This window comes from Microbulbifer maximicatervae (SeqCode), assembly GCF_056232625.1.
On the sequence record NZ_CP174324.1, the window covers coordinates 2481825 to 2539495 of the forward strand.

A 57671-nucleotide genomic window follows, 5' to 3' on the forward strand; every position below is an offset into this window, starting at 1 on the left:
CTGGTTTTTTGCCGGTGTCTTCTGCTTTTAAGGCATCCAGTTCTGATTGGTAGGTAATTTCAGCGGGTTGACGAAGTACGTCACTCATGGGGAATCCTTTTATTTTACCTGCCCGGAAATTCACTGCTTATTTTATGAATTTTGCCGGGCAACGATTGGTCTTAAAATTAAATCTGTGTTGGGTGTATGGACTAAAGCCCACCCACGCCGGCAAGCTCGCTATTAAAGCGAAGACAGTCAGTTGCGGGGTCTGCCCGTAGCACACCCTGCTCAAAAAGCGCTTCCAGTAACTGCCGAGCGGTCTCTCTGGGTAACATCAAGCCCAGTGCAGTCAACTCCCGTTGGAGATAAATAGACTGCAAATAACCACTCTCACTTAACTCCTCGACAACGAGTTTTAACAGCGCCTTCCAAGGCGACGTTTTTTTCAAGTCATCCCAGGAAAGCTCCGTTAACGGTTCGGGCAAAAACTTGAGTAAATCCTGAAAATCTACTTTGGCCTTCTTATTGCGCAAAAGTCCAAACATCAATTCGGCACGGCGGGACTGTTCCAGGCGCGGCAATAAACTGTGTAAGAGAGACATACCGGCCTCACCGGTATCCAGGTAGCTCTCAATATTGGTGACCAGCAGGGCAATAGCCTTATCTGGCAAAGTATTTACCGCATTGGTAACAAAACTGTGGTTGTCATAATCGCGACTTTTATCGAGCTGCCAAGCCCCAGCTAAGTCAGTCACGCTGATATCCAGTGCTTCCGCAAGGCTTTGCAGAGATACCTTCTGCAAAAATTCCGAGCGAATGGCTTGCTGTTTTTTGCTCTTGAGCTTACGGGGCAATAGTTGCAACTGCTTCTTTACCAAGCCCACTTTTTTTAATTCGTAAAACTCAGCCAATTCCTGCGCAGAAGACTCTTCCTGAGTATTAGATTCAAGTTCCGATGACAATCCCAATCGGGATAAAAATTGGCTGGCAAGACGCGCCACCTTTTGTGAACGATCTTTAAGCAGGGACTGTAAATATTCCCCATCGGACTCACTCAGCCGGATAGCAAGAACTCGTACGATCCTTAAACGCTTATCAGCGGATTCGCGCCCGGCGCAGGTCTGGATCAAATTTAAAGCGGCGGCGGGGTTACTGAAACGCAACTCCCTGAGCTTTGCCAGGCGACTGGCGGGATACCAATCATCCCAGTTTTCCTCAGTTAACGCTTCAGTATTATCAATACTACCCCGCTCATTCGCGGCCCATTGTGACCAGGGTAAATAGACTTCCGGCAAGCCTTCATCATTACTTGAGGGAAGCCAGTCCGCAGGATGGGCAATAAATCCCCGCTGTAACAGCAACTTCAGGAACAATCCGGTTTGCTCCATAGAGCGGGACTGAACGCTTTCAGTGACCCGTCGAAAATGGGCCCGCATTGGATAGGGAAGCACGGGCTTATTCAACTCGGGCAACAAGGGAAATTCGCGTAACTCTGCCGGAGCTTGGGGCTGGTAGAGTGCGCTTTGATGCTGGCTGAGAAGCGCTACCGCCGCTGATGCCAAGCGCTCCTCTTCCAGGCCTTCAAACAATGGACGCCAGGACTCAGGTAGGGCGTCGAGCATTAAGGGCAAATCACTACCCACCATCCAACGCTGTTGTAGGCGCTCTACCAACAACTGCTCTTCCTGGATTTTCTCAGGCGTTAGCATGCGATTGTCCCCCACTCATCTGTCCGCGCGCTGTGCAGTTCAGCACTGCTTCCATCCCACAAAATAAACGCCGCCTGTAATTTTGAACCCAGTAATAGAGAGGGAATCTGTTCATTGTTGAGCGGTAGCGTTTGCTGCCCAGTCGAGCAGCGCCACCAGTAATTGCCGTTGGCACAGCGCAGTAGACGCCCCCCTTCAAGAAGGTGCGGTACCTGCTCTATCCAGGGTTGCTGAGACAACTGCTTTTGGTAGTGGGAGAACACACTCTCTTGCTGGGTTGGCCACCTCTGATTCACACCATCCTGCACCACTTTAAACTCCACAGGGAAAGCTCTCAGTGGCATGCGACCGGGATAAAAAACCAACTCCCCTTCTACGCTGGCGCCGATACCAATACCCACCTCCCGGCGCCCCGCAGAAGCCGGATAGTGATCCAACAACAGGGCAAATACTGGGGTATTACTATCAAGCTTGAGCAACCAGGAAGCGTGGCTCACCAAACCATCGCGGCGGGTGCTCACTTTCTCTCCTACATTCTGCCAAATGCCCCTTTGTCGGGGGCTGGCTGGGTTTTCCAAGACCTGGTCACGGTTCTCGGCAACGGCAATAGCTCTACGAGCATCCACATCTTCCTCATCAGTGAGCCAAGCACTGCTGAGTAACATTAATTGCCCCAGCTCCTTGAATACCACTTCCGCCTGTTTCTGTGGTGCAAGCCCCAGGGCCTTGGCTGGAAGCTCATCAACCCTGGATGCCAGGCCGGCGGCTTTGGCGTCTACCAAGCGCGCAGAGATATAGCGGCAGCGCTGGCGAAGTTCCTTGAGAAATCCCACCATGCCAGTACGTAATTGATCCTCAACCCACTGCTGGAATTCACCTAGCCCGGTGGCGATACTCTTGTTGGTTTTAGCGCGTGTCTGCGCTGCCCGCTTAGCCCTGGCCGCTTCCTTTTTTTCCTGCGCCTCTTTACTTTCCGAGGTTTCCTCAGAAATACCGTGAATGTTTTTATTGGTAGAAGCTTTTGTCTCAGCTTGAGCTTCAGGCTTACTCTTGCGCCGCCGCCCCAACCACTCTACTACCCACTCCGGTGTTTCAGCCTCAATAAAGTCATCCGGCCCATCGGCGAATTGCCACAAAAGGGCTAGAACATGCTTGCAGGGAAACTTACGTGAGGGGCAGGTACACTTGTAACCGTGATCTACTGTATCTGCCAAGGTGTAATAGGGATTGGCCCCCGACCCTTGGCATTGCCCCCATATACAATTTACAGAAGCCGCTTTACCGCGCAAAGGCCATTTAGCCGGCTTCAACAGTTTTTTGGCTGCGTTTAAAGAAGCCTGGTCTGGGGCCAGTTCTTGCACAACCTCTAGGGAAATATTCATCTCTTGCCTTATACAGCTCAATACTGTACATAAATACAGCAATCGCATCTATGTAGCTATAGTGGCGCATAAAGTATCACGCAGCCCACAGAGATTAAAATCTAATTTCTCAAATTTTGATTTTGCCGTCACTCTTATTGATTTAAGACAAAAAGTACACTCGGCGAGCATTTATTTGGCACGATCGAACAAGCTCTAAAGAAACAAGGTGTTCTCTCCTGCCAGCATTAGAGGGATTTCGCCTAGCCTCTCTAAATAAGTTACCATTTTCAGGAACTGGCTATATTGGCACCAATTCCAGCCAAACCTAATCGCAACAAGATATCCTTCTCTATACGATTAGGTCCATTGGATATCAACGGCCAGTGAAAAATGCAATTAAACTAAATACGATATTTACTGTCATTAGCACATGCTTAAGCATGTCCAGCTTCTCTCAGAGAATTGCCAAACTTATTGAAAAATCTGAAAGCTTTCCTTTCAATGAGACAATAACCCCAGAACAAATTAAAGACTTAGGGTTTAAAAAAGGCAGCTATGATATAGAAAAAAGCAAAGAATACATCAGGTATTATCACGCTCCTGCTTCATCTAAAGACGGCATTCATTACTCAGTCAAATATGACACCGACGGCAAAGAAAGCACCGTTAAACTTGATTTACCAAAAGATGCACTGAAAGAAAAATATTCTGGAACAGTGATTTTATTACATGGGTTCCGATCATCAAAAGAGTTCATGTTATTTTCTGCTCAATACTTTCGCTTTCTTGGATTTCAAGTTGTAGCTCCGGACCTCCTTGGTCACGGGGAATCGAATAGCACCAAAAAATATGGTGTAGGAGATAGTGAAATCATCAATAAACTTATTGATGCACTAATCAGTAAAGGGGACATCAAGGACAAGCCCTTATATATCGTAGGAAACTCTATGGGAGCCTTAACGGCTCTCTATATCTCAGCCATGAGATCTGACTTAAATGGAATTATTTTACTTGCCCCAATGGTCCCTTTTGATCAAGCCGTGTATAACTACGGTAGGCTCAATCATCCCATACTTAGCCGGGTTATACCCGAAAATAAAATTCGAAAAGGAGCAAATCTGGCTCTGGAGCAGTCTGGTATTGAACCGAGTGATACCAATATACTTCCCCTTCTCTATTCTTCCAAGCTCCCCATACTGCTAATATCCTCCCCCTCGGATCTAATTGCACCCTATGGTAATTATATAGCTTTAGATCAATCAAATATTAATTTGGTGAAAATTCCCAATAGAAGCCACCCAAGCATATCGACCATTGGAAATATTGAACACGAAGCAATTATCAGCTGGCTTAATAAACTGTAAGATATTTACGCGATCCAAGAATTTATTAGCCTTAAGGATTAATCACAAAGTCACCCTTAAATAAGGGCGTAGATTTATCAAATCTAATTGATCATCTGCCTCGGTGAAAACATAATAATAGCCATACCCAGCATTGCTACAGCGGCACCGCTCACATCCCAAATGGTGGGCTTAACGCCATTAACCAGCCACAACCACATTATTGAAGTAAAAATATAAATTCCCCCATACGCCGCATACACCCGACCCGCAGGGGCCGGATGTAATGTCAAAAGCCAAGCAAATATTGCCAAACTAATACCACCTGGCACTAGCAACCAAATACTTTCACCCTGCTTTAACCACAAGTAAGCCGTGTAGCAGCCTATTATCTCTGCAAGCGCCGTAGCCAGGAACAAAGCTATAGTTTTTATTTCAAACAGCAGCATGAACGTCTAAATATTTAGCTATTTACCGGACAAACATTTTCAAGACGCATTGTGAAGGCTCTTTTCATATATGAAAATTGTTCGATGGTCTCCATATGTTTACTCAGGGAGTTTCTTGCACGTGTGAATTTTCTCTTTTCCGCTGCATTCATTCCCTCGTTAAACATATATAAGCTTTGCAGTGGTGCCATGGCAGTTTTCTCTGTGCGATAAAAAACATCATCAGACATCGCCAAATCAACTTTATCCCGTATGGAGCCATCCGGCATAATTTGTACCGATACGCTGGGAACGTAATTCGCAATAGGGCCGTCAAAGTTAAGAACGGTGGATTCCTTCTCACTCAACTTCTTCGCCACATAAACCTTAAGCTTGTTATTGCGCACTTCCAATTTTACAAACGGTTTAATAATTTTAAACTTCTCCTTATCCTCCTCAAATAGTTTCACGGATGCTTCAAGCATTACCAGGCTTTGAGTATTGATAAAGCGTTCATATTCTTCCAAGTGGCACGATGCCTGTACCCCACTACTCAACAAGAAACATAGACTAAAGGCTAATCTTTTCATTGATCTAAATATTACCCTTAATATTTGATAAATTGATCGCCTCAAACATCAACTGGCGCACTGGTTAACCCAGCACAGTTTAGACCTCATTGGCATCACTATTAGCCAGTGATTGCGCTTGAAACTTTCTTACGATAAAAAATACGTACCCTGCTTCTTTTTCCGATTAATTTACGCCACTAATAGTAAAAAAGGTGAAGCTGGTTCAGCTTCACCTAACGGGTTTAGTCACTAAAGAAATCCTGATCTCTACGGAAGTTAGTCCCTACCGATAATCCGATAGTACTACCGGTGGCAGTTCAGCAGCCTCTGACATCCACTCTTTTACGCTGTCACGCCCCAGCAACCGGTCTATCCACTGTTTAGTAAGCGGCCAGGGCTGCAAATTTGGGGCGTGGGAGAAAATTCTTATCACTGTTGGCACAAAGGCTAAATCTGCCAGGGACAAAGCACCCATCAAGTAAGGGCCACCATTTTGCTCAAGCTCTCCTTCCCAGGCGGCAAATAGGCGCTCCGCATCCATCTCTTCTTCGGGGGTCATTGGGCGTTTGTCGGGGTAAAATGCACTTTCAAAGGATAGGCGTGGACACAACCCGGACAATCCAGAATGTTGCCAGCTAAGCATGGCCCGGGCTCGGGCCCGCATCAATGGATCTTGAGGTAGCAGTTCACCAGAGCCAATGTCATTGGCGTATTCCATAATGGCCAAGGAGTCAAAAATAATCATCTCCCCCTCTTCCAGTACGGGTACTGATCTCGCAGGGGATAACTCTCCTATACGCTGTAAGTTCTCGAATCGCTGTGGCCGACGAATATCTACAACCACTTCCTCAAACTGAACTTCCTGTTCACGCAGTGCCAGCCAAGCCCTAAAGGCCCAAGTGGATGCATTTTTAGTACCCGAGTACAGAACACGAGACATAATTAATCCATTGTTATAGTTGAATTATATTGATCAATTTATAGCTTCAATTATACCGTTCAACAGCTAAACAATTAGAATATAGCACCAAGTTTATTGCGTATTAACTGTACTGCAATTCATGGTCATCAATGATTCAGCACAAACAGCTATTTTTTTGAATCCCTTCACAATCTTGGAGGAAATTAAATGGCGACTCAAGTTAAAGCTAACTCTCACCAATCAATTGAATCGCCAAAGAAGTACAACTTAAGCTTCTCAAATCGCTTAAAAATTCAATCTAGGCAGCTCGGGTTTTTAGTAATGGCATCATTAGCGTACCAGGTGTTGGTGCCACTACAAGTAGGGTCAACCGTATCATTCAAATCAAAGGGATCATTACCTGAAGAGATATTCCCAGTTATGATGTTATTAGTTGAATTGGTGGATTCCAGTACGATACCACCATCAGCAGTATCTCCATCTCCATTATCTGTTGTTATATTTTGGGAGATTACATTACTGGATGAGCCTTCGATTAAAATTCCTGCCCCACCATTATTGGTGGATATATTATTAAATACACTTGAAAAGCTATCATCTATCTGAATCCCATCAGAGAAACTGCCGGTGACGATGCAAGAAGAGAAAGTATTGAAATCATCATCCATATCAACACCCACCCGACCACTGTTGGTAATTATGCATCCATTAATAATGTTAAAGATACTGTCAATATCAATACCATCGTCAACACTATTAATAAGTTCAGTTCCTATGACCGTGTGATAACCCACACCCTCTATAAAGATATTGTCAAAACATCCATCAATGGTACCGCCAATCAGCACCGCGCCTTGCCCCTGGATACGTATTCCAGCACCACCAAATCCCGCGCCTGTAGCACAGGTCACAGAGAAGCCTTCCATACTCAAGCTACCTTCAGGGCCAACTATAGTCAGGGCATCTGGATCAGCAGCAGTAAGGTCACAGGATAAATCCTGTGTAAGCACTTCGGCGGTTGTAATAACATCACCACAGGATACCTGAGCTGATGCTACAAAAGAGTATGACGCTGTAAATAGCCCCATTACGCTTAATATTAATAACTTAATAACTGACTGTTTAATATCCATGTAGAACCTCTGTCAATTTTAAATATGAATTGGATTTCCTGGCCTGGGATACAGACTGCCTCCTTAGTTTGGACCTGACTATTAATTCCGCCATAAGAAAAAGTACCTAAAGTACTAAGCTGCAATCAGCGGGGAAACAGCAAATCGAAGGGGGGGGTAAAAATTAGGGGCACAAAAAAACCCGGCCGGTGCCGGGTTTTTTTAACAAAAGATAAGGATATTACTTCAAGCCAAGTACTTCTTTACCCTGGATAAAGGTAACGTCAACCGGAATACTGGCCTCAGCCAAGCGATCCAAATCAGCCTGCAGTTCAGGGCCAATTACGCCTTTGGTCTCCAGCAATGATTTGGCTTTCTCGTAATCGCCATCACCCTGAATAGTAATGATTAAACGAGACAAGTTGGTCATCGCCTGTTGCATCTTTTCAAAATCAACACTGTATTGACCAGTCTTGGGATCGCGAGTGAAGGCACCCTGCTCCTTAAAGTAGTTAAAGCGCATCATGTTGGCTTTACCGTGGGCACTGGCCGCACCAAAACGTACGCTGCGGAAGATACCCGCCAAGAAGGTGACATAGTTATCCATCAACTGGCCTTCTTCCAACTCACCTTTTTCATGCAAGCGGGTAACCATGTACAGACCGAGGATATCAGCCTTACCTTCTTCCAGGGCGGAAGAGGTTTCCTTCAAAGCCTGGCGAACATTATTTCCGCCTTCTACGGTCTTTTTAATTCCCAAACCGTGGGCCACTTCGTGGAACATGGTGTTGGCAAAGAATGCCGGGAAGGTAATGTTCTTGCGCTGATCTTCTGCGATCAATACATCGCTGATCGGCACCAGGATCTTGTCAAACTTGGCCTGCATTGCATTCTTCAGCTGCAAACGACGAGTGCCTTTGGCCAGCTGTACTTCCTCATCATTGGGAAGGTTAATGGCGATAGTCTTGGAGCCAGCGTTACTGTGGCCAGCGTAGAAGAGTACATCGTAGGCATTCAAGTCTGAATCTGTTCCCGGCTCTTCAGATTTGTATTTTTCCTCAACCGGCAAACCCTTCTGTAGCTCGGGCAGCAGAGCGGCAAACTTGGCCAGTTTTTTACTCCACTCTTTGTCTTTCAGCAGGACGTAGGACTCATAAGCGGTACGATAGGCAAACAACTGGTCTTCATAGTTTTCAATAGGACCAATAACCACATCGATATCATTCTCCTTCATATCCATCCAGGCCATATCACTGGGGCGGAAATTATCGGAGAGAAGTGCATCGGCACGCATGGTGAGGTAGTTAGCAAATTCCTTGCTCTCAGCCAATTCAGCTGCCTGGCGCAGAATACTAGCCGCCTTATTCAGGTCCGCATTGTAGGCTTCGTTGTAAGGCACCAGTTCGAGACTGCCAGACTCATTGCGGCGTACCAGGGAGTACAAGCCGTCTTTTCCTGCCTGGTCCCATTTCTCGAACTCTTCGCGGGTCATATCCGCTGGGTAGAAGTTAGCACCCAGGGGCTTATCTCCATAACCAACAATAAACGGCTTATTGTCGTTAAGGCGATCCCAGGGGCCATAGTTGATATCGGCAAACTTACGAGCGCGGTTGTCTTCAATATCCGGCAGCAATTCCTCAGCTGGGCCGTAGGATTGCAACCAGAACAGGCGATCCATAATCTGGCTGGCATCAATCAGCAGGCCAATCATTTTGCGCTGGTTGTCGGAGAGACCGCTTAGATTTGCAGTGAGCTCAACCGGTACATAGATATCAAAACGCTTATCCGCATCTTCTACCTTTTGGCCTGAGGGCACAGGTACAGTCTTGGACTCTACAATCTGAGCCTCAGCTTCCGCTTTGGCAACTTCTTCGGGCTGCTGCTCTTTTTTGGAACAAGCGCCAACAAGGGCCAGTGCCAACACTGCTGCCGCTATCTTGGTAGCCTGAAAAGGAATGGTCATATCGCTCTGCCTATCATTTTTTTGTATCGGCGCCACATTAGTCTGGCTGTAGGGATTTATCAACCGTCATGGCGTAGGCACCTCGGCCGCCTGGGTCTCAGTTCCACGCTCCTGTTGCTGCATACGCCAGAGGGCCGCGTAGTGTCCGTCAGCCTGCATCAATTCCCGGTGGGCTCCCTGCTCGACTATTCCGCCCTGATCCATTACCAGAATGCAGTCAGCATCCACAATTGTGGAGAGGCGGTGAGCGATCACTAACGATGTCTGCTCGCGGGCAATATCCTGCAGGGATGCCACTATGCCCTGCTCTGAGTGGCTGTCGAGAGATGAGGTCGCTTCGTCAAAGATCATAATTGGAGGCTTTTTCAGCAGGGCCCGAGCGATAGCAACCCGCTGCTTTTCCCCTCCGGACAATTTGAGACCCCGCTCCCCCACAAGGGTATCGGCTCCCTCTGGCAGCTGCTGAACAAAGCCTTCCAGCTGGGCGTGGCGGATCGCCTCATCCACCTCAGTATCTGAGGCATCTACACGTCCGTAACGCACGTTGTCCCGGATCGACTGGTTGAACAACGCTGCATCCTGAGGCACAACACCAATAGCCCTGCGCAGCGACTCCTGGGAAACACTGCGAATATCCTGGCCATCAATGGAAATTGAACCGCTGTTAGCGTCATAAAAACGAAACAGGAGCTTAAAGAGGGTGGATTTACCTGCACCGCTAGCGCCAACAATTGCCACTTTTTGCCGTGGCTCCACAGCAAAGCTGATACCTTTGAGGATCTGGCGATTATCTTTGTAGCCAAACTGGACGTTATCAAACTCAATTCGGCCTTCCATCACGGTGAGGGGGGCCGCCTGGGGAAGATCTTCCACAGCAGGTTTTACCGCAAGTAAAGAGAACATCTTCTCAATATTTGCCAGCGCCCCCTTCATCTCCCGGTACACAAAGCCGAGGAAATTTAGCGGTATAAAGATCTGCATCATAAAGGCATTCACCAATACGAAGTCACCGATGGTCATAGTGCCTTTGGTGACTCCTACCGCGGCAAGAACCATTGCTGCACACATTGCGCTGGCAATAATCAGCGCCTGGCCACTATTTAGGCCAAACAGGGACAGCCTGTTCTTACGCCGGGCCTTCTCCCAACTGGCCAGCTCCCGGTCATAGTGACCGAATTCATGTCGCTCATTGGCAAAGTACTTAACGGTCTCATAGTTGAGCAGACTATCAACTGCACGGCTGCTGGCCTGTGACTCCGCCTCATTCAACTCCCTGACAAAGCGCGTACGCCATTCAGTGGCTACCACTGAAAAGCCGATATAAATAATCACTGCGGCCAGCACTAATAGCGCAAATAAGCCGCTGTAATTCCACCAGAGCAACCCCGCCACCATAGCTATCTCTACCAGCGTGGGTACGATATTGAAAACCATAAACCGCATCAGGAACCCGATGCCGCTATTGCCCCGCTCAATATCCCGAGAGAGCCCTCCGGTACGGCGGTTCAGGTGAAAATCCAGGTCCAGCTTGTGCAAATGCTGGAACACTTCAAGCCCGATCCGGCGCTGGGCCCGCTCAGTGACACGGCCAAAAATCGTGTCTCGCAGTTCGCCAAACAGAGTGCTGGAAAGGCGCACAGCCCCATAGGCCAACAGCAGCCCCAAAGGTAATGCCACTGCCTGGGCCATGCCCCCAGCACTATCTAGGTCATCGACAATATGTTTGAGCAAAAATGGCAGGGTAACACCCGCAACCTTGGCGCCAATCAAGCAGAGGATCGCCAAGACTACGGCGCGACGGAACTCCAATAGGTAGGGGAAGAGGGTTTTGAGCGCACCCCAGTGCACCTCATCCAAAGAGACAGTGGATTTGGGTCTCGGCATAATCTATCCAGGAGGAGAAAACAGGCGCCCATTATAATTCGTAGATTAGATTTATATAGACGCTTACTCTCAAATGGGGAAGAGATGTATTTCCTTATAGGATCTACCTTCTAAACTCATAAAGACACAGTAAGCCGCCAGACTTAATTATATTGCTTCAGAAAAACCCCAATTGGCGAAACCTTATAAACCCTGAAGTTTGCCCAATAAAATTACGGCCCGGTTATAGCTAAACCTTACAATAAAACTCGTGTGCAATTCCCTTGCAAGGTAGCTATTTATTATTTTTTCCTGCTCGCCCAGAACTGTTTATCTATTAGGGTAGTTTAACGGTGACATTCTCATACACTGGGAATTAACAATACTGAATTATCAACCTCTAAACATATAGAATGAGATTCTTCGTCTATTTCTTTAACAAGAAGAATTATTTAAGCCCGCCTTTCTTAACTTGTAAAAAACAGCATATCTGAACCAATCTTTAAGCAACGTCAGTTAAGTCGGCGGGCCACTATATAAGTAACTTTTTATTCATCTTATCAAGTTAACATAAGGGGAATATGCGAATATTGTGCATTATTCCCCCTAACCCAACGAGTTCCGGGAAAGATAGCTCTGCCTGGTCCAAGACCAACCTCAGCATAAGTTAGAAATCGGTTACCTTTTTTAACCCTTAGCGTCCACTCTTGCGCAGCTAAATGGTTAGGATTTGCTCTCGAATCTGGGCCATGCCCCCAGACAGACCACCTGAAGGCAGTGCAGCTCCACTCGTACTTGAATCCAGCAAATGTTCTGGGGCCAGGAACATAAACATCCTGAGTACCCAGGGGAATTAACGCCCCCAAAGCCTCAACATCAATATACCCTTCAACTGCATCCTCAAAATCCTGTTCCGTTGGTACATTCAACCCCCGGGGCACTACCAATGTAGAGAAATTGACCATTGGCATATTAAATCCTCCTTAATTTATTTAAATCAAACCTCGTGTAAAAACATGAAAACTAAAGACCTGTCATTTATCACTTAGCAAACCCGAAAACAGATTTATTTTGAGTCAAACAACCTTATTCCTGGATAACGAAAACAACTTTATGCTTAGCCCCAGCAAAGAACCATTAAAAAAATATATCAACCTGATAGATATTTACCGGCATGAAAACAATCTACGGATATGTCGAGACCTACTAACAATTTATTACACTAGAAACCAAAAGAATCACGCCATCCCGTCGACGGGCAAAGCATATGGCACTATTTATGTCGAATAGAGCCTCAACCGACAAAGCTGAGGCCTACCCAACCAACAGAGGGAATCAAATAAATTCAATTAATTTAATTTCAGCAGCAGAATTAAAAACAACCTCTTAAAACTACTCTTGCATATTACTAATCATGTAATTCATAATTTCATCTTGATCGTTAACTAGGTTTTCTATCAAGTCAAGATGATCCCGATTATTCGCTAATTTGAAATAACAGGGGTTATCCATTTTTAGCATTTTCTCTTGATATTCTTTCGTCTGCCGAAAAAACTCTGGCGTATCAAATTCAGGCACAATTAAATGTAGCGGGCATTCAGTTTTGTCAATACCAGGCTCTAGCCGCTGGGGGCTTACCTTTTCGGCGGATTCCATCGACATATTAATGGTGTCATTGACAAAACTATTGACCAGTGGGCGAATGTCAAATAATCCCGCCAGGGAAAATGCACCTTTAAACTTACTTTGAGCAGATGCCGGTACGCCAAATTTACTCCAATCCGTTTGATGCAACAGTGCTGCCAGTTGGCCACCTGCCGAATGCCCCACAATGTAGACAGATGGAGCCCCTTTTTCCTCGGCCTCATTCAGCACGCTCGCCATTGCCCACTGCATCTGTAAGACAATAGACTCCATTGGAGTATCATTTTCCCAATCCGGGGCCATACGGTAACCCGGCATATAGACCGCAAACCCCTCTTTATTAAAAGGCTCGGCCAGAAAAGAAAACTGCTCTTTTGAAAACCACTGCCACCAGCCACCGTGAATATAAATTACGACCGGTGCATCCTCAGCAACTTCGTCTGACCTGAAAACATCCATCGAGCCAGCTAAATCACCTTCCCCAAAATTGACAGTTTGCAAACCGCCCTTAATCGCGTTGCGATATGCCGAGCTACGACTACCAGTAAACTCAGCATGAGAAGGCAGCAGCAGATCGGTTGGAAGGCGGCGGGTCCACAACGTTGGGTTATATTGCTCGTCCGTTTTCTCACGGGTAAAGCTATTCCAAAATTCACTCACGGCTAGCTCCCTTACTTTTCGCTAGGATTTATAGCTTCGAACTGGTCATCACGCAGTAGCATAGTACCGTCCTTCTGTAGGACCCAGAGCTCACGAGTGATGACACCTTCTGCGTTGTTCATTTTCCAATTACTTGAGAGTACGGTTGAGACTTCATCCACTACTTCAATTTTTGCGCCAATATAGGTCACATCTGCAAAACCCTGATCTACCAGATTTTGCCAGAAAGCTTGTATATTCTTTCGACCTTCGAACTGGCCAAAGGGTTTCGCAGTCATCTGAGCCTGCTCTTCATACATGGATGCACACCCAGCTGCATTGCCACTATTGAAGTAAGACTTCCACTGTTCACTGGCAGCTTTTGTTTTCTCAATCAGAATGTCGCTCATATCAAAATCCTCTTCTGTAATAGGTAACGACCTTGTGCCTATAGATTGCCCCATAGCCATGGTTGTGATAAACATCCATTAATTGATATTAGTGTTTAGGAAAATTAAACAATGAAGCCAAGCCTGGAGGATATGCAGGTATTCCTAGCCGTTGTAGAGGCGCGCAGCTTCACACTGGCAGCCGACCGCCTGGAGCGGACCAAATCGGCAGTAAGCCAAGCAGTTACCCGGTTGGAGTCTGATATCGGCACCCGCTTGCTTTACCGCAGTACCCGCTCCCTATCTCTCACCGAGGCCGGCTCAGAGTTTTACGCCCATTGCCGGGAGATCAAAGATATTTATAACTCAGCAATAGCGGGTCTTAGGAATAGCGGCGACAAATTGGCGGGCTCCCTATCTGTAACAGCACCTCACGCACTGTGCGAGCCAGTAATTATTCCTGCAATCATTAAGCTGGCCGAACAGCACCCGCAACTGAGAATCAGGCTGTTAGCCAATGACTCACCCATGGATTTGATTGAATCGCAGGTAGACCTGGCCATTCGCGTAGGCAGCCTTGCACTTCAATCGGCAAAAGTTTCAAAGTTGGGATTGTTAGGAGAAAGTCTCTACGCCAGCCCGCAGCTTATTGAAAAGCTATGTGGCATTCCCTCAGACCTTACTGAACTACAAAATTGGCCGCATATCGCTAATGATTGGCAGGGCATGCCATTAAAGTATGAATTGAAAAATGGGATTCAGGTAAAGGCCACGCCTAAGGTTCGCTGTAACTCCCTACACGATATAGTACAGTTAACCGAAGCCGGAATTGGGATTGCCAGGTTGCCCGATATTATCGCTCGAAAAAAAGTGGATACCGGCACACTTTGTCCAATAACATCTGTTGCCGCTGCGCCCATCCATTATATGCATCTATTTTCCAAAAGGCCGCCAACAAAAGTTCAGACTTTTATCAAGGCTATCAAGTCCCAATTGCAAATCTGTAGTAAAAATTAATAGTAGAGAAAGGTTTAGTCTATTTATAACTATCAAGATAACCTCATAGCAGCCCAAATAGACCTGCATTTGAAACTTTAGAAATTCACTCTACAGGGAGCTACCTGCAGCCTGTTAACTCAATAGGTACAAAGGGGGGGGGGTTCATTTCACAAAGAAATACAAAGAGAAATTTGTCGCGTGGACCGAGTAGATATTTTAACAGGCAACTCCATATTTAAATGACCAGAGCTGCAAGCTCCAGTCATTTAAACAACTGAGTTCTAACCCAGCCTTCAATGCCAATCAATTGCAGCGGAAATACTTAAACGTAGAATCCTGGGTATAACGTACCAGTACCTTTCCGCCAGATGTCAGAGAGTACACCTCCTCTGACTTCCAAGCTTCTCCTTCACCTTGCATATTGAAAACCAGATGAAGATTGCCATCACTCTGGCTAGCAGACATCAACTGGCCTGAAGACTCCGTAAATTGAATACGACTACCTGCCAGAGTCATCGAGTCGACCGATGAAGAAGCATTACAGGATTCCTCGGTTCCAGCCCATTGTCCCTGATACTTAGGAGGTACAGTGGACATTGCACAAGCCTGGATTAATCCTATTCCCAGCAACACACAGAAAAAAGAGAGAGATCTCATTCAAGCAATCCAATAACGTATATAATAAAAAAAAATTAAGGATATAAGAACCTTACAGTATATCTAGTACTTACGTCTCAAATAAATCCCACCATTAGCTTAAATCGTGAAATAGTCGCCAAACGACAAAGGATTTTAGGGCTTGGCATTACTTCACTTTACACAAACAAACACTCCCCACTTTTATTGATAATTCTCTCAAGGTTACTTGCAGGATTTGGGGTTAGATAACGGGTTTTGATTAATACTCTATTAATATCCTAGGTGAACCCCCAAAAACCATCACTAGAAACTATCCTCTTCAATATCTACTGTCGATAAAGGTCAAAGTAAAGAAATGGATGAGATTCAACAGTTAAAAGATCGACTAGCGATTAGTGATCTACTCGCCCGTTATACATTAACTATCGACAGTAATGATGCCCGAGGCTGGGCTTCACTATTTACACCCAATGGCCGATTTGAGCATGGCAACATTATGATTCGGGGAAGAGAAAAACTGGAGCGCTACGCAGCGGTTCACAGCAAGTTGGGAAGCCGGCATATTACAAGCTCCCCCCTACATTTTATTTCTGAAGATGGGCAATCCGCCTCAGGGAAAGCAACGACCGTAGAAATCATAGCAACACGATCCGGCTATCGCATTTCTGCTGTTGGAGAGTATCGGGACAAACTCGTTAAAATCGATAACAACTGGTTAATCGAATGTCGACGAGGAGAAGAAGTTAAACTTCCTGAAGACCCTGATTTCCCAATCCTCAGCGCCGATCCCGATGCCGGAAAAAAAATGAAAATACTAATCGATGCTTGGGATGACTTGGGTGAGCCAATACCTGAACCTCACCAAAAATAAAAATAAATCCTATTTAGTAAGCCGAGCTAATTAAGTGCACGCAGCGGCACATCATCGCGGCGCCCTATTGATGCCCCTAATATTTTTACTAAAAATTCGGTTAATACCCCTGCAGTAAAGCCCCAGATTTCATAGTTTTCATACATATACGCCGGAAGGTATATTTCCTGGTTATCAATAATAATACGATCAGTGCGAATACGCGGGTCTGCAAGAAAGAAAGACAGGGGGACTCGAAATACTGCATCCAATTCTCCTGGGTTTGGGAACAATTGGATATCCGGTGAAATTATCCCTACCCAAGGGGTCACATGTACCTGCCAGCGGGTAGTGCGAGGCCAAAGGGGACCGAGTACGCGCACGTCATCCATAGGTAGGCTGACTTCTTCTTCCGCCTCACGCAAGGCGGTAAATTGAAGCGATGGGTCTGTGGCATCCCAGCGCCCCCCAGGGAGAGAAACTTCACCGGAATGTGTGGAGAGATTTGCAGAGCGCTTAGTTAGAATTACTTGAGGGTCCGGCTCTTCTGTCAGGGCAATCAGTACTGCGGCATGGCCTTGCAGGTCAGGTCCTGCCGGAACCCTTGCTTCCAAGTCCTCAATTTGCCCTACGATTTTCTGTTCAATAATCTCTAGCATAAATCTGTGCCCTGCCCCGATCGCTGCGGGGGCTCCATAACATTCATCATACCGTTTTTCAGCGGTAACACTGAGCGATATGCCACAATATCCATTTGTGACTTACCACCCTACCACACAATCAACAGCTTGGCTCAGGTGGATTCAGACCCACCATTCGCGGTCTTATCCTCATCAATTTTGGGGGTATAGCCCCCTTTCAGCTTTTCCCGCACCGTTTGCACCAAGGCGTAATACACAGGCACTAGCAAAGTGGCGAAGAGACTCGCAGCCAACATACCGCCAAAGACCACCAGCCCCAGGGAAACCCGGCTCACTGCGCCAGCACCGGTGGCGACCAGTAGTGGAATTACCCCTAAAATAAAGGACATGGCCGTCATTAATACCGCGCGGAATCGCAGGCGCGTAGCCGATAGAGCCGCATCCGCAATAGACCGACCCTTATCGCGTTCCACGCAGGCAAACTCTACTATCAGAATCGCACTCTTTGCTGCCATCCCAATCAGCAATACCAAACCGATCTGCGTATAGAGATTGTTGATAGACCCCGCGATAAATACCGTAAACATAGCGCCACCAATCGCAATGGGGACGCACAACATCACTGCAAAGGGGATAGTCCAGCTCTCATATTGGGCGACCAAAAACAAGTAGACAAATATAACGGCCAAAGAGAACAGGATTGGGGCCAGATTACCCGCGGTCACCTCCTGTAAGCTGATCCCCGTCCACTCGTATCCATAACCTTCTGGCAACTTTGATGCCAAGTCTTCCATAGCATCCATTGCCTGGCCACTGGAATACCCTGGTGCCGGTGATCCATTGATAGTGACGCTGTTATATAAGTTGTAACGGGTTATTGTTTGTGGCGCGACCACCGGGGTAATAGTTGAGATAGAAGTCAGCGGTACCAAACCGCCACTATTGGCACGAACATAAAAGCCAGCCAGATTTTCCTCTTTATCGCGAAATTGAGCATCGGCCTGAGCGATTACACGAAAGACCTTTCCATATAGGTTAAAGTCATTGATGTAATAGCCCCCCAAAAAGGTTTGCAACGTTAAATACACATCCGGCAGGGGGACCCCAAGCACATGCGATTTCTCTTTATCTACTTTTAATTCAAGCTGCGGTGTGGCGGCCTGAAAACTGGTAAAGGCCTGGGAGATTTCACTGCGCTGATTGGCATTGCCCAGCAGGTCAAACAAGACCTGTGACAATTCAGTAATACTGCGCCCCTGTAGATCTTCGAGTACAAATTCAAATCCACCAACAGTGCCAATACCCGGAAGTGGTGGAATGACAAACGGCAGCACTTGCGCATCGGGAATTGCAGATAATTTTTTCTGTACCCGATCCATAATGGCAAACTGGCTATCTTCTCTATTCGTGCGGTCATCCCAGGGTTTTAGCACAGCAAACATCATTGCCGTGTTGGAAGAAACACTGCTGGTAAGCAGGTTGTAACCGGGCACACCAACCACATGAGCCATACCTGGCTCTTCCATTAGAACATCGGTCACTTGATTGACAATGGGTCCGGTTCGCTCCAGGGAAGATCCATCAGGCAACTGCACGTGCAACATAAACGTGCCCTGATCTTCATCGGGAATAAAACCGGTGGGGATTCGGGTAAAGAGCAAATAACAGAATAATAAAATCAGAATAATTGAGGCGATACCGATAAGCGGTATTTTGATACAAGCCCTCACCATTCCCACATAAAAACCTGTAGAAATATGCAGAGCTTTATTAAAGAAACCAAAAATACCGGTCTCCTTAATACCGGCAACTTCCCCGTCTTTACTCGGCTTTAACAAGCTGGCACAGAGAGCCGGACTTAGTGTAAGTGCATTCAGGGAGGAAATGGCCACCGCCATTGAAATGGTGACAGCAAACTGCTGATACATTTTTCCCGTAATTCCCGGCATCAACATTACCGGGACAAAAACTGCAAACAAAACAAGGGTCGTAGCAATAACGGGGCCGGTAACTTCACGCATGGATTCCAGCGCGGCTTCCTTTGGCGGGAGGCCATCAGCCATTAACCGCTGGGTGTTTTCCACCACGATAATCGCATCATCTACCACTATGCCGATCGCCAGGATTAAGGCAAACAATGTGATGGTGTTAATCGTCATCCCAAATGCCAGCATTAAGGCAAAGGTGCCTATCAGGGATACGGGAATAGCAATGGCTGGTACCAGCGTAGAGCGCCAATCCTGCAGAAACAAAAAAACCACCAGTATTACCAGTATCAGGGCAATAATCAGTGTTTCCACAACCTCTTTAATTGAGGCCTCTACAAATAATGTGGTGTCGTAGAGAATCTCCGCTTCCAGCCCATCCGGGAAGCGCTTCGACAACTCAGCAACCTTGGCCTTTATGCCATCGGCCACTTCGATCGCATTTGCCTCGGGCAGCTGGTACACCCCTATCACTGCTGAAGCCTGGTTATCCAATTGCCCATAGGAAGAGTAAGATTCACTTCCCAGCTCCACCCTCGCCACATCCCTGACTTTTACCATGGCGCCATCGGGCTTGGCGCGGATGGTGATGTCCTCAAATTCGCTGGGAGATACCAAGCGCCCCTGCACCAAAATATTGTATTGGAACTGCTGATCTTGGCGGATCGGTGGCGCCCCGATCTGACCGGCAGCTACCTCTACGTTCTGTGCCTGCACAGCAGAGATAACATCCTGGGCGGTCACATCTAACGAGGCCATCCGGTTGGGGTCGAGCCAGAGGCGCATGGCGTAATTGCGCGAGCCAAAAATAACAACACTGCTCACCCCCAGCACCCGCGCCAATTCATCTTTTAAATAAATCTCGGCGTAATTCGCCAGAAATAATTCATCAAACTTTTCATCTGGAGAAAACAAATTGACCACTAACAACAGCGTGGTGCTCTGCTTGGAAACTACCACCCCATCCCTTTTCACATCCTCAGGTAGCTGGGGAGTGGCCTGCTCCACCCGGTTCTGAACATTAACCTGGGCGATGTCATCGTCGTAGCCAGGCTTGAATGTCACTGTGAGACTGTAGGAGCCATCATTGCCACTGGTGGAAGACATATAATCCATGCCCTCCACACCATTAACTTGCGACTCAATCGGCACAGCCACACTATCGCGCACTACTTCGGCGCTGGCACCGGCAAACGTGGCGGCGACATTGATGGTAGGTGGCGTTATTTCAGGGAATTGCGACACCGGTAATTGTGGCAAGGAGAGTATCCCAGCGAGGGTGATCAATATGGAAATAACAAAGGCGAATCGTGGCCGCCGGATACAAAAGGCGCTAATCATGGGCAGCGACAGCTATTTGTAGTCATCGTCATGCCCCTCAGATTCAGGGCTTGCTGGTGCCGCTTCCCCATCAATTACCCGTAGCTCTCTCTCCCCTTGACTGTCTGTAGAGCCAGATTTCGCCGCAGAACTACTACTTTGCTCGGCGGGAGGGGCTGGTGGCGCTTCAACATCGTAGGGGTTTCTAGGGGTGTTTTGCGGCGTCACCGGCTTTCCTGCGACAACCCTCTGCAAACCATTAACGATTACAGATTCACCGGCGACAAGCCCGCGATCTACAGCCCACAACTCCCCTTCCCTCTGCCCCAAGGTCAGGTAGCGCTTCTCCGCAATATTATCTTTGCCCAAAACAAAGACATAACGCCCCTGCATATCCTCCATGACCGCTGACTGGGGTACCAGCGGCCTCAGGGCGTCATTGCCGGTGTAGACGCTTATGGAAACTCGGGCAAACTGGCCCTGTACTAATAGTTGGCCTGGATTGGGAAACAGGGAGCGCACCGCTACCGATCCGGTATTGGGGTCGATCTGATTATCGATAAATACGATTTTGCCCTTATGGGGGTAGTAATTGCCGTCGGGTAACTCAATACGTACATCCAGGCGAGTGGGACTTAAACCCTCTCGCTGCCGCCTCTGGGAATCCACCTGCACCGCATAAAGTTGCTCTTCAGGCACTTCAAAGAGCACATAAATGGGGTCCATTTTTACGATGGTGGCCAGGGGATCGGTGCTTGGCCCCACCAGGGAACCCACTGGAAATTCTGTACGCCCGATTCTTCCAGTGAGTGGCGCGTAAACTTTGGTATAAGAAAGGTCCAGCTCAGCGCTTTGCACTTTGGCGCGATTGGCATCGACTTGGGATTCCGCTTCCTCAAAATTACCTTCAAGCTCGTCCATCTGTACCTGGCTGATAGCCCCAGTGGCCACCAAACGGCGGCCACGGTGGAAGTTCCGCTCAGCAACTCTCAGGGAGGCTTGGGATTGTTCCAGAGTAGCGCGCTGATTCGCCAGTTCGGCAATAAAAGGGCGCGGGTCAATTTCAAACAGTAACTGCCCTTTCTGGACGGTTTCCCCCTCGGTAAAATTGCGGCTCTGGATATACCCTTGTACTCGTGGGCGGACTTGATACTCATCAGTTGCCTCTACCCGCCCGACAAATTCAAAGCGGGGGATAACAGGCTCCTCCCTAACAACCAGTACTTCTACTGGCGGGGGAGGTGGCGCCTTTTCCTCTTCGCCTTTACCGCCACAGGCGCAAAGGGCAAGGAGCACTAGTCCGAGCAGAAAAAAATGCGCCATCGCAGGGTAGATACCGCCTTTATACTTCAACATCACTAACAACTATAGGCGTCAACCGGTCCGGAAGCTGGCGCTCAAATCTCGCATGGGTATACTGACGCCATGAAATTTTGCAGCCAATGCGGCAGTAACGCCGTAACACTTTCCATTCCCAAGGGCGATGACCGCCCCCGCCACATCTGTGGCAGTTGCGGCGCCATTTACTACATCAACCCCCGAGTTATTGTCGGAGTTGTCCCCTACGTTGGCGACAAGGTGATGTTGTGCAAGCGTGCCATACAGCCGCGCCTGGGGCTTTGGACTCTGCCTGCCGGGTTTATGGAGAGTGGCGAAACTAGCGAAGAGGGCGCTTTGCGGGAGTCCTGGGAAGAAGCCCGGGCCAGTATCCGCGTGGACGAGCTCTACTCCGTCTACGATATTCCCCATATCAATCAGGTCTACATGATGTACCGGGGTGAATTGACCGATATGAATTTCGGACCCGGGCCTGAATCGCTCGAAGTTGAGCTATTTCGCGAAGATGAAATTCCCTGGAGGGAGATTGCATTTCCCATTATGCACCGCACTTTGGAGCACTATTTCGAAGATACCCGTATCGGGCAATACCAGTTACACCGCGGTGTCATCAATCGAAAGCTGTAAACCACTTTACTTAGTTAGTTAATGACCCTGCATTAAAAGGATGTTTGCATGAAATACTTTCCAATGCTCGGTGCCTTGTTACTGGTAGGCGTTGTCCTGCCTATGATTTTACCGGGCCCAGATGGCAAACCCATCATGTCACCCTCCGACTGGCTGCCGCAAAAACCGGATATTTCAGCGATTCGCGAAACCGGTGAGCGAGCTATGCAAAGTGTGCGCGAAACCACCCAGGAATCGGTTTCAAAAATTGAAGAGTTGGCAACTTCCAGCGGGCTCGTATCTCAAGGGGATTCTGACAAGCAAACATCTGAGGTTTTTACCTGGAAAGATAAAGATGGGAACTGGCACTTCTCAGACACCGTGCCGGAGGGGTTGGATTCACACGTGCGTATTCACCGCGTCAAGCCTCTAAATACAGTCACTGCCAATGACCCAATTGACTTGAGATCCGACTCGATCGTTGAAGACAGTAGCCCCGCCGAAAATAAACTGCCGACCCATCACACCAGTGTTTCAAAATTACTGGAAGATGCGAAAGCGATCGAGCAAAAAAGCCACGAACGACAAAAGGTACTCGATAGCCTTTAAGAGACCTCTGCTTTATTTAAGCCGGCACTACTGCAGCGATCATCCAATCGCCAGAGGTCAAACGCCGGCTCTTCATAGGGGTGGGCTGCTCGCATTGCATTGAGAGCAGCATCCACCAGCTCATCGGCACAGACCATCTCCACACGGTATTCCATTACAGTCTCGACCTGTCCCGACTGACCAATAAATGGCTGACTCCCATCCAGCGGCCTGAACTGCCCCTCTCCCAGGACTTGCCAACAACAACTATCGTAGTCACCAATACGCCCAGCCCCCACGGAAAATAGCGCTTGCTTTACCGCTTCCAAGTGAGACTCGGGAATATAAACACAGAGCTTATACATAAATAATCGTCCTTCTCTCCCCCAAAAACAAAGAGGCCTCTTGGGCCCCTTTGTTTACCGGTAAAGTATTTTTTAAAACATCATAGTCATTAACTTGCGCTGGTACTGAGTGGCAACAGGGTCGCCAGCCCCCAGACTCTTTACAATATCCAGGAACGTCTGCTTGGCAGCACCATCGGCAAAGCCCATGTCTTTACGCAAAATATCCAGCAATAATTGCAGTGCTTCTTCATGGCGGTTGGCCTGACTGTACTGCACGGCCAATTGATAAGCAGAATCGCTATCCGCAGGGTTTTCTTCCAGCGCCTTTTGCAGAGCCTGAATTTCTGGAGTTTCCGCTGCCTGTTGCTTCAGCTCCAATTGAGCCATCAGCTGCTGGTATTCCGCATCCTGATCTGCCAGCAGAATTTTACTGAGCACAGTCTCCGCTTCCTGGGCACGGTTTTGGTCGAGCAGGATAGCAGCCAGTTGTTTGGCGATATCAGTGCGTTCAGACGATTCCGTATAAGCCTGGCGCAACAAAGGCAGGGCTTCCGCCACTTTATCTTCACCGATTAACGCCTGTGCCTGCTGCAACTTTATGTCCCAGGGTTTTGGCAGATACTTATCCAGCATCTCACGAATCTGTGTCTCTGGCTGCACACCGGCAAAGCCATCTACCGGCTGGCCATCTTTTAAAACCATTACCGTGGGCAAGCTGCGTACACCCAGCTGACCCGCCAGCATTTGCTCGGTATCTGCATTGACCTTCGCCAATAAAAACTGACCGCTATACTCATTGGCCAGTTTTTCCAACACCGGCATCAACTGCTTGCACGGCTCACACCAATCGGCCCAAAAGTCCACCACTACCGGGCGCTTCATGGACTCTTCAATCAGAATTTGCTGGGCGTTCTCTGCCGTTACATCGACAATAAATTCGTTCACATCCTCTCCTAGACTAAATCTGGGTATTTCTATTCACAGGGGCCTCTAGCGGTAGAGCAGCTCCGCTCCATAGGCCAGTTCCAAGGACTCCCGCTCAAGCTTGCGAAGCCCCTTAACCACCAGGCCATATGAGCGATCTACCATTCGCTCAATCTCATAATCGGGCACTGTGCCATCCAACAACACCGTATTCCAGTGTTTCTTGTTCATATGGTAACCCGGGATAACACCGGAAAAGATGTCCCTTAAGGCCTGGGCTTCATCGGGATCGCACTTAAGATTACTGGCGCCCACCCCGCGGTAACAGCTTAAGGTAGCAAACATGCGCCCCTTAATCTTAAATACCGCTACATCCGGGCCAAAAGGAAAATCCTCGATAGCTTCCGGTCGCGATAGTAAATACTCTCTCAAAGTGCCTTTTTGCATGATTACCAATCCAGGGATGACGGCAGGCGCGGCGAGGATAATAAACGGGTAAAGCGCTGCCAGCGCTCTTCATTATTTTGACTGCCCTGCTCTACATAATCAGCAACCAGTGTCTTACCCCAATTGTAATTAATTACGTAGGCGCCGTAGGAATCTACAAAATCCTTCCGCTGTGCCGCCTTGGCGGGGCTCATCAAGGTATATTTCTCAAACAACGCAGGTACCTGCGCGCCCTCAATTTTCCCGTCGATATACTGGCGGGCAATCTCATTGCCGGCAAAACCCAACTTATCTACCAGGGCCATTACCTGCTCATACTTTTCCGCCGTTTTGGGGTCCAGGCCAGCTAAGGGGTAGAGAACTTCCATTTCAAAACGGGTTTTCTCCTCACCGGGGAAAGTCAGCTCTATCCCGTAGTTTGCACTTCCCTCGGCAATCAGTGACTGTGGACTGAAAAGCGGGTAAACGCTGTACTCTGCCCAACCCCGTTCCTTGACCAGAGTTTGCTCCAACAGCGCGTTATAGGTGTGATGCCCCGGATACCCTTCGTGACAGCCCAGGTCAATAGCCCTGTCTATCGTAATTGGCAAGCCATTGTTCACCTGTATTAGGCTGTGCGAACGCCCCTTATACCAGTTGTAGCCACTCCAGGGTTTGTCGCTGACATACTCCAGTACAAAACTCTCATCCGCTGGGAGCGAAACATACTGCTTGGTGCGCGCGCGGCATTCTTTAATGGCGGCATCAAATACGGCCTGAAGGCGATCGGCAGGAATTTCATAAGCTTTGCGGAAGCTGGCTACCCTCTCACTTAAGGGCTGCTCACCTGGGAGTAATGCTTCCAACTCCTCCAGCATGGGTTCAAAACTTTCCAAATCCTGCTGCGGGGGCTCGGTGTCGTAGAGGGTTCGAGCTTCATTGGCGAAGCTTCTCGGGCTCTCTCCTGCCAGACTACGAGCATGGAACACCAGGGCCCGCAACTGTGTCTTCAGGTAATGCATACGCAGGTTTTCGATAGACCCATCACCGTCGACTACCGCTGGCAGCTCTGCCAGTAAAGATTCACCACGCCGGGCGATATCTGCAGCGCTCGCCTTACTCTTGGTGGCAGTTTCACGCAATTCAGCCGGACCGTAATAGGCATCGACATAGCTGTCGTCGTGATTTCCCAATTCAAGTACTAGAAGGACATAAGCCTGGGCCAGACTATCCATCGCACTATCTCCACTATCGGATTTGGGAATTGTTGTAGTCGATTGATCACCAACCCCGACTTCAGAATCGGCTTTTTTATTAGCTGTAGTTTGGCCATCACAAGCCCCAAGCAGTAGGGAAATAGCCAGCACTGGTAGCGCCTGTGCCAGTGTTCTCAAATACATAATTCTTATTTCTCTCACGTACATTAACAATGGGAGCTGGAAACTAATGGAATCAGGCCCCTCCAGGACCGAGACGCAGTGACATCAGGAACGCTAAAACAACTTAACCCTGGCGGCTGGGCTGCTGTTCTACGTCTTTCCCTTCCCCAAGGCTATCGCTGCCACCTTCATCCAGGGGCTCCCCCTCCCCATGAACTTCAAACTCATCGGCCACCGGAGCTTTGCGCAATACCAGGAACCCCGCCACTCCAGCAATTACTGATGCCAGTAGGATACCCGCTTTAGCTTGGATCAACAGCTCATATTCAGAGCTAAAGGCCAGCTCGGCAATGAAGATCGACATAGTGAAGCCAATCCCGCCAAGGAGTGCAACACCGACAATATGTTGGAAATTGGCGGACTTAGGCAACTTGCCCCAGCCAAGCTTCCAGCCAATCCAGGTGGCGCCAACGATACCCACCAGCTTGCCCACAACCAAGCCGGAAATGACCCCTAGGGTGACAGGGTTTATCACTGCCGAAGAACTGGTAAAACTACTAAAGGGAATACCGGCGTTAGCCAATGCAAAAATAGGGATTATTACGAAACCCACAGGTGTGTGCAGGCGGGTTTCCATACGCTGCAGCGGCGATTGCGCCAGGTTGACGCCATTTCCCAGCGCCATCACTCGGGCGCGCAACGCATCGTTAGCAATAATCTTATCGCCTGGACGGAAACAGCGGTCAAAGCTGCGAATAATATCCTTTACAAAGGTACTAAAGGCCACCGGGTCATATTTGGGTTTGGCCGGCAGTGCCATTGCCGTAATCACCCCCGCAATAGTCGCATGTACCCCCGCCAGGTAGAACTCATACCAGAGCAGCACACCGACAAATACATAGGCCGGAGAACTGCGAACCCCTGCCGCTTTTAGCAGCCACATAATCACTACCAGGCAACCCGCCGCAATCAGCGCAGTGATATTCACCTGTTCGGTATACCAGATTGCAATCACTAAAATTGCGCCCAAATCATCCACAATAGCTAGCGCAACCAGGAAAGTAACTACCGCACGAGGCACCCGATTCCCCAAAAGGGCAATACAGCCGACAGCAAATGCTATATCCGTGGCCATGGGAATGCCCCAGCCGCGTTCTGCACCACTATCCGCATTAAAAGAAGCGTAAATAAGTGCCGGCACCACCATTCCGCCAATTGCCGCCATCACCGGAAGTACAGCCTGGCGAAGGTCGGACAGCTCTCCCACCATAAATTCGCGCTTTAATTCCAATCCCACCAGAAAGAAAAAGATCGCCATCAAGCCATCGTTGATCCAGTGATGTAAGGAGAGAGAGAATTCCCAGTTTCCCGCGCTGAGGCTGATGGGCATATGCAACAGGTGCTTGTAAGCCTCCTGCAAAGGAGAGTTGGCAATAACCAACGCCGCCAGAGCTGATAGCATCAACAAAATACCACTGCTACTTTGGCGATGGATAAATTCTTCAAAGGGAGTAACCAGGCGCCCAAAGGCACCCTCAAGTGGCGCCTCAAAGACCTTTCCCTTGCGAATTTTGAACTTATCCAGAACGCTTTTTGCCATCAGCTAACATCCTCCTTACTAAAGATTAGTCCCACAATTTGCGGAGCCGCACTTCTACCTGCTGGAGCCAGAGGTTAGCATGGGCCCTGTATTCTCAATTATGTAAACAGGATTGCACCGCGAAACATGACCCGATTGGATCAACTGCTTGTACAGAGAGAGCTGGCAAACTCCCGCACCCATGCAAAGAAACTGATTGATGCCGGAAGGGTCATGGTATCCGATGGCGGTACCCTCCAGCCCGCGCGCAAGGCCGGGCAGAGCATTCCAGAAGATTGCGCCCTTGAAGTCACCCCCCTACCGGAAGACCAGTATGTTTCCCGAGCGGGCGTGAAATTGGCCGCCATCCTCGACCAGACAGGACTAAACCCCTCTGGGTGGCATGCACTGGATGTTGGCTGCTCTACTGGCGGTTTTAGCGACTGCCTACTTCAACGGGGAGCAGCATCAGTCGTCGGTGTTGATGTTGGGCGAGATCAGTTGGCGCAGAAGTTACTGGATGACCCCCGTATGCACCTATTTGAAGGGGTAAATGCACGCCACCTGGAAGCCTCCCAAATCTCCCCCCACGGAGACACAGGTTTTGATGCCATCGTTATGGATGTCTCTTTTATTTCCCAAGCACTCATTCTGCCGCAGTTACCCGCCTTGCTTAAACCTTCGGGACAACTCTTAAGCCTGGTTAAACCGCAATTTGAAGTGGGCCCGGAGGGAATCGGCAAGGGTGGTCTGGTGCGTGATGCCAAATACTACCCGGAGGTGCGCGAGCGCATCACTGCCTTATGCGAAGACTTGGGACTTGAGGTGAAAGAGTATATTGACAGTCCAATAAAGGGCGGCGATGGCAACCGGGAGTTTTTACTTTGGGCCACTCGGCATCCACGCTAACCTGAATTTCTTCAGGTGAATTAAACCTTACAGAAAAAACCTTTGCTGAAGTTTCGATAGCCCTAACGAATAAGGGCTATCTACCGAGTTAATATTTAAATACATATTTAGTTAGCTTGATATGCACCTTGAAAAGGTTTTTTAACGCGTTCAGCCCAGTCGATTCATACACACCTGCTGAACAAAGGCCAAAAAAGAGCTCACCTTTGGCAATTTTTGTCGATGTTGTGGGTAGAGCGCATACAGATCCACCGGAGGCATCTCCCACTCAGGAAATACTGGCACCAATAAATCCGCAGCTACTTCTTGTTGGCACATATAGTCGGGGAGAATTGCGATTCCACAACCATCAACCAGCATCTGCTTTAGCATCAAGAAGTCATCGACTCTCACTCTCGGCTCGATCATTATCTCTCGAACATCAGTGCCATTCGTTAAGTTCAACCTGCCACCATACTGTGCACTGCTCATAATTAGAAACTCGCAATCGGCCAAAGATTCTAACTCGGCATTCAGATTCTGCCGCTCTATGTAATTTGGGCTAGTGTATAAACGGCGCCGAATTTTCCCTAATTTCTTGGCTATCAACCGAGAATCAACCAACTCTCCCACGCGGATAACCAGATCGTAGCCCTCCTCGATCAAATCCACTCTTTTGTTAGATAGAGTTAACTCCAATTCAATATCAGGATGGGCCTGTAGAAACTCACCCAGCACATCTTTCAATATCGCATGACCTACACCAACAGAGACGCCCACCCGCAGCTTACCGCACGCCTTGCTCACTAAACTGCCGACTTTGCTTTCTGCTAGATCGACTTCATGCTGTATTCGACGGCAATGTTGCAAGTAGGTACTGCCGGCTTCGGTCAAGCTTTGTGTGCGGGTGGTTCGCTCTAGCAAAGTGACTCCTAGAGCATGTTCCAGCTTGGCAATTTTCCGGCTGAGATTTGCCTTAGGCAAATTAAGCCTTTCCGCAGCTGAGGTAAAACTACCTGCATCCACTACTGCCATAAAAAGCAGCATGTCGTTCAAATCAACGTTACGGCCCATTCTATGAAACCTGCAAAGCCTTATTGTTGTTAAAAATGGGATAATGATTACGAAAAATAACTATATATCAAACAAAAAGGGATATCTAGAATGACTCCATCGACTACAGCAACAGACAAACCACCCGGAGAAAAAAATGGAAATTTTAGCCCGAGACACACTGGAGTTAGGCGGATTCGCAGGTATTACTGAACATCGACTGGTGACTGATAGCCGTGTATTTGGTGCTCGCAAAAAAGCAGAGGCTTTTGAAGGACTGGGCAACATGGTGTATTTGGCTGATGCACGCTATTTACCCCAGGGCTCATCGGGTATGCATCCGCACAGTGAAATCGATGTTATCTCTATCATTGTCGAGGGTCGGGTCAGTCATGAGGGATCTTTAGAACACGGCAAGGATTTAGCCGCAGGTGAAGTTCAGGTACAACGTGCAGGGGGAGAGGGTTTCTCTCACAATGAAATTAATCCAGACAAACAGCAAAACAGAATGCTTCAAGTCTGGGCGCTGCCAGAGAAAGCTGGCCAACCTGCGGGGTATAAAACCTACAAACCAGCATTAAATGGCGCCACTCGTATTTATGGAGGTATTGACGAGAAAGGCAGTACTTTTGATAGCAGCACTTTAATGGACATTGCACACTTAAAAACAGATGAACAATTATCTTTAAATGAAGCTCACTTAATCTATGTAATTAGTGGAAGTGCAAAAGTAACCTCAGGACACACCACAGAGCAGGTGAAGGAGGGCGACTTAATCCGAGGGGACAACTTAACTCTCACCAGTACAGCGGCGCTGCACTTGCTTCTTGTGAGCCATAACAATTAAATCCTCAGTTACAGAAATATCAATCTGAACTATATGACTGGCCAAGCAACAACTCTACCATTAGTTAGAATGTGAGCTTTATCCGCTTTGATGAAGGCGCCTAAATCAAAACCAAATAAAGTTCTATTTCAAGCGTATTGATAGCCAACTACTATCCATATTTTCACAAACACGTCACGATCTTATGCAAAAACTTGGAATCAGAAGTAATAAAATATATCAACAGACCAGTAAAAACTTCGATGACTACCCGAATCTTTTACTCTGGGCAAGACCCACTGAATAGCTACTAACCGGTAAAGATGGAGAAAAACAGCAAGATGAGAGGTCTGTAAAAAAATACTCAGAATTTATTTCTGCCAACTACTTTGATCAGCCAATCAATCCAAAAAACACACCAAAAGGCAGCACATCCGAAACCCACAAAAGATGATTTTAGGCAAAAAATAGAAGCAAAAAAGTAAATTTTATAGTGTTAACTAAAAACAATCTCTCTTACTATATTGCATACACTGTAAAGCAAAAATTTAATTTGCCAAAGAATTATTAGAGTAACCATTTGACAAACCATTACTATCTGAACCCCCAGCAAAGCGGGGGCCCCTCTTGAATTAAGCTCTTATTGTACAGCGATATGCAACCAATAAAAATCAGACACCCATAGCAATCAAGTTGCCCCGCCCTATTAACCTCTAATCTCGACAATTTCAACTTTAGTGCCTTCCTCACCATAAACATACACGGTACATGCCCCCCAACTTTCCGGTACTTCCCAAGTATTATCTAGCAAAAACTCAAAGACCTGCCTATTCCTATCGCACCTTAATTCAAACTTATCAACACTACCAACTATGTTTTGATAATAGAACTTTCTTCTATTGAGCTTATACGGCCAGTTTTCATGCTCGCCAATAGCACCACTAACAGCAATAGGACTGTCACTAGCAAGAAAACTTTTGATCTTTTCTTCAATACTGCTTAACTCTAAGATCTTTTCCTCATACTTACCACCCGAAAATTCTTTCATCTTGGAAAAGGTATTCAAGGCATCTGCATAGTAAGCACGCTCAACTTGCGATAGAAATAAAATTTCCAGTGCAGCCATATAAAACGTATCAGGAAGATAAACGCCTTCATAAGCTATCGACTTTAACAGGTTCCCATAAGCTGCCTCTTTGTTCCCCTGTGCCAAATTGTATTGTGCCTTTAACCACCAAAACCAGGAATCCTCATAGTGATTCCATTTCTCACGCTTCCCCAGCTTTTTAATTTTAATTTCGGCCTCATCGAAACTACCATTCTTAATGAGGGAGGCCGCTTCCTTATACCGTATAACAAAAGAACGCCTTGCCCCCGAGGGTGTCCTTTTCATATTAAAACTAAACTTGCTGCGAGTGTAAATTTGCTCTACCGGATTCCCGTTTAATGTCGCTGGCTCCCAAGTCCATGTTTTAATATTACTTAACGCACTCCTCTCAAATTGCTTATTGCCGCTAGAATCGACAACTATCGCATCAACTGCAACACCCTCAACCGAAACAACATAACTCAAAACAACCCACCCCTCTCTTTGGGAGCGAGCTTCTGAGGGCGGATACTTAAGCGGAGAACGCTCAATCAATTTTGCGCCAGTAAAAACATCTCCAACTGCCTCGCCTTTACTTTCTCCAGAAAATACCCAACCAGAAAAAAGTAAAAAAAACGGGAGAATCATCCTTCTCATTAAACAACCTTACCATAATAAACTGCCCTGAAATTTAAATAGTCAGCTCAAGCTTTAGAGATACCTAGCCACAATCAACTATGACTTTCTTATGGGCACAAACAGAAAATATTCTTTTGCCGACACAATCAAACCTGATTATCACAAATATACTCACAGGTTATACTGAAATAATATCAAATAGATAAGGCTACTTCCAGCTAACACAGAGCTCATATTGAAAGCTCAAATTACAGATCAGTGCACGACCTTATGAGGATCTAGCTCAAACATTTCTCTTTGAGCGTCAACTGTCTAACCCTCACTCTCAAAAGAGTTTCCAACCTGCTTGTGCGGCAATCAATCGAGCCACTATCAGCGAGTCTTTTTCACCACCTACCCAAGGGCAGCACACGACTATAAGGAGCTAGACTTAAAAAAACTAATATATCAATAAATCAGACATTCTACTTTTAGCATTTTCATTATCAGGATTTATTAACAATGACTTTCTATAGCAATCTATAGCAAGCTCTTTCTCCCCCTTTACCATATAAGCTTCAGCCAAGCTATCCCAGGTCTTATATGAACCTGGATAAAACTGTGTATTCAATTCGAAAAACTCTATTGCCTTATCAACATCTATGCCAAACTGATCATTATAGAGACGATCATAGCCAAAGAAACTAATAACATCCTCCCTCAACATGAAGGTTCCCCCGAGCTTTCTTGAGAACTGTTCGAAGTGATTTTTAACATTCACTGCGGGGCGAAATCTAGCTTGATCATCGATCATATAACCATCAAAAATTGATCGAAGCCCTCTATAAAAGCTAATAACAGGCATGGTATGATGATTTTCTTCTGTCCCATATATTACTGAATCTACGTACAGCCCTTTCTTGGGCTTCTCATTTAGCATCCTAATAAATTCTGCAACATAGTTTTCATCAGGATATACACCTTCTACTCTCTCTGAAGTAGCGATAAACAGCCTGCGCTTTTCAGTTGATTTACCTTGTAGGAATTCAGAATACCGCTTCAACATAATTTGCTCATCCCACCACATACTTGGATCAATAGCGATATACGCATTAAAATCTTCAGGCGATGAATATAAGCTATGAATAACAGGTAGACCTGTAAATGAGTAACCTGCAAGAATTTGATACCCAGATGTCGGATATTCCGCGTTTATCTCTGGGATAAGCTCTTCTCTTAAAAATTCAAGAAATTGATCAGCGCCCCCTGTATTGGATAGCGCCTGATTTTTACGTCCACCATATTCAGTTAGCGATCTAGTAGGTGAACTATCTCTTACACGTTCTTGGCTTACGATACCTACAACAATCATTTCAGGAATTACTGGAGTGGCATCAGAGCTCAGCTGCCGAACCATACCTGTAAAGACATGAAAGAAGCTATTAAAATCTGCATCAAGCAAATAGAGAACCGGGTAATCTTTATATCCACCGTTTTTAAAGGATGCGGGAAGAGAAATCCAATACTCCCTTCTCTCTTCGAGAGTTTGCGAGACAATAACCTTGCGCTCACCAATAGTTAACTCATTGGATTGAGCAGTCAAACTCCAAACTACGGCAATTAAAATTGCTATAAATTTGCCTTTCATAGGAACACTCCATCTTTCCACCAGCTAACCATTTAACCCACATTTAATAATCAGAAGAGGAAGAAATCATACGCCGCGTTCTGGACTCAATGAGAAAGAAGAATTCACGATGTGTTTAGAATGCAGCTTAGTCTTTCCCTCTGCCCAAAAAGTAAGTAGTTAAACTGCGATATATACTCAACTAATCATTTGGATCTTTTAGGCATTAGTCCAAAATATTTCCTGCTTTGCGAAGGGATCCTTGTAAGAATCCTGGCTGACCTGGGTTAAACCAAGCCTTTGCATGGACATTTCAGCTACATGTCTATTAAATGCTGAGATATGCCCTCCATTTAAGTAGTGGTCAATATCTACCCAGGAAGCATGCTTAATTTCTTCCGTATCTGTTATTGAAATATCCCGATTTAAGGCACTCAATTCACATACGAAGTAGATATCCGTATAGCCTAAATTCGTAGGAAATCGGGTAGCAAATCCGAGTACTGAGGAAAACTCGCAGGACACACCGGTCTCCTCATAAACCTCACGAATCACCGCATCGGCTATCTTTTCACCCAGGTCAACGGTTCCTCCAGGCAGCTTCGGGCTCGATGCTGCACTGTGGCCCTGGACACAGAGCAGTTGCCCATCAAGAAGTACGAATCCCCCAACTCCCACCGTATGGGTTGGGTAGAAGGGAACATATGCATCTTCCTGAAGCTTAAGAACCAGCCTTGTAGCAGAATCCCGACAGCTATGAAATGTAAAACCATGCTTTAGGCATATCGGGATAAACCGGGTAAGTGCATCTCGGAGATCTATCCATATCAACTTTCGGCTGTTAACTCTGGATACTTCTATAATGGCTACCAGTTCAACCAAGAACTGATTTTCCGTACCAGAAAAATTCTCGAGATCCAAAGTAACGCAATTAAAGGAATCAACTGTATGATGAAACACAAGCAACCTATTCAACACCTAAATGATTTCAATACCATAAACGATATAGCCAACACTGAATCAGTTATTTGTTCATGGGTGTAAAGCCAACTTCGAATCCACAATAATAGCTCTGTGCCATTATTTGATAAGATACATCCCTTCAGTGTCTGGACGGCTCAATTCAAATCCAAATTTTCTATAAAGCTCGGGAACATCTGCCATCAACGTAATATATGCTGAAGGAAGGGCTTCTCGATCCAGGTAAGCCATAATGTGCTCCATGATCTGACGCTCCAGGCCAACACCTTGGAATTTGGGATCGACAGCAACATCCACTATCTCAAAATTAAGTGCGCCATCCCCCACTACCCGCCCCATAGCGACAGTTTCAGATTGTCTTTTTATATGGATACCGTACAAGCTATTTGAAAGGCCTTTTTCCGCTGCTTCACGGCTTCTGGGGGTTAAGCCTGTTATCTCTCGCAGTTTGAGGAAATCCTCGGTAGAAGCTACTTTCTCAATAATTGTGTACATACCTTGCCGAATAAAATAAACAAATTAATAGTACCGCTAAGCCTACCTAGTACCCAGCGACAACCCAATCGTTATAGGAAGGTACTTAAACTGGAACTTCCTGGATCTCTGTCACCACTTCAGCTTTCACAGAGTTCGAAATAAAACACTGTTTGTGGGAAAGGTGATGTATTTTTTCTAACTGCTCGCGACTGGGTTGTTTTTCACCGGAGAAGCGCACTGAAGGACGCAGGGTAACTTTAGTCATAGCAATTCGACCATCCTTATCAGTCCCCATAATTCCTATAGCTTCATCGCAATATTCATCAACCACAAACCCTCGCTTGGCTGCAATCGATAGAAAAAACAACATATGGCAGCTGGACAGAGCCGCTACAAAAGCTTCTTCTGGATCAACGTTTTCAACTACTGAATAGGGAATGGGTACAACATGGGGGGAAGAGGAGGCTGGGATAGATGCCCCACCATCAAATTGCCAGGTGTGGGCTCGACTGTATTGATTATCGGTGAAAATCTGCTCGTCGCGTTTCCAGGTCACCGTTGAAGTATACTCTGACAAGACTTATCTCCCTTTAGACGACACCCCTAGTCTTGGGGGAAAAGGGGCTAAATTGGGATACTCACCAGCCCTAAGATTACCAAGAACCGGTGAGTGCTATTTCAAATGGTCCATCGCCTCCCGAAGCCGGATATAGGCGCCACAAGAAATACTAGTTAAGCAGCATCCACCTGCTCATCGGTGCGAGCAGCCATGATAAAGTCATTTTTGTGCAGGCCTTTAGCCTCGTGACTCCACCAGGTAACCGTAACCTTACCCCATTCAGTCAGCAGTGCGGGGTGATGCCCTACCTCTTCAGCAATCGCGCCGACACGGTTGGTAAACGCCAGAGCCTGCTTGAAGTTACGAAATTTAAACACGCGTTCCAGCTGCATAATTCCGTCACGGGTCATCGGCGTCCAGTCAGGGATCTGCCGCAGCAGTCCTGGCAGTTCGTCATCACTCACCAGCGGCGCATCGGCACGACAGGCTTCACATTGTTGTTGAGCTAGTTCGGTCATGAATCGGTCCTCAAAACCTTGTTTATTATCGGCTCAATTGGGCCGGCCTCACTCTACCCGCCCCCCCTTAACGAAACAAGTACAGGGCTCAAAAACGCATTTTATCCGGTTTTACCATCACAAAATGGAACCGCATGCTAAAAATATTGGACGATCTATAGCCACCGCAGCATTGGGTCGACATCGGCAGATTAACGTGAGGATTGTCATGAAAGCACACCTCAGTCTATTACTACTTCTAGTATCTCTAGGAGCCTGTGAGCGCCAGCAAGTGGATAGAGAGCGCCTTCCTCCACCAGAGAAGGTTATCCTGGAGGAAATGCGCTCCGAGACAAACCTGGCATTCGAGCAGCTCTGTCAGCAATTTATACACGGCCTATGGAATCTATTCCCATCCTGGGCGCTCAGTGAAGGCTACTATGAAGTAGCCAAAGAGCTTCAGGTGCCCGATAAGAGTTATCGTGAATTTGTATTGGATTTTGCTCAAATCTATGAACGCAAATTTGCAGCCTTGGATAAAAGCCAGCTCAATATCAATTCACGCAGTAATCTCGCTCTTATAGAAAATTTTCTGCAGCGACTGCAATGGCAATATACCCGCTTTAAGTCATACCAATGGGATCCATCCATCTATAATGTTTCCCATTCTTTTGCCCTGATCCTAAACACCGACTATGCGCCACTTCTAAAGCGCCTACATACCGTTAGCACTCGTATGCTGCAAGTGCCCGAGTACTATCAGGCCGCTAAGGCAGCTATCTATCGTCCGGCAGCGCCACAGCTTGAATTAGCAATTCAACAGAGTACAGGCTCACTGGAAGTCTTTGGTGAAGAGCTGGAAAAAACGGTTAAAGAAAGTCAGATGCCTGCGGACGCAAAAGAGATTTTCCTACGGCGAATGCACGATTCTCGCCTAGCGATACAAAGCTATATCCACTTCCTACAAAACCTACAAAAGAAATTGACTAAATCCGGAAAATTCCGTGATTTTCGTATCGGTGAAAAACTCTACGAAGAAAAATTCCAGTTTGATATCAATATTGGAATGAGCGCTGCTGAACTATATCAGCGCGCCATCATAGAGAAGCAGCTAACCCACGATAAAATGACCAAGCTTGCCGATCAACTCTGGCCAAAATACTTTCCTTCTGACTCCCCACCCAACGAGCCACTGGTAAAAATTGAAAAGCTGCTGAACAAGCTTTCCCAATATCATGCCACCAAAGAAACTTTCAAGAAAAAAGTAGAGCAACAAATCCCGGAGCTGGCAGAGTTTGTAACCGAAAAAAAACTGTTAAGCCTGGGCAAGGAAAAGCCACTGGTAGTTCGAACAACTCCAGCCTATCTGCAAGGCTTTGCTGTAGCTTCCATTAATGCGCCTGGCCCCTACCATAAAAATGCAAACACCTATTACAACGTGATGCCCATAGAGACCTACTCCGATCAACGGGCGGAGAGCTTACTGCGAGAATACAATGACTATATCCTGCAGATACTCAATATCCATGAAGCGATCCCCGGGCACTACACTCAACTGGTTTACGCCAACCAGTCCCCCAGTATCCTGAAAACTATTCTCGGCAATACTGCCATGATCGAAGGCTGGGCCGTCTATGCGGAACGCATGATGCTGGATGCGGGTTACGGTAATTTTTCCCCCGAGCTGTGGCTGATGTACTACAAGTGGAACTTGCGCACTATCACTAATACCATTTTGGATTATGAGGTACAGGTAAAGGGTATCAGCCAAGCAGAGGCGATGAAGTTAATGGTCAGGGATGCCTTTCAACAACAGGCTGAAGCAGAGGGTAAATGGCGCAGGGCGACCTTAAGCCAAGTGCAGCTCACCAGCTATTTTGCTGGCTTTACAGATATTTTGGCCCTGCGTGAGGAAATCAAAAAGAAAATGGGCAACAACTTTAGCCTCAAGGGGTTCCATGAGATGTTCCTGAGCTATGGCAGTGCACCTATACCAATTATTCGCGAACTGATGCTGGCGGACTTAGCCAAGCAAGGCAATAAATTCCAATAAAAAAGGCCCCTGTTGGGGCCTTTTCTTTAAATAGCGGAAGCGTTACACCTCACCTTCGGCAATCTTGGCTTTCCAGATCAGCGGGCCAGTAGTGTGTACTGACTCACCCTGACTGTCGACAGCCACAGTTACCGGCATATCTTCTACTTCGAACTCGTAAATCGCTTCCATTCCCAGCTCGGGGAAGGCGATAACTTCGGAGCCTTTAATCGCCTGGGCAACCAGATAAGCAGCGCCACCGACGGCCATAAGGTATACCGCTTTATTATCGCGGATCGCCTCAATTGCCATGGGGCCGCGCTCCGCCTTACCGATCATCCCCGCCAAGCCAGTCTCTTCCAGCATAGTGCGAGTGAATTTATCCATACGGGTAGCGGTGGTTGGACCAGCGGGACCAACAACCTCATCGCGCACCGGATCTACCGGGCCTACGTAGTAGATAAAGCGGCCGGTGAGATCCACAGGCAACTTCTCGCCTTTGGCGAGGATATCTACCATTTTCTTGTGAGCCGCATCGCGACCAGTCAGCATCTTACCGTTCAGCAGCAGGGTCTCACCGGGCTGCCAGCTTTGGATATCTTCTGCAGTAATGGTATCCAGGTTTACCCGACGGGTATTGCTGCCCGCGTCGCGGGTAATTTCCGGCCAGTCTTCCAGCTTGGGGGGAGTCTGGCGCGCGGGCCCGGAGCCATCCAGGGTAAAGTGGGTGTGACGGGTAGCTGCACAGTTGGGGATGATCGCCACAGCCTTATTGGCAGCGTGGGTAGGATAATCCTTGATCTTCACATCCAGCACAGTGGTCAGTCCGCCCAGGCCCTGGGCGCCGATGCCCAGTTTGTTGACGGAATCATAGAGTTCAAGGCGCAGCTCTTCAGCGCGGTTAGAGGCTCCGCGCTCTTGCAGCTCCTGAATGTCGATGGGGTCGAGCAGGGATTCTTTAGCCAACAGCATCGCTTTCTCAGCGGTACCGCCAATACCAATACCCAGCATGCCGGGCGGACACCAGCCGGCGCCCATCTGCGGAACCATCTTCAGCACCCAGTCAACCACCGAATCAGATGGGTTCAGCATCGCAAACTTGGTTTTGGCTTCGCTGCCGCCGCCTTTAGCTGCCACATAAACTTCTACGGTATCACCGGGAACGATTTCATAGTGAATCACCGCCGGAGTATTGTCTCCGGTATTCTTACGAGCACCATCTGGATCTTCCAGAATAGAGGCACGCAGCACGTTGCTGGCATTTTGATAGGCCCGGCGCACACCTTCGTTAACCATATCGGTAACGCTCATGTCCGCGTCCCAACGCACATTCATGCCCACTTTCAACTTCACGGTGACAATGCCGGTATCCTGACAGATTGGGCGGTGGCCCTCGGCACACATGCGTGAGTTGATCAGGATCTGGGCCATGGCGTCCTTGGCCGCCGGGTTGACCTCTTTCTCATAAGCCTTGTTCAGGGCCTGAATGAAGTCCTGTGGGTGGTAGTAAGAAATAAATTGCAGCGCATCGGCCACGCTGCCGATCAGATCATCCTGGCGGATAGTGGTCATTGCCAACTCCGATTAACGTCTCGAGGCCGGCGATTCTACACGAAATGTAGGGTTATTGACCCAGATATATCCAGAAATCCCATTCACCTTAAGGGAAAACGGAATAAAAAAAGGCGGACACCAGGTCCGCCTTTTTTAACTCAACCGGAAAACTACATGGATGAAGCTGTGGAATCACCGCTGGACTGCAGGGAGCGAATCGCATCGCGAAGCTGCACCAGATCCTTATTCACCGAACGGCGGTAAGCATCGATAGACTCTACAGCCTCTTCATTTGCACCGACACGCATAGTCAGGTCACTGCGCACTGAAGCCAGCTGGCGCTCCAGGCGAGCAAGCTTATCGGTCATCTCACGCTGGGAATCTGTATTGCCCTTGCGCAACTCTGCCAGCGAAGCCTCTACAGCAGCGATTTTCTTCACGCTGGACTCGAGGCCGCTGAGCTTGGTGCTGAGAGAGGCGACTTGCTTTTTGTTAGCCGCGACTGCTGTTTTATTTGCAGAGATACTCTTGCGGTTGGTGTCATAGGCAACACCCCACAATTTGCGGATCTCCGAGGAGTTTTCCTTGGCTTTTGCATTCAGTACTTCAACCGACGCCGTAGATTCCTCATCGGAGAGGCTAAAGCGCTTCTCCAGTTCAGCAATACGGTTTTCCGCATCGGCAATACGAGTCTCTGCATCACTCAACAGGGTCCGGCTGTCCTGCCATTGCTGGTACAGGAAACCCGAAGCACCCAGGCCACCCATCGCCATAATCAGGGCACATAGCCCCAAGAAAGAGAAACCACCTCGGCGCTCCTCCACGATCACCTGGGGCTCTGGTGAATCACTCCTTTCTTCGCTGGTAGTGAGATCCAGTGATGGTTCTAGAGCGGCGCTGCCGCCCAGTGTGGGCTCTTTGCGTTGCATGGTTCGATACACCCGATAACTGTGCTGATGAGTCCGGTACCCGCCAGTTCTATGCTGCTCTTTCCGGTACCGTATTTTCAGAAATATATGACAATAGAATCCATTCAGATTCGTCGAATTCTGCGGCAGTTATACCAAAAATTGACGAAAAAGTAAGCGGTCGTCAGTAATAATAGACGACAGTCGAATAGAGCTGACAGCAAAAGCTTCCCCCCTTGTGTTTAAGGAAATCGTCCCAAACTTCCCTAATCCATCGCGCCGGCTTAATTCTGAGATGCGGCACGTGTAGAATGCCCTCACCAATAACCCTCAGACAAAGGAAGGAAAACACCATGGCTTTCGAATTGCCTGAACTCCCCTACGCTAAGAACGCCCTGGCACCGCATATCTCCGAAGAAACTTTGGAGTACCACTACGGCAAACATCATAAAACCTACGTAGACAAGCTGAACGGCCTGCTGGAAGGCACTGCTGACGCTGACAAATCTCTGGAAGACGTGATCAAGTCCTCTTCCGGTGGTGTGTTCAACAACGCAGCCCAGGTTTGGAACCACACTTTCTACTGGAACTGCCTGAGCCCTAACGGTGGCGGCGAAGCCACTGGCGCGATTGCCGAGGCTATCAACGCAGCCTTCGGTAGCTTCGACCAGTTCAAAGAAGCATTTACCACCAGTGCTGTAAACAACTTCGGCTCCGGCTGGACTTGGCTGGTAAAAAATGCTGACGGCTCAGTCGCCATTGTAAACACTTCCAACGCAGCAACCCCGCTGACTGAAGAAGGCGTTACTCCCCTGCTGACCTGCGATGTTTGGGAACACGCTTACTACATCGACTACCGCAACCTGCGTCCGAAGTACATGGAAGCTTTCTGGGCCCTGGTGAACTGGGAGTTTGTAAACCAGAACTTCGCTTAATCCCGAAGTCACCAGAAAAAGCGGGCCATGTGCCCGCTTTTTTTATTTCCTTAATGCCCTCCTCCCAATCAAATTCTCCCCACTACTGGCCAAATGCTGCTCCAGTCAGCACAATACCTGCTGATCTGCACTACACATCCCGCATAAAGTGTGGGGGATTTAGGCAATCAACCTAAAGAATGCCACTGGAGTGGCACAAATTAGCAACGAAGAACCGAACACTGGGAATATGCTCATGAAGTTGAAACCAACCCTGATCGCAGCCGCCATAAGCGCGCTGGTAATCAGCGGCTGTGACCGCGCCCCGAACACAGCCGAGCAGAGTGCAACCGCCACAGCCACGGAAAGCACGGCGACTCAAGAAGTCGCAGGAAAAGTGGACCCAGCCGCAGTCAAACGCGTAAACCAGATGTTCGAGGACTTCTTCCAGGAGCACCTCGCCCGCAGTCCAGAGACCAAAACTTTCCTGGGTAAAAAAGAAGACTACGATAAGTGGGATAACCTCTCCCCAGAATTTGCCAAGGAAACCCTGGAGCTCGACAAGCGTCAGCTGGCGGAACTGAATAAAATTGATCCTTCCACCTTGGATGACGCTACCCGCCTGAGCCTGCGCCTGGCAAAACGCAACTGGCAACAGGATATTGATGGCTACAAGTGGCGTAACCACGGCTACCCTGTTAACCAGATGTATGCCACCCATACCAGCGCCGCCACACTGTTGATCAGCCAGCACCGTATTGATGATGTCAGCGATGCAGAAGCCTATATCGCCCGCTTGAACGGCATGCCCAAGTATTTCTCCCAGTTGGAAGAACAACTGAAAGCCAATGCTGCAGTCGGCACAATCGTACCTAAGTTTGTATTCCCTTACGTTATTAGCGATTCCCGCAACCTGATCACCGGTGCACCTTTTAACGGTGAAAAAGACAGCCCACTGTTTGCAGACTTTAAAGACAAAGTAGAAAAGCTGGAAATCAGTGAAGATCAAAAGAAATCACTGGTCAATAAAGCCAGCCAGGCCCTGACTGCAAGCGCCGGCCCCGCTTACGAAAAATTAATCAGCTACCTGCAAGAGCTTGAGAAAAAAGCCAACACTGACGACGGCGCCTGGAAACTGGCAGACGGCGAAGAGTTCTATAAATTCCGCCTCGGTGTTTACACCACTACGGATATGACTGCCGATGAGATCCACCAAACCGGTCTTAAGGAAGTTGCCCGTATTCACGACGAAATGCGCGAGATTATGCGCAAAGTGAAGTTCGAAGGTAACTTGCAGGAATTCTTCGAGTTCATGCGCACCGACAAGCAGTTCTACTACCCCACCACTGAGGAAGGTAAAGCGGAATACCTGGAAAAGGCCACCGCAATTATCGACACCATGAAGGGCCGCCTGGATGAACTGTTTATCACCAAGCCCAAAGCCGATCTCGATGTAAGAGCCGTAGAGGCCTTCCGCGAAAAATCTGCGGGTAAGGCCTTCTACCAGCGCCCGGCTCCCGATGGTTCGCGCCCAGGTATCTACTACGCCAACCTGTACAATATGAACGATATGCCGTCTTACCAGATGGAAGCATTGGCCTACCACGAAGGTATCCCCGGCCACCATATGCAGCTTTCTATCGCTCAGGAATTACAGGATATTCCCAAGTTCCGTAAATACGGTGGTTACACTGCTTATACCGAAGGCTGGGGTCTCTACTCCGAGTTGGTACCCAAGGAATTGGGCTTCTATGAGGACCCCTACTCTGACTTTGGACGCCTGGCTATGGAACTGTGGCGCGCTGGCCGATTGGTGGTAGACACCGGCCTTCACGCCAAGAAATGGACCCGCGAGCAAGCGATCGACTACCTCGTAGAGAACACCCCGAACCCGAAAGGCGATGTGGTTAAAGCGATCGAACGCTATATCGTCATGCCTGGCCAAGCGACCGCATACAAAATCGGTATGCTGAAAATTGTCGAGCTGCGTGAAAAAGCCAAAACAGAACTGGGTGATCAGTTTGATGTTCGCGGCTTCCACGACACTATCCTGGCCAGTGGCCCAGTCCCCTTGGATGTACTGGAAGAACTGGTTAATGAGTGGGTTGCAAAAGTAAAAACCCAACAATAAATAATAGAAGCGACAGATAAGTACCTGATAACTACTTGTCTGTCTTTTTCTTATCGTCAGTAGAGCATTGCAGAAGTAAAAATTCTGTATAGTTTTTACAATACGGCATTTATTGTTTTACAGGGAAGTCCGGAATGACACTCCGGACTTCTTATTAAGCAATCACCAGCTCCCAGCATGATTGGCACTGTGGTCTTATTTCACCCCCCCCTATTTTCAGCTCACCTTAGCCGCCACTGTCGTATAAAAGCACCAAAATAAAACATACCCAGTATTCCCCATACCAAAAAAGTGCACCGCTCTTATTTTCTGCTGAGTTTATATCCACAAAACCAAATAATGGGATGCTTTTACATAAAAAAGTCCATTAACTGCAAAAATAATGATAAAAAAGTAAGAGCTACTCTTTGAACGCAAGGATTGTACTCATGAAGTTAAAAGTAACTCTGATTGCAGCGGCAGTAAGCTCACTCATCCTCACGGGCTGCAACGATAGTACCAACAATGCAGATGCACATAAGATTGCCCCCTTAGAGGAAAGTGCACTTAATCAGTCACCTCCCCCGAAAGTCAGCAAAGAAATGAGTGAGGCCAGCAAGAAGGTCAATTTGCTATTCGATAAGTTCTTCCAGGAGCATCTAGACCGCAGCCCTGAATTCAAAACATTCTTGGGTCTGAAAGAGGAGTACGGCAAATGGAATGATCTAACTCCTGAGTTTGCGCAAGAAACCCATGAAATTAATAAGCGTCAATTATCCGAGCTGAATAAAATTGATCCCGCTATATTGGATCGACCTACCCAACTTAATCTTCGACTGGCAAAACGCACTTTGCAACAAGAAATCGAAGCCTATAAGTGGCGAAATCATAATTATCCAGTCAACCAAATGTTCGCCACCCATACCGGCGCCGCTTCAACACTTATCAGCCAGCACCGTATCGATAACATCAGGGATGCCGAAGCTTATATTTCCCGCTTAAATAGAATTCCCCAGTATTTCGCACAGCTGCAAGACCAACTGGAAGAAAACGCCAAAGCTGGCACCACTATCCCAAAATTCGTTTTCCCCTATGTTATTGGAGATGCACAAAACCTAATTACTGGTGCTCCTTTTGACAGAAAAAAGGACAGCCCTCTATTTGCTGACTTTAAGGAAAAAGTAGAAAGTCTCGATATCAGTAAAGAGCAGAAAAAGTCCTTAATAGATAAAGCTAAAACAGCACTAAAAGACAACACTGGCCCCGCCTATAAAACCCTAATCGACTACCTGCAAGAGCTTGAGATACGCGCAACTACTGATGATGGCGCCTGGAAACTGGCAGATGGCAGTGACTTTTATAATTTTCGCCTCGGCTTTTACACATCTACCGATATGACAGCCGAAGAAATTCATAGGATTGGCCTTGAAGAAGTGACTCGCATCCATGATGAGATGCGTGAAATTATGCGTAAAGTAAAATTCGAAGGTAAGTTGAAAAACTTCTTCGAATTTATGCGCACCGACCAGCAATTTTATTACCCGACCACTGAACAGGGGAAAGCTGCATATCTTGAGAAGGCTACTACCATTATCGATACCATGAAGGGTAGGCTGGACGAGTTATTTATCACCAAACCTAGAGCGGACCTCGATGTGAGAGCGGTAGAACCATTCCGGGAGAAATCTGCCGGTAAAGCTTTTTACCTGCAACCTGCTGCCGACGGATCACGCCCAGGCATCTACTATGCCAACCTCTACAACATGGACGATATGCCCAGTTACCAGATGGAAGCACTGGCATACCACGAGGGTATCCCCGGCCACCATATGCAGCTCTCTATCACCCAGGAATTACAGGATATCCCTAAATTCCGCAAATATGGTCACTATACCGCCTATACCGAGGGTTGGGGCCTTTACTCTGAAATGGTGCCAAAAGAGATGGGACTCTACCAAGACCCCTACTCAGATTTTGGGCGCCTCGCCATGGAGTTGTGGCGAGCAGGACGCCTTGTAGTCGATACCGGAATTCACACCAAGAAGTGGACCCGAGAACAAGCCATACAATACCTGATGGAAAACACCCCTAATCCTGAGGGGGATGTGATTAAAGCAGTCGAGCGCTATATCGTATTACCCGGCCAGGCAACAGCCTACAAAATTGGCATGCTCAAAATTTTACAGCTCCGCGAGAAAGCCAAAAAAGAACTGGGAGAAAAGTTTGATATTCGCCAATTCCACAATGCAGTTCTGGCCAACGGCCCAGTACCACTGGATGCCCTGGAGGAAATTATTGACGAGTGGATAGCAAACACCAGAACTCCAAAAGTATAACTAAAAGGTTAAAACAGAATTAAAAAAGGCCACTATCTGTGGCCTTTTTTGTTTGAGCTATTAGTGAACACCTAACAATTCGAGAGCCAAATATACACGAGGACAAGCGATATACTTGGTTTACCTGCATTTTTAGAACCCTATAGCTCAAGGTTGAAAGCCCCAGCTAACAGCACGCACTCTTGTACTGCAAACCGCTGCAGCATGTAGAATGATCCTATTTCTTAATATCGCATGGCTTAGTGATACTGTGCTCAGTTGGCTGCGGGGTGATAGTCATAACTTTTACTTCGCCAGGTGTTTCAAATCGGTGCCAGATACCTTTTGGTATAACCAATATTTGCCCGGCTGATAATTCGTTCCGCTTCTCATCACCGTTAACGAGAAGAATTAGAGCTGTTTCCCCACCTATAACTTGAACAAACTCATCTCCATTGGTGTGTCTTTCCCACTCGCTATTCCCTGAATAGTGGGCTACGTATATTCCACCATCCCTATACTCGGACAATAAGGCAAATGCATCTTTAGCTTCCTCATCCGTTGTTTCGGGAGTTCTTCCTTTTAGAAATTTAACTCTAGAAAACCCATCATCTATCGTAATAGCTTTTGACTTCGGCACTTACCACCCCCTTACAAGTACTACTCTTACTACTGGGGTGGAAGGAAAGAATACACCGCACTCGAGACACGCTGTGAATACATCCCTGTAAGCTCCTAATCGGCATCCATGCCTCATAGGGTCCCAAGCAAGTTACTCTTTTGACGATCCTATAGCCGAATACTCTGCAAAAGTGAATCCTAACTCTTGTTGGTTGCTATCCACTGATCTACCTGCTGCTCCAACACTGCCAATGGCAAAGCGCCATTGGTGAGAACTACATTGTGGAACTGGCGGATATCAAACTGGCTACCAAGCGCTTCTTTAGCGCGTTCACGCAACTCAAGAATCTTCAGCATACCGGTTTTGTAGGCCAGTGCCTGACCGGGCCAAACCATATATCGCTCGATCTCGGTGGTGACTTCGGACTCAGTCATACCGGTCTTTTCCAGCATATACTCAATCGCTTGCTCGCGACTCCAGCGCTTATAGTGCATTCCAGTATCCACAACCAACCGCACAGCCCGGAACATTTCCGCCTGCAACCGACCCAAATCATCATAGGGGTTTTCCTGGAAACCGGCTTCTTTAGCAAGCTTCTCGGAGTACAGTGCCCACCCTTCCGAGTAAGCATTAAACAGCCCCATTTTACGGAAAGTCGGCACACCTTTTAGTTCTTGCGCTATTGCCAATTGGAAGTGATGCCCAGGCACCGCTTCATGGTAAGCCAAGGTACGCATTCCAAACTTTTTGGTTTCATGAACATCCCGCAAGTTTGCATAAAATACACCGGGGCGAGACCCGTCCATAGCCGGAGGGTTGTAGTAGGCTCCCGCAGAACCTTGCTCTTTAAACTCTGGGACTCGACGCACCTCAACACCCATTTTGGGTTTTAAATCAAAATAGTCACCCAGGCCTGCATCAATTTCATCAATCATTACCTGGTAATCGGCAATAATTTTCTCCCGCCCTAAATCTGAATCCTCATAAAGAAACTGGGGATCATTATTCAGTGCAGAGAAACGTTCGCTAATAGTGCCACTGGTTCTACCAACGGATGAAAAAATTTCATTCATTTCCGTTTCAATTCTTGCGACCTCTTCCAATCCAATACGATGGAGTTCCTCCGGTGCAATATCTGTACTGGTAAAGTTGCGTACTTGATAGGCATAGTAGGCATCCCCATCCGGCAATGCCCAAACACCATTATTCTCTCCAACTTTTAACCGGAGAGTACTGAAATAATCGATTAGCCCTTGATACGCGGCGTAAACTTCTGTACCAATCAGTACCTCAGCTTGGCTGAGAATACGTTCCCGCTCCTGTTTATCCAGCTTTTCAATTTTGTTAAGTCGCTCCAGTAATGAGGTATAAAGTATATTTTCTTTTACCGGCGCGGCGATAAAACCCTGCATTTCCTCTAAAACACTATCGACAACGAAACGCGGGGGCAGGATATCTTTCTCTTCCCTTATCTTCAGGCCATCCAGCAATTGGTCAAACTTACGTCCAACCTCTCCCAGACGAGACAAGTAATAATCAGCTTCTTTTACATTGTTGATCTGATGCACTTCAGCGAGAAACTCCGGCAACCTATTCTGCTCACCCGACATTTGGTTAAGCGGGTAATCATGGTGTCTCCAGCGTTCAACTTCTGTCTTTATACTGAGAAGATGCTCTAACACATCATAGGAAATGGCCTGTTGCCCTTCCAAACTGTCGCGATCATAGCTGCGCAATACCGTCAGCTCGCTCTTCATCATTTCAATAACACGCAACTGCTCTTCTTCAGACAAATCATCGAGATGCGCATTGTGTCCATCAATTCCAAATTGTTCCAAAATTCTAATTTGTGAAAGGATTTCCGGACTGCTACTGCCGATTTTTATAAAGACACGTTCAAAAAATACATCTATAGACCAAGGCTTGAAATAAACTGCATTAATAGCAAAAGCAGAAACTGCCAAAACCCCCACAAAAAATAAGCCGCCAAACCATTTGGCAATAGTCTTAATCATTATATTTCTCCCGAATTCTTAGCTGTAATTTTGTCCCGGGATCAGGATCACCTCAACTCCCGCAGCAGAGAATTCCGATAGAGCGATCAGCGCAGGGGCCAAGCTGAATTAGACCCATAATTCACAACTATTTTATCGGCGATACAAAGTCACTGGGCTTCAGAGCCAGCAGGGAGCAACTGACCTTCTGCAATATATTCTCTGCAGTATTCCCCATAATGAAACCGGGAATACCCGCCCGTCCAACAGTGCCCATAACCAGCAAGTCGAGACCTTCTTCATCAATCAGCAATGGAATAAAGTTATCTGGATGGGCAACCACATGGTGAATACGTATTTCCCCCTCAATTCCGGATGCACGTATCAATACATCGAGCTTTGATCGGTGTTGGGCCCGCGCTGATTCAGTGGCCTCATCCAACTCTTCCTCAGAAGCGCTCAGGGGAAAATGGCGCCGCAAGTATTCATCGATATCGAAGTCCCAACAGGAAATAACATTCAACACCCCACTGCAACTGTCAGCGAGTACTCTCGACCAGCGCAGCAACCGGATCGCCAAGTCATAAGTGCTGCCATCCTCGCATTCAGGGTCGAGAGCTACAGCCACCTGAATCTTGTTGCGATGCTCCTTGATTGGGCGGCACAGCCATACCGGGCAGGGACACTTTCGCAGCAGATCCATATCCATTGCCTTGAAGCCCTTAAGCTGGCTGCGCCCCTCAACATTCTTGATCACCAGGTCATAGCCCTCAGCCAATACCCGGCGGATCACCCGCTCGGCAGGTCGGGCACCACAATCTGACTCAATCTCCAAATTGGTCCTTTCCGCCGATAACTCCATATGTACGCGGGCCGACTCAATTTCACTCCTGACCCTATCAAGCATTGTCCTCACACAGAGCCGACTAAACTCCTCAAACCCTTCCGGCACCTTCGGGCAGACCAGTAAAACCTTTATCTCCGCCTGATGATTGCGCGCCACTGCAAAAGCCTGCATGAGTCCACTGCTTTCATCCTCAGCAGCATGGCTGACATACAGGATTTTATGAATGTTTGGCATAACGCTGCCCTCAACCAGAGACATTTGGGAGCAAACAGGGGCAAGACTCCCCATAAACCCACTCGCTGCCTCAAATTGGTATCGTGAGCAGAGCAGATTTCACACGGAAATACACAGGTGAAGGAGATGGCGCAGGTGTAGATAGGGGAAGGTGAAGTGAGTGAACACCAACCATAATAGACGGAAAAAGCGTCAAGCGTCGCCAAAACACAAGATAGAGGAGCCCAAATGAATTTAGGAGGCTAAAGCAGGTCGGCCAGGGCCCAATTCTGGGGTCAGATATCCAAAACCTGCTTAACAAAAGGAATGGTGATTTTACGCTTAGCCATAAGTGAAGCCCGGTCCAGCTCCTCCAGACACAGAAAGAGTGCTCGAGTATCCCTCGGGGCGCGGTGCAATATGTACTGGGCCACATCTTCCGGCAGGTCAAAACCGCGCAGACGGCTGCGACGGCGCAGGGCGGCAACTTTATCGCTGTCATTCAGGGTTTTGAGCTGGAACACCAGGGACCAGTGCAGGCGTGACTGCAAATCAGCCAGGGCAATATCCATACCGCGGGGTGACTTGCGAGCCCCCATCAATAACTGCCTGCCGCCATCCTTAACTCGGTTATAGAGATGGAAAATAGCGGTCTGCCACTCGGGCTGCCCCTCCAACAAATGAACGTCATCTATACAAACAAGGTCCAGGCGTTCGAGTCCGTCGAGAATAACAGCCGGGTCCATGTTCATTAGGTCTGCGAGAGGGAGATAATGGAAAGAGCGACCATTGGCCTCTGCGCACTGACAAGCAGACTGAAGCAAGTGGCTAATACCACTACCCGCCTCACCCCAAATGTAAATTACAGACTCGGGATTCTCGCCACTGGCAAAAGACTGCAGCAGGGCAACTACCTGTCGATTTGGATCTGAATCCGACAGGTAGAAGTTATCAAAAGTGGCGTCATCCCGCAGGGATACCCCCAGCGGCAATTGTTGCGGAATACTCATCTCAATCCCAGTGATAGCGCAACGGATTCTCAGCGCTGCCCAAGGGTGAACGGTATCCATTCAGGTTAATGGCGTCTCCGTCCGCTTGTGCTCGCAATTTATGGTTTAGAGCCAGGGTATCACGCAAATTGCTCAACCCTGCTGAAGTGACCAGTGCCAGGCGCATTCGGTCCCCTTCAACAGAGAGCAGGTTAGCACTGCTGACCTGTGCCAACCCCTGTAGATAACCAGATGCCTTGGCATAATCAGCAAAACTGTCGATACCAGACAACTCAACAATCACCGCACCCAACTGATTGTCCTGGCCATTCGGGGACACCGCGTAGCGCTGCGCAAGAATATTGGCCAGTTGGTTAACGCCGCGCAGAGAGACCTCTTCCAGCGAACCTCCGGCAGTATCGAAGGCATAGCTGCGACCGCCGTGAATTAGCAACCAGTCTGCCTGCCAGCGATGGCCTGAAGCTTGAAGCACCCGGCCCATCAAAGTGGCATCGGGGCTATAGCGAAAGCCCGCCTTCTCAGCTGCCTGCTCATCCTGGGCCCAGAGAGCTCCCAAAGGCATATTGCGCTGGTCATTGAGATCCATTACCGGGAAATCCAGGGGGACACCGCGCTCGATAGCCATTGCCTCGAGTACAGAGAAGAGCTCCGGGGTCGCTTCTTCACTCAAAGCACTGCGGCCCTCTTGCAAGGTATCTACTGCAAGCCACACCAAAGTGCCGGGGCGATTATTTGGCCACATGGGCAAGTTCATTTGATTAACTTGCCGGGAGATCGCTTGGGGATCAAAGGAAAGGTGCAAGTAGAGCTGATTGTCCTCGCGGGTATAGCGATACCCCTGAACAAACTGCTGTGCATTCTTTAATATCGGCTGCACATTTGGGTTACTACCGACAGCGGCATCTCCCGTAACACGTACGAACACCCGTTCCAGGCCGCGACTTCCGGCTGCTGCACGATCCGTGGCTCCGCGACTCGACACAGCCTCGACAACTTCGTACAAATCCGAGATGACTCGAGCTTGGACCGGTAGGGCTAGAACACTGATGATCAGAGCCAGCAACTGCAACACCAATCCCTGCCGGAGCAGCTTGTGCATAGGACTTCTCTCCAAACCTCTTATTTTCCGCCCCTGAGCTTGCAGAAATTATTATTGATGTGCAAGACGCCAGATTTTAGGGCGGACTAAAAATTGCGGCTATTGTATCAGCGTCAGACGTTTCTCTCAGCCCCGAGTTCTCACTATCGGAGTGATTTCACAGTTCAAATGGTGAGAAAATGCCGAAATCCCCCTTCGAGATGCCGTCTGGGCGTGGCTCCCGAGGCAAGACCCAGATAGAATACGCGCCCTTCGAATACCCACCGCAGGAAGAATCATGAGCGATTCCAAGCCGCAATCTACGCAAACATCCCTCTCTTATAAAGATGCCGGTGTCGATATCGACGCAGGTAATGCACTGGTAGAGCGCATCAAAAATGTCGCCAAACGCACATCCCGCCCCGAGGTAATGGGCGGACTGGGCGGATTCGGCGCCCTGTGTGAACTTCCAAGCGGCTATAAAGAGCCGGTTTTGGTTTCCGGCACCGACGGTGTAGGTACCAAGTTACGCCTGGCAATGGACTTGGGCATTCACGACAGCATCGGTATCGATCTTGTCGCCATGTGTGTGAATGACTTGATCGTAGCAGGAGCTGAACCCCTCTTCTTCCTCGACTATTACGCAACCGGCAAACTCAATGTCGATATTGCTGCAGAAGTAGTTACCGGCATTGGCAAAGGCTGTGAGCTGTCAGGCTGCGCACTGGTCGGCGGCGAGACCGCCGAAATGCCCGGCATGTACGAAGGCGACGATTATGACCTGGCAGGCTTCTGCACCGGTGTCGTAGAAAAATCTGAAATCATCGACGGCAGCAAAGTTAAAGCTGGCGACGTATTGATCGGCCTGGCCTCCAGTGGCCCCCACTCCAATGGCTACTCCCTGATCCGCAAGGTTCTAGAAGTCAGCGGTGCCGATCTCCAGCAGGACATCGGCGGTGAAACCCTGGCCAAAGCGTTGATGGCCCCGACCCGTATTTACGTTAAAAACCTGCTGCAATTAATGAAGACCTTCCAGGTGAATGCGCTAAGCCATATCACTGGCGGCGGCTTACTGGAAAACCTGCCCCGCGTACTGCCCGAAGGCTGCAGCGCACGTATTGATGTCACCAGTTGGGAAATGCCTCCTGTATTTAACTGGCTGCGTGATGCAGGCAATATCGATAGCCGCGAAATGTACCGCACGTTTAACTGCGGTGTTGGCATGGTTATTTGTGTGCCTGCTGAGCAATCCGAGTCGGCACTATCCGCTCTCAAGCAAATGGGCGAAGACGCCTTTATCGTTGGCACTATCGAAGATGCCAAAGACGGGGCGGAAGCAGTAGAGCTGGCGGGGCTGTAATGTCTTGTAGAGTTGCCGTATTAATCTCCGGTAGTGGCAGCAACCTGCAGGCTCTGCTGGATGCCGCCACACTAGAGGACGCGCCTTTTTCCGTGACTGCAGTTGTCAGCAATAAGGCAGATGCCTATGGTCTGACTCGCGCAGAACAGGCAGGCGTTCCCACCTCTGTGGTGGATCACCGGGATTTCTCCAGCAGAGAAACCTTCGATCACGCCTTGATCGAAGAGATCGACAAGTGCAAACCAGATTTGGTTGTACTGGCTGGGTTTATGCGTATTTTGACACCCGACTTTGTGCGCCACTACAACGGCCGCCTAATCAACATTCACCCCTCCTTACTGCCGAAGTACCAGGGCCTGCATACCCATAAGCGGGCACTGGAAGCCGGGGATAAAGAACACGGCGTAACCGTGCATTTTGTCACCGAGGAACTCGATGGCGGGCCACCTATCGTCCAGGCCATTGTTCCTATTAAGGAGGGAGACACTCCTGAGCTACTGGCAAAGCGAGTGCAGGTTCAAGAGCACATCATTTACCCCATGGCGGTTACCTGGTTTGCTCAACAGCGCCTGCAAATGGCGGATGATCGAGTTCAGCTGGATGGTGAATTACTACCTCACCACGGGGTTCAGGTTTCCGCATAAAACCAGCCCTTGATAGCTGGCGGGGTGAAAGTCCTTCAATGTACTTTGCGCGCCTCGCCAGCTAGTATTCAAAAGGGTTCAGTTTTTTGTGGGATATCACAGTGCGCCTTTTTGCTACCTCTCTGTTTCTTTTTTTAATTACCGGCCAGGCAATTGCTGCTGAGCTGGAACCTTTCAAAGCCACCTACGCCGCCCGATTTAATGGGATCAGCATTACCGCCACTCGGGAATTGTCCGGACAGGACGGCAACTGGCGCCTGGACTTCGATAGCAGCGCCCTTTTTGCCAGCATTAAAGAGTACTCTCGCTTTACCAGCCAGGATGGCCATATCACCCCCCAACATTACGAATATCGCCGCAAAGGCCTTGGTCGAAATCGCGCCACGGTGCTTAATTTCGAACCGTCAAAAGGTATGATCTTTAACGTCCATAATCCGGAGCGGGATCTCAAAGACGCCCCACCCAATATTCTTGACAAGGTGAGCTATCAAATCCAACTGGCACTCGATGTCGCCGCTGGAAAAACAGACCTTCAATACAAAGTTGCCGACGGCAAAAAAATTCGCGACTACAAATTCAGTCAAGTTGGCACTGAAACCCTAAAAACACCTCTGGGTCCGGTGGAGACAATTAAAGTCGCTCGAGTGAGAGATAAAGACTCAGGAAGAGAGACAACTGTCTGGATCGCACCGCAATGGAACTACGCTTTGGTGAAACTTATCCAAAGAGAAGAAAATGGCAAAAGGTATCAAATCAACCTGACAAATTTATCCATCAACGGCGAAAAAGTCGCTGCCAGCCAATAAATGGCCACATTTTCGACTGATGAAAAAAAATCCGTCGACTTGGATAGATTTTTGTCCCCATTGTCTTTATAAAGTCACTCCTCTCCCTCACTAGGGCAATGACGTATTGCTAGACTTTTTAGTAAGGGATTTGCTACGGAAGTGGAAGGTACTTATATAAGTCTAAAGGCCTTCCTGCCATGGCAGAGTTTTTTCCAACCTGTTTATGGCTTTCAGTAATCAGCAGACTTAGAGATGGGTTCTCATGAATAAAAAATACCTGCGACACGCAGTTCTGGCCGCAGCTATCAGCTCCGTTTCCCAAGGCGCTATGGCTGCAGGTTTCTACTTGCAGGAAACCAGTGCAACAGGCCTTGGCCGCGCATTTGCTGCCGAAAACACTATCGGCGACAACGCTGCAATTCTGGCGCGCAACCCAGCCGGTTCAGCTCTATTCAATACTTACACCATTTCTCTTGGTGCGACTTACGTTGATCCCGAAATCGATGTTGATGGTGATGTCACCTACTATGTCGGCAGTGAGGAAACTGGCTACCTGGGATTCGAAACTCCCGCGAGCGCCAAAGACTACGCCACCAGCGCAGTAATCCCCAACGGCTACCTGGCCGCCCCCATCAATGATGAGTGGTCCTGGGGCCTGGCCATGTACACCGACTTTGGCCTGGAAACTGATTTCCCGGATAACTTCCCCGCAACTACGATCGCTAACAAAACCTCTCTGCTGACTGTAAACATCCAGCCATCTGTTGCTTACGATTTTAACGATCAATTCAGCATTGGCCTGGCAGCGAATATTTTCTACGTTGATGCAGAACTGAACACCACCTTCCCCGATGACTTCCTGATCGGTGACGTTGTAGCACCCGCCTTTGGATTTAACCCCTCCGGCGCCACCGTGTTGGACGTAAAAGGGGATGCCTGGGATCTGAGCTGGACCATCGGCGGCCTGTGGCGCATCAGCGACAACACTCGCGCAGGTATTTCTTACCACGCTAAGTACGACCCCAAAATTAAGGGTGAAGTAAGCTCCGACATCGCTCCGAGCCCGCTGGATTCATTTGACGATACTTCCGGCAACCTGACCCTGAACCTGCCTGACACCCTGGAACTGGGCTTCTACCACCGCTTCAACAATAACTGGGGTGTGGCAGTAGGCTACATGTGGACCAACTGGGACCGTTTCGAGCGCCTCGAAGCCTTTATCCCCTCCGCTGGTGAAGACTACAACCCGCTTCTGCTGAAAGAAGAAAACTTCCAAAGCGGCTCTCGTTTCAGTATCGGTGGTGAATACTACCGCAATGACGAGTGGACCTTCCGCTTTGGTTACGCTTACGATCAAGGCGCTGCCCGCGACGGCTTGAACCGCCATGAAACCGAAGAACTCTCAGAACTGGTAGACGAAGACCTTCCGATTACCTGGCGTACCCTGTCTATTCCCGACACTGATCGCCAGTGGCTGACTGTTGGCGGCACCTACTCACTAACTGACAAACTCACTGTTGATGGCGCTTTCGCCTACATCTGGGGTGATGACGAAGTTATCCAGGAAGCTAACAACATTAACGACTCCCTGATTACCTACTTCGATGGTGGCACCACCAAAACCGAAGCTTACCTGTTCAGCTTGGCTCTGAATTACCAGTTCTAAGTCACCTTAGATCTGATGAAAAGAAGGCTCTACCTCTGGTAGGGCCTTTTTTATTTCCAGCTATTATCCTCCTCACCTAAGCCTCCATTAACCCCACAACAATCCACTCCCCAGAAAACTCCCCCTCATCCCCAATCCAAATACCACCAAAGCGTTAACACTGAAAAAAAGGGTTAGATATCTCCATCTTTAAATTTGATATAAGGAACGTCAAATCCTAAAACCAGATGAGTTTGCAAAATCATATTTCCTAACAACGTATTTAAATTATTTATTTTTGCTCAATCAATGGAATTCGGAGCTTATTTGTTTAACTTATCAATATTGTTCAAAATCGCCTTATTCAGAAAGCAGCCCCTATAAGCTCACATCACTGTTACTCAAGGATCTCTGAATAACTCCGTAATACCTCTGCGACCTCTCATTAACCGAGAGGGCTCACGCATGCATTGCAAACATCAAACCCACTTAAATTGTGAAGTAAGTCAAACTACAAGAGTAAAATCATGAAGTTGTCAGCAGTATTTATCTTGTTAATTTTAAGCCTGGATGTCGCAGCCTTCTCTATGGGGGATGCCATCAATACGGCTGGTCGACAAAGAATGCTATCCCAACGCATCACCCAGACTTACATCTTGCGCGGCATTCAACCGGATGCAGAGCGCCACGAAAAGGTATTTGCCCGATCAATTCACGAATTTAAAAAGAATCACGAGAAACTAAATAATTTTCATGGCGCAGAAAAGATCAGGGATCAACTTGTTAAAGTTGAAAGAGAATGGAAAGCGTTTGAGTCTGTCGCCTCACAACCCGTCAATAAACAAAGCGCCAGCGAATTATTTCAGCGCAGCAACTCCCTTCTTTCTGCTGCCCACACCTATGTGGTCCAACTCCAACAAGTCGCCAATCACAACAGCGCCGAGCTCATTAATATCGCCGGCCGCCAGCGTATGCTCTCCCAGAGAATCGCCAAGAACTACGCTGCTAAACTTTGGGAAGTATCCTTGGATGATGCCGAAACCGGGTTGCAGGAAGATCTCTCCGAATACTCCAACCGACTGAACCAACTATTGGAAAGCCCCCTCAATACACCAGAGATCAATGACAACCTGCGCAAGGCAAAAGATCACCTGAGTTATGCCAGCCGGGGGTTTGAGGGAGATATGAAAATATCTGAAAAACGCCAGATACAGGTAATCACCGGCACCACTGATCTGATGCTACGCAATATGAACATCGTTACTGAACAATATGCTGAGTTATTAAATTCAGGGGAGTAGGGATGAGAACAGACATTGAATTCAGGCCCAGCACCGAAGAAATCCTCCATAAACTGGCAACCCCTGAGTTCCAAGCTCTCAATCAGCAAGCGAATGACGAATCCATTAAGCGCATGAAGCAGGCTGTGCCGATTTTGATTGGGATAGGCAAAGCCAGTGACAACATCCCTGG

52 protein-coding genes (2 of these 52 cut by a window edge) are annotated in these 57671 nt (G+C 48.0%); 17 read left to right on the forward strand and 35 right to left on the reverse strand.

Annotation, left to right across the window (positions count from 1 at the left end):
* The 3 genes from ACJJI6_RS10750 to ACJJI6_RS10760 form a co-directional block, all read right to left on the reverse strand.
* Positions 1-88, reverse strand: the beginning of a protein-coding gene (locus tag ACJJI6_RS10750) for an ATP-binding protein (RefSeq protein WP_444898200.1). It extends 992 nt beyond the left edge of the window; the window shows 88 of its 1080 coding nt (coding positions 1-88); it begins with the start codon at positions 86-88; its stop codon lies beyond the left edge, outside the window.
* A 103-nt stretch (positions 89-191) separates the two neighbouring features.
* Entirely contained in the window at positions 192-1691 is a 1500-nt protein-coding gene (locus ACJJI6_RS10755) for a DUF5691 domain-containing protein (RefSeq protein WP_475713372.1), read from the reverse strand.
* A complete protein-coding gene (locus tag ACJJI6_RS10760) occupies positions 1685-3073 on the reverse strand; it encodes an SWIM zinc finger family protein (RefSeq protein WP_475713373.1) in 1389 nt (462 codons plus the stop codon). The genes ACJJI6_RS10755 and ACJJI6_RS10760 overlap by 7 nt, the downstream gene beginning before the upstream one ends.
* Before the next feature lie 365 nt (positions 3074-3438).
* On the opposite strand from ACJJI6_RS10760, the gene ACJJI6_RS10765 reads away from it, so the two are divergent.
* Entirely contained in the window at positions 3439-4419 is a 981-nt protein-coding gene (locus ACJJI6_RS10765; RefSeq protein WP_475713374.1) for an alpha/beta hydrolase family protein, read from the forward strand.
* 83 nt (positions 4420-4502) lie between these two features.
* Here ACJJI6_RS10765 and ACJJI6_RS10770 read toward each other — a convergent pair whose 3' ends face one another.
* The 9 genes from ACJJI6_RS10770 to ACJJI6_RS10810 all read right to left on the reverse strand — a co-directional run bounded on the left by ACJJI6_RS10770 (position 4503) and on the right by ACJJI6_RS10810 (position 13951).
* Positions 4503-4841 (reverse strand): YnfA family protein, encoded by a 339-nt coding sequence (locus tag ACJJI6_RS10770; protein WP_444919275.1) that lies wholly within the window; start codon positions 4839-4841, stop codon positions 4503-4505.
* Positions 4842-4861: 20 nt separating this feature from the next.
* Complete coding sequence (locus ACJJI6_RS10775; protein WP_444906055.1) at positions 4862-5353, reverse strand: hypothetical protein; 492 nt, start codon at positions 5351-5353, stop codon at positions 4862-4864.
* A 328-nt stretch (positions 5354-5681) separates the two neighbouring features.
* A complete protein-coding gene (locus tag ACJJI6_RS10780) occupies positions 5682-6338 on the reverse strand; it encodes a glutathione S-transferase family protein (RefSeq protein ID WP_475713375.1) in 657 nt (218 codons plus the stop codon).
* Positions 6339-6613: 275 nt separating this feature from the next.
* A complete protein-coding gene (locus ACJJI6_RS10785; RefSeq protein ID WP_444906057.1) occupies positions 6614-7453 on the reverse strand; it encodes a right-handed parallel beta-helix repeat-containing protein in 840 nt (279 codons plus the stop codon).
* Between the two features lie 220 nt (positions 7454-7673).
* Positions 7674-9395 (reverse strand): DUF8614 domain-containing protein, encoded by a 1722-nt coding sequence (locus tag ACJJI6_RS10790; RefSeq protein WP_444906058.1) that lies wholly within the window; start codon positions 9393-9395, stop codon positions 7674-7676.
* Positions 9396-9461: 66 nt separating this feature from the next.
* Entirely contained in the window at positions 9462-11279 is a 1818-nt protein-coding gene (locus tag ACJJI6_RS10795; RefSeq protein WP_475713376.1) for an ABCB family ABC transporter ATP-binding protein/permease, read from the reverse strand.
* Positions 11280-11818: 539 nt separating this feature from the next.
* Positions 11819-12229, reverse strand: a complete 411-nt coding sequence (locus ACJJI6_RS10800) for a hypothetical protein (protein ID WP_444916409.1) — start codon at positions 12227-12229, stop codon at positions 11819-11821.
* A gap of 421 nt (positions 12230-12650) precedes the next feature.
* A complete protein-coding gene (locus ACJJI6_RS10805; protein WP_475713377.1) occupies positions 12651-13562 on the reverse strand; it encodes an alpha/beta hydrolase in 912 nt (303 codons plus the stop codon).
* An 11-nt stretch (positions 13563-13573) separates the two neighbouring features.
* On the reverse strand, positions 13574-13951 hold the full coding sequence (locus tag ACJJI6_RS10810) for a Cif family virulence factor (protein ID WP_413664820.1): 378 nt from the start codon (positions 13949-13951) through the stop codon (positions 13574-13576).
* Between the two features lie 111 nt (positions 13952-14062).
* On the opposite strand from ACJJI6_RS10810, the gene ACJJI6_RS10815 reads away from it, so the two are divergent.
* Complete coding sequence (locus tag ACJJI6_RS10815; protein ID WP_445354841.1) at positions 14063-14947, forward strand: LysR family transcriptional regulator; 885 nt, start codon at positions 14063-14065, stop codon at positions 14945-14947.
* 285 nt (positions 14948-15232) lie between these two features.
* On the opposite strand, the gene ACJJI6_RS10820 is transcribed toward ACJJI6_RS10815, so the two are convergent.
* Positions 15233-15586, reverse strand: a complete 354-nt coding sequence (locus ACJJI6_RS10820; RefSeq protein ID WP_475713378.1) for a hypothetical protein — start codon at positions 15584-15586, stop codon at positions 15233-15235.
* A 337-nt stretch (positions 15587-15923) separates the two neighbouring features.
* Between ACJJI6_RS10820 and ACJJI6_RS10825 the strand changes: the two genes are divergently transcribed.
* Complete coding sequence (locus ACJJI6_RS10825) at positions 15924-16439, forward strand: nuclear transport factor 2 family protein (protein ID WP_475713379.1); 516 nt, start codon at positions 15924-15926, stop codon at positions 16437-16439.
* Between the two features lie 26 nt (positions 16440-16465).
* On the opposite strand, the gene ACJJI6_RS10830 is transcribed toward ACJJI6_RS10825, so the two are convergent.
* The 3 genes from ACJJI6_RS10830 to ACJJI6_RS10840 all read right to left on the reverse strand — a co-directional run bounded on the left by ACJJI6_RS10830 (position 16466) and on the right by ACJJI6_RS10840 (position 21720).
* Positions 16466-17077, reverse strand: a complete 612-nt coding sequence (locus ACJJI6_RS10830) for a CoA pyrophosphatase (protein WP_444906063.1) — start codon at positions 17075-17077, stop codon at positions 16466-16468.
* Between the two features lie 134 nt (positions 17078-17211).
* Entirely contained in the window at positions 17212-20385 is a 3174-nt protein-coding gene (locus tag ACJJI6_RS10835; protein ID WP_413664815.1) for an efflux RND transporter permease subunit, read from the reverse strand.
* A gap of 12 nt (positions 20386-20397) precedes the next feature.
* Positions 20398-21720 (reverse strand): efflux RND transporter periplasmic adaptor subunit, encoded by a 1323-nt coding sequence (locus ACJJI6_RS10840; RefSeq protein ID WP_444916401.1) that lies wholly within the window; start codon positions 21718-21720, stop codon positions 20398-20400.
* Between the two features lie 69 nt (positions 21721-21789).
* On the opposite strand from ACJJI6_RS10840, the gene ACJJI6_RS10845 reads away from it, so the two are divergent.
* On the forward strand, positions 21790-22329 hold the full coding sequence (locus ACJJI6_RS10845) for an NUDIX hydrolase (protein WP_413664813.1): 540 nt from the start codon (positions 21790-21792) through the stop codon (positions 22327-22329).
* Between the two features lie 48 nt (positions 22330-22377).
* Entirely contained in the window at positions 22378-22917 is a 540-nt protein-coding gene (locus ACJJI6_RS10850) for a DUF4124 domain-containing protein (protein ID WP_475713380.1), read from the forward strand.
* Here the strand turns inward: ACJJI6_RS10850 and ACJJI6_RS10855 are convergent.
* From ACJJI6_RS10855 to nhaA, 5 genes are all read right to left on the reverse strand, one after another.
* The gene (locus tag ACJJI6_RS10855) at positions 22914-23261 is read right to left on the reverse strand and encodes a YqfO family protein (RefSeq protein WP_413664811.1); all 348 of its coding nucleotides are present in this window, start codon (positions 23259-23261) and stop codon (positions 22914-22916) included. The genes ACJJI6_RS10850 and ACJJI6_RS10855 overlap by 4 nt on opposite strands.
* A gap of 72 nt (positions 23262-23333) precedes the next feature.
* Positions 23334-24188, reverse strand: coding sequence for a thioredoxin (trxA, locus tag ACJJI6_RS10860; RefSeq protein WP_282931700.1), 855 nt, complete (start codon positions 24186-24188; stop codon positions 23334-23336).
* Positions 24189-24233: 45 nt separating this feature from the next.
* Complete coding sequence (locus ACJJI6_RS10865) at positions 24234-24614, reverse strand: MmcQ/YjbR family DNA-binding protein (RefSeq protein WP_475713381.1); 381 nt, start codon at positions 24612-24614, stop codon at positions 24234-24236.
* Positions 24615-24616: 2 nt separating this feature from the next.
* On the reverse strand, positions 24617-25993 hold the full coding sequence (locus tag ACJJI6_RS10870) for a hypothetical protein (RefSeq protein ID WP_475713382.1): 1377 nt from the start codon (positions 25991-25993) through the stop codon (positions 24617-24619).
* A gap of 103 nt (positions 25994-26096) precedes the next feature.
* Entirely contained in the window at positions 26097-27572 is a 1476-nt protein-coding gene (gene nhaA / locus ACJJI6_RS10875) for a Na+/H+ antiporter NhaA (RefSeq protein ID WP_282931697.1), read from the reverse strand.
* A gap of 126 nt (positions 27573-27698) precedes the next feature.
* Between nhaA and ACJJI6_RS10880 the strand changes: the two genes are divergently transcribed.
* A complete protein-coding gene (locus ACJJI6_RS10880) occupies positions 27699-28460 on the forward strand; it encodes a TlyA family RNA methyltransferase (protein ID WP_475713383.1) in 762 nt (253 codons plus the stop codon).
* 150 nt (positions 28461-28610) lie between these two features.
* Here the strand turns inward: ACJJI6_RS10880 and ACJJI6_RS10885 are convergent, their stop codons facing one another.
* Positions 28611-29513, reverse strand: coding sequence for a LysR family transcriptional regulator (locus ACJJI6_RS10885; protein WP_475713384.1), 903 nt, complete (start codon positions 29511-29513; stop codon positions 28611-28613).
* 136 nt (positions 29514-29649) lie between these two features.
* Here ACJJI6_RS10885 and ACJJI6_RS10890 point away from each other — a divergent pair, with 136 nt between their 5' ends.
* Entirely contained in the window at positions 29650-30339 is a 690-nt protein-coding gene (locus tag ACJJI6_RS10890; protein WP_475713385.1) for a pirin family protein, read from the forward strand.
* Between the two features lie 685 nt (positions 30340-31024).
* Here ACJJI6_RS10890 and ACJJI6_RS10895 read toward each other — a convergent pair.
* The 6 genes from ACJJI6_RS10895 to ACJJI6_RS10920 form a co-directional block, all read right to left on the reverse strand.
* Entirely contained in the window at positions 31025-32062 is a 1038-nt protein-coding gene (locus ACJJI6_RS10895) for an energy transducer TonB (RefSeq protein ID WP_475713386.1), read from the reverse strand.
* A gap of 421 nt (positions 32063-32483) precedes the next feature.
* The gene (locus ACJJI6_RS10900; RefSeq protein ID WP_475713387.1) at positions 32484-33671 is read right to left on the reverse strand and encodes an alpha/beta hydrolase-fold protein; all 1188 of its coding nucleotides are present in this window, start codon (positions 33669-33671) and stop codon (positions 32484-32486) included.
* A 198-nt stretch (positions 33672-33869) separates the two neighbouring features.
* Positions 33870-34610 carry an NUDIX domain-containing protein gene (locus tag ACJJI6_RS10905; protein WP_444894801.1) on the reverse strand — a complete coding sequence of 247 codons (741 nt, stop codon included), beginning with the start codon at positions 34608-34610 and terminating at the stop codon, positions 33870-33872.
* Between the two features lie 120 nt (positions 34611-34730).
* On the reverse strand, positions 34731-35126 hold the full coding sequence (locus ACJJI6_RS10910; protein WP_475713388.1) for a GNAT family N-acetyltransferase: 396 nt from the start codon (positions 35124-35126) through the stop codon (positions 34731-34733).
* A gap of 85 nt (positions 35127-35211) precedes the next feature.
* The gene (locus ACJJI6_RS10915) at positions 35212-35685 is read right to left on the reverse strand and encodes an OsmC family protein (RefSeq protein ID WP_475713389.1); all 474 of its coding nucleotides are present in this window, start codon (positions 35683-35685) and stop codon (positions 35212-35214) included.
* 155 nt (positions 35686-35840) lie between these two features.
* A complete protein-coding gene (locus tag ACJJI6_RS10920) occupies positions 35841-36185 on the reverse strand; it encodes a 4a-hydroxytetrahydrobiopterin dehydratase (RefSeq protein WP_108732232.1) in 345 nt (114 codons plus the stop codon).
* A gap of 208 nt (positions 36186-36393) precedes the next feature.
* On the opposite strand from ACJJI6_RS10920, the gene ACJJI6_RS10925 reads away from it, so the two are divergent.
* Positions 36394-38217: a DUF885 domain-containing protein gene (locus ACJJI6_RS10925; RefSeq protein ID WP_475713390.1), complete on the forward strand. Its 1824-nt coding sequence runs from the start codon at positions 36394-36396 to the stop codon at positions 38215-38217.
* 42 nt (positions 38218-38259) lie between these two features.
* On the opposite strand, the gene ACJJI6_RS10930 is transcribed toward ACJJI6_RS10925, so the two are convergent.
* Both ACJJI6_RS10930 and ACJJI6_RS10935 read right to left on the reverse strand, forming a co-directional pair.
* The gene (locus ACJJI6_RS10930; RefSeq protein ID WP_475713391.1) at positions 38260-39768 is read right to left on the reverse strand and encodes a fumarate hydratase; all 1509 of its coding nucleotides are present in this window, start codon (positions 39766-39768) and stop codon (positions 38260-38262) included.
* Between the two features lie 152 nt (positions 39769-39920).
* Positions 39921-40679 (reverse strand): zinc ribbon domain-containing protein, encoded by a 759-nt coding sequence (locus ACJJI6_RS10935; RefSeq protein ID WP_475713392.1) that lies wholly within the window; start codon positions 40677-40679, stop codon positions 39921-39923.
* A 332-nt stretch (positions 40680-41011) separates the two neighbouring features.
* On the opposite strand from ACJJI6_RS10935, the gene sodB reads away from it, so the two are divergent.
* The 3 genes from sodB to ACJJI6_RS10950 all read left to right on the forward strand — a co-directional run bounded on the left by sodB (position 41012) and on the right by ACJJI6_RS10950 (position 46018).
* The gene (gene sodB / locus ACJJI6_RS10940) at positions 41012-41593 is read left to right on the forward strand and encodes a superoxide dismutase [Fe] (RefSeq protein ID WP_108732228.1); all 582 of its coding nucleotides are present in this window, start codon (positions 41012-41014) and stop codon (positions 41591-41593) included.
* Positions 41594-41828: 235 nt separating this feature from the next.
* A complete protein-coding gene (locus ACJJI6_RS10945; RefSeq protein WP_475713393.1) occupies positions 41829-43703 on the forward strand; it encodes a DUF885 domain-containing protein in 1875 nt (624 codons plus the stop codon).
* A 428-nt stretch (positions 43704-44131) separates the two neighbouring features.
* Complete coding sequence (locus ACJJI6_RS10950; RefSeq protein WP_444912366.1) at positions 44132-46018, forward strand: DUF885 domain-containing protein; 1887 nt, start codon at positions 44132-44134, stop codon at positions 46016-46018.
* A gap of 217 nt (positions 46019-46235) precedes the next feature.
* Here the strand turns inward: ACJJI6_RS10950 and ACJJI6_RS10955 are convergent, their stop codons facing one another.
* The 5 genes from ACJJI6_RS10955 to ACJJI6_RS10975 all read right to left on the reverse strand — a co-directional run bounded on the left by ACJJI6_RS10955 (position 46236) and on the right by ACJJI6_RS10975 (position 51782).
* Positions 46236-46637 carry a cupin domain-containing protein gene (locus ACJJI6_RS10955; RefSeq protein ID WP_475713394.1) on the reverse strand — a complete coding sequence of 134 codons (402 nt, stop codon included), beginning with the start codon at positions 46635-46637 and terminating at the stop codon, positions 46236-46238.
* Positions 46638-46816: 179 nt separating this feature from the next.
* The gene (locus ACJJI6_RS10960) at positions 46817-48634 is read right to left on the reverse strand and encodes a DUF885 domain-containing protein (RefSeq protein ID WP_475713395.1); all 1818 of its coding nucleotides are present in this window, start codon (positions 48632-48634) and stop codon (positions 46817-46819) included.
* A 127-nt stretch (positions 48635-48761) separates the two neighbouring features.
* Complete coding sequence (locus ACJJI6_RS10965) at positions 48762-49694, reverse strand: universal stress protein (RefSeq protein WP_413664792.1); 933 nt, start codon at positions 49692-49694, stop codon at positions 48762-48764.
* Positions 49695-49969: 275 nt separating this feature from the next.
* Complete coding sequence (gene hda, locus ACJJI6_RS10970) at positions 49970-50683, reverse strand: DnaA regulatory inactivator Hda (protein ID WP_282931683.1); 714 nt, start codon at positions 50681-50683, stop codon at positions 49970-49972.
* A 1-nt stretch (position 50684) separates the two neighbouring features.
* Entirely contained in the window at positions 50685-51782 is a 1098-nt protein-coding gene (locus tag ACJJI6_RS10975) for a DUF2066 domain-containing protein (protein WP_475713396.1), read from the reverse strand.
* Between the two features lie 277 nt (positions 51783-52059).
* Between ACJJI6_RS10975 and purM the strand changes: the two genes are divergently transcribed.
* The 6 genes from purM to ACJJI6_RS11005 form a co-directional block, all read left to right on the forward strand.
* Positions 52060-53121: a phosphoribosylformylglycinamidine cyclo-ligase gene (gene purM, locus ACJJI6_RS10980; protein WP_475713397.1), complete on the forward strand. Its 1062-nt coding sequence runs from the start codon at positions 52060-52062 to the stop codon at positions 53119-53121.
* Positions 53121-53765 (forward strand): phosphoribosylglycinamide formyltransferase, encoded by a 645-nt coding sequence (purN, locus tag ACJJI6_RS10985; RefSeq protein ID WP_475713398.1) that lies wholly within the window; start codon positions 53121-53123, stop codon positions 53763-53765. Before purM ends, purN begins: the two co-directional genes overlap by 1 nt.
* Positions 53766-53866: 101 nt before the next feature.
* Positions 53867-54571, forward strand: a complete 705-nt coding sequence (locus ACJJI6_RS10990) for a DUF3108 domain-containing protein (RefSeq protein WP_282931679.1) — start codon at positions 53867-53869, stop codon at positions 54569-54571.
* 244 nt (positions 54572-54815) lie between these two features.
* Complete coding sequence (locus ACJJI6_RS10995) at positions 54816-56219, forward strand: OmpP1/FadL family transporter (protein ID WP_444927016.1); 1404 nt, start codon at positions 54816-54818, stop codon at positions 56217-56219.
* A 506-nt stretch (positions 56220-56725) separates the two neighbouring features.
* A complete protein-coding gene (locus tag ACJJI6_RS11000) occupies positions 56726-57499 on the forward strand; it encodes a type IV pili methyl-accepting chemotaxis transducer N-terminal domain-containing protein (RefSeq protein WP_475713399.1) in 774 nt (257 codons plus the stop codon).
* A gap of 2 nt (positions 57500-57501) precedes the next feature.
* Positions 57502-57671: the 5' end (the start) of a YlbE family protein gene (locus ACJJI6_RS11005; RefSeq protein WP_475713400.1), read on the forward strand. It continues 1147 nt past the right edge of the window; only the first 170 of its 1317 coding nucleotides appear in the window; it begins with the start codon at positions 57502-57504; the stop codon falls past the right edge of the window.

Bases quoted from the DNA above. Each gene is read 5' to 3' on its own strand.
- ACJJI6_RS10825 (WP_475713379.1), top strand. From the start codon at position 15,924: ATGGATGAGATTCAACAGTTAAAAGATCGACTAGCGATTAGTGATCTA.
- ACJJI6_RS10830 (WP_444906063.1), bottom strand. From the start codon at position 17,077: ATGCTAGAGATTATTGAACAGAAAATCGTAGGGCAAATTGAGGACTTG.
- ACJJI6_RS10870 (WP_475713382.1), bottom strand. From the start codon at position 25,993: ATGTATTTGAGAACACTGGCACAGGCGCTACCAGTGCTGGCTATTTCC.
- ACJJI6_RS10900 (WP_475713387.1), bottom strand. From the start codon at position 33,671: ATGAAAGGCAAATTTATAGCAATTTTAATTGCCGTAGTTTGGAGTTTG.
- ACJJI6_RS10910 (WP_475713388.1), bottom strand. From the start codon at position 35,126: ATGTACACAATTATTGAGAAAGTAGCTTCTACCGAGGATTTCCTCAAA.
- ACJJI6_RS10880 (WP_475713383.1), top strand. From the start codon at position 27,699: ATGACCCGATTGGATCAACTGCTTGTACAGAGAGAGCTGGCAAACTCC.
- ACJJI6_RS10935 (WP_475713392.1), bottom strand. From the start codon at position 40,679: ATGCAACGCAAAGAGCCCACACTGGGCGGCAGCGCCGCTCTAGAACCA.
- ACJJI6_RS10950 (WP_444912366.1), top strand. From the start codon at position 44,132: ATGAAGTTAAAAGTAACTCTGATTGCAGCGGCAGTAAGCTCACTCATC.
- ACJJI6_RS10855 (WP_413664811.1), bottom strand. From the start codon at position 23,261: ATGTATAAGCTCTGTGTTTATATTCCCGAGTCTCACTTGGAAGCGGTA.
- ACJJI6_RS11000 (WP_475713399.1), top strand. From the start codon at position 56,726: ATGAAGTTGTCAGCAGTATTTATCTTGTTAATTTTAAGCCTGGATGTC.
- ACJJI6_RS10835 (WP_413664815.1), bottom strand. From the start codon at position 20,385: ATGATTAGCGCCTTTTGTATCCGGCGGCCACGATTCGCCTTTGTTATT.
- ACJJI6_RS10920 (WP_108732232.1), bottom strand. From the start codon at position 36,185: ATGACCGAACTAGCTCAACAACAATGTGAAGCCTGTCGTGCCGATGCG.
- ACJJI6_RS10885 (WP_475713384.1), bottom strand. From the start codon at position 29,513: ATGGGCCGTAACGTTGATTTGAACGACATGCTGCTTTTTATGGCAGTA.
- ACJJI6_RS10960 (WP_475713395.1), bottom strand. From the start codon at position 48,634: ATGATTAAGACTATTGCCAAATGGTTTGGCGGCTTATTTTTTGTGGGG.
- ACJJI6_RS10895 (WP_475713386.1), bottom strand. From the start codon at position 32,062: ATGAGAAGGATGATTCTCCCGTTTTTTTTACTTTTTTCTGGTTGGGTA.
- purM (WP_475713397.1), top strand. From the start codon at position 52,060: ATGAGCGATTCCAAGCCGCAATCTACGCAAACATCCCTCTCTTATAAA.
- ACJJI6_RS10965 (WP_413664792.1), bottom strand. From the start codon at position 49,694: ATGCCAAACATTCATAAAATCCTGTATGTCAGCCATGCTGCTGAGGAT.
- ACJJI6_RS10795 (WP_475713376.1), bottom strand. From the start codon at position 11,279: ATGCCGAGACCCAAATCCACTGTCTCTTTGGATGAGGTGCACTGGGGT.
- ACJJI6_RS10755 (WP_475713372.1), bottom strand. From the start codon at position 1,691: ATGCTAACGCCTGAGAAAATCCAGGAAGAGCAGTTGTTGGTAGAGCGC.
- ACJJI6_RS10800 (WP_444916409.1), bottom strand. From the start codon at position 12,229: ATGCCAATGGTCAATTTCTCTACATTGGTAGTGCCCCGGGGGTTGAAT.
- ACJJI6_RS10790 (WP_444906058.1), bottom strand. From the start codon at position 9,395: ATGACCATTCCTTTTCAGGCTACCAAGATAGCGGCAGCAGTGTTGGCA.
- ACJJI6_RS10945 (WP_475713393.1), top strand. From the start codon at position 41,829: ATGAAGTTGAAACCAACCCTGATCGCAGCCGCCATAAGCGCGCTGGTA.
- ACJJI6_RS10810 (WP_413664820.1), bottom strand. From the start codon at position 13,951: ATGAGCGACATTCTGATTGAGAAAACAAAAGCTGCCAGTGAACAGTGG.
- ACJJI6_RS10785 (WP_444906057.1), bottom strand. From the start codon at position 7,453: ATGGATATTAAACAGTCAGTTATTAAGTTATTAATATTAAGCGTAATG.
- sodB (WP_108732228.1), top strand. From the start codon at position 41,012: ATGGCTTTCGAATTGCCTGAACTCCCCTACGCTAAGAACGCCCTGGCA.
- ACJJI6_RS10760 (WP_475713373.1), bottom strand. From the start codon at position 3,073: ATGAATATTTCCCTAGAGGTTGTGCAAGAACTGGCCCCAGACCAGGCT.
- ACJJI6_RS10995 (WP_444927016.1), top strand. From the start codon at position 54,816: ATGAATAAAAAATACCTGCGACACGCAGTTCTGGCCGCAGCTATCAGC.
- ACJJI6_RS10925 (WP_475713390.1), top strand. From the start codon at position 36,394: ATGAAAGCACACCTCAGTCTATTACTACTTCTAGTATCTCTAGGAGCC.
- ACJJI6_RS10845 (WP_413664813.1), top strand. From the start codon at position 21,790: ATGAAATTTTGCAGCCAATGCGGCAGTAACGCCGTAACACTTTCCATT.
- nhaA (WP_282931697.1), bottom strand. From the start codon at position 27,572: ATGGCAAAAAGCGTTCTGGATAAGTTCAAAATTCGCAAGGGAAAGGTC.
- ACJJI6_RS10780 (WP_475713375.1), bottom strand. From the start codon at position 6,338: ATGTCTCGTGTTCTGTACTCGGGTACTAAAAATGCATCCACTTGGGCC.
- ACJJI6_RS10930 (WP_475713391.1), bottom strand. From the start codon at position 39,768: ATGACCACTATCCGCCAGGATGATCTGATCGGCAGCGTGGCCGATGCG.
- ACJJI6_RS10815 (WP_445354841.1), top strand. From the start codon at position 14,063: ATGAAGCCAAGCCTGGAGGATATGCAGGTATTCCTAGCCGTTGTAGAG.
- ACJJI6_RS10820 (WP_475713378.1), bottom strand. From the start codon at position 15,586: ATGAGATCTCTCTCTTTTTTCTGTGTGTTGCTGGGAATAGGATTAATC.
- ACJJI6_RS10975 (WP_475713396.1), bottom strand. From the start codon at position 51,782: ATGCACAAGCTGCTCCGGCAGGGATTGGTGTTGCAGTTGCTGGCTCTG.
- ACJJI6_RS10850 (WP_475713380.1), top strand. From the start codon at position 22,378: ATGAAATACTTTCCAATGCTCGGTGCCTTGTTACTGGTAGGCGTTGTC.
- hda (WP_282931683.1), bottom strand. From the start codon at position 50,683: ATGAGTATTCCGCAACAATTGCCGCTGGGGGTATCCCTGCGGGATGAC.
- ACJJI6_RS10840 (WP_444916401.1), bottom strand. From the start codon at position 21,720: ATGTTGAAGTATAAAGGCGGTATCTACCCTGCGATGGCGCATTTTTTT.
- ACJJI6_RS10890 (WP_475713385.1), top strand. From the start codon at position 29,650: ATGGAAATTTTAGCCCGAGACACACTGGAGTTAGGCGGATTCGCAGGT.
- ACJJI6_RS10865 (WP_475713381.1), bottom strand. From the start codon at position 24,614: ATGCAAAAAGGCACTTTGAGAGAGTATTTACTATCGCGACCGGAAGCT.
- purN (WP_475713398.1), top strand. From the start codon at position 53,121: ATGTCTTGTAGAGTTGCCGTATTAATCTCCGGTAGTGGCAGCAACCTG.